The organism is Pseudoalteromonas sp. SR45-1, assembly GCF_014163655.1.
Classification (GTDB): domain Bacteria; phylum Pseudomonadota; class Gammaproteobacteria; order Enterobacterales; family Alteromonadaceae; genus Pseudoalteromonas; species Pseudoalteromonas distincta.
This window is the reverse complement of the sequence record NZ_JACJDR010000026.1, coordinates 1-45,474: the sequence shown is the minus strand read 5'-3', so window position 1 is coordinate 45,474 and position 45,474 is coordinate 1. Positions and strand designations below refer to the sequence as shown.

At 38.0% G+C, this 45,474-nt stretch carries 38 protein-coding genes and 2 pseudogenes; 32 read left to right on the top strand and 8 right to left on the bottom strand.

Annotated features, from left to right (window positions below):
* Positions 1–454, top strand: a pseudogene (locus tag H5089_RS19445) (ribonuclease E); the annotation flags it as partial.
* A 1,070-nt stretch (positions 455–1,524) separates the two neighbouring features.
* Here the strand turns inward: H5089_RS19445 and yejK are convergent.
* Positions 1,525–2,541 (bottom strand): nucleoid-associated protein YejK, encoded by a 1,017-nt coding sequence (gene yejK / locus H5089_RS19440; protein WP_002961473.1) that lies wholly within the window; start codon positions 2,539–2,541, stop codon positions 1,525–1,527.
* 62 nt (positions 2,542–2,603) lie between these two features.
* Here yejK and H5089_RS19435 point away from each other — a divergent pair, with 62 nt between their 5' ends.
* The 7 genes from H5089_RS19435 (at position 2,604) to H5089_RS19405 (ending at position 8,991) form a co-directional block, all read left to right on the top strand.
* Entirely contained in the window at positions 2,604–2,816 is a 213-nt protein-coding gene (locus tag H5089_RS19435) for a DUF1414 domain-containing protein (RefSeq protein WP_002961475.1), read from the top strand.
* A gap of 5 nt (positions 2,817–2,821) precedes the next feature.
* Complete coding sequence (locus tag H5089_RS19430) at positions 2,822–4,318, top strand: DUF3413 domain-containing protein (protein ID WP_182712913.1); 1,497 nt, start codon at positions 2,822–2,824, stop codon at positions 4,316–4,318.
* Positions 4,319–4,404: 86 nt separating this feature from the next.
* A complete protein-coding gene (locus tag H5089_RS19425) occupies positions 4,405–4,884 on the top strand; it encodes a DUF4124 domain-containing protein (RefSeq protein WP_024596961.1) in 480 nt (159 codons plus the stop codon).
* A 103-nt stretch (positions 4,885–4,987) separates the two neighbouring features.
* Positions 4,988–6,706, top strand: coding sequence for a bifunctional isocitrate dehydrogenase kinase/phosphatase (gene aceK / locus H5089_RS19420; protein ID WP_182712912.1), 1,719 nt, complete (start codon positions 4,988–4,990; stop codon positions 6,704–6,706).
* A 19-nt stretch (positions 6,707–6,725) separates the two neighbouring features.
* Positions 6,726–7,664 (top strand): LysR family transcriptional regulator, encoded by a 939-nt coding sequence (locus H5089_RS19415; RefSeq protein WP_002961484.1) that lies wholly within the window; start codon positions 6,726–6,728, stop codon positions 7,662–7,664.
* Positions 7,665–7,841: 177 nt separating this feature from the next.
* On the top strand, positions 7,842–8,285 hold the full coding sequence (locus H5089_RS19410; RefSeq protein ID WP_002961486.1) for a PA2169 family four-helix-bundle protein: 444 nt from the start codon (positions 7,842–7,844) through the stop codon (positions 8,283–8,285).
* Between the two features lie 313 nt (positions 8,286–8,598).
* Positions 8,599–8,991: a biopolymer transporter ExbD gene (locus H5089_RS19405; RefSeq protein WP_182692860.1), complete on the top strand. Its 393-nt coding sequence runs from the start codon at positions 8,599–8,601 to the stop codon at positions 8,989–8,991.
* A gap of 73 nt (positions 8,992–9,064) precedes the next feature.
* On the opposite strand, the gene H5089_RS19400 is transcribed toward H5089_RS19405, so the two are convergent.
* From H5089_RS19400 to H5089_RS19390, 3 genes are read right to left on the bottom strand one after another with little or no spacing between them, the layout of a single operon-like run.
* The gene (locus tag H5089_RS19400; RefSeq protein ID WP_182712911.1) at positions 9,065–12,100 is read right to left on the bottom strand and encodes a TonB-dependent siderophore receptor; all 3,036 of its coding nucleotides are present in this window, start codon (positions 12,098–12,100) and stop codon (positions 9,065–9,067) included.
* A 9-nt stretch (positions 12,101–12,109) separates the two neighbouring features.
* Positions 12,110–13,189, bottom strand: a complete 1,080-nt coding sequence (locus H5089_RS19395) for a FecR family protein (protein WP_024603563.1) — start codon at positions 13,187–13,189, stop codon at positions 12,110–12,112.
* Positions 13,186–13,752, bottom strand: a complete 567-nt coding sequence (locus H5089_RS19390; RefSeq protein WP_024597233.1) for an RNA polymerase sigma factor — start codon at positions 13,750–13,752, stop codon at positions 13,186–13,188. Before H5089_RS19390 ends, H5089_RS19395 begins: the two co-directional genes overlap by 4 nt.
* A 373-nt stretch (positions 13,753–14,125) precedes the next feature.
* Here H5089_RS19390 and H5089_RS19385 point away from each other — a divergent pair, with 373 nt between their 5' ends.
* Positions 14,126–14,641: a DUF2937 family protein gene (locus tag H5089_RS19385; RefSeq protein ID WP_182712910.1), complete on the top strand. Its 516-nt coding sequence runs from the start codon at positions 14,126–14,128 to the stop codon at positions 14,639–14,641.
* On the opposite strand, the gene H5089_RS19380 is transcribed toward H5089_RS19385, so the two are convergent.
* Positions 14,621–15,508 (bottom strand): LysR family transcriptional regulator, encoded by an 888-nt coding sequence (locus H5089_RS19380; protein ID WP_165723944.1) that lies wholly within the window; start codon positions 15,506–15,508, stop codon positions 14,621–14,623. The two genes, H5089_RS19385 and H5089_RS19380, sit on opposite strands and share 21 nt — an antisense overlap.
* Positions 15,509–15,630: 122 nt before the next feature.
* Between H5089_RS19380 and H5089_RS19375 the strand changes: the two genes are divergently transcribed.
* From H5089_RS19375 to H5089_RS19340, 8 genes are all read left to right on the top strand, one after another.
* Positions 15,631–16,281: a peroxiredoxin-like family protein gene (locus H5089_RS19375; RefSeq protein WP_182712909.1), complete on the top strand. Its 651-nt coding sequence runs from the start codon at positions 15,631–15,633 to the stop codon at positions 16,279–16,281.
* Positions 16,281–17,048, top strand: a complete 768-nt coding sequence (locus H5089_RS19370) for a haloacid dehalogenase type II (RefSeq protein ID WP_182712908.1) — start codon at positions 16,281–16,283, stop codon at positions 17,046–17,048. Before H5089_RS19375 ends, H5089_RS19370 begins: the two co-directional genes overlap by 1 nt.
* 220 nt (positions 17,049–17,268) lie before the next feature.
* Positions 17,269–17,877, top strand: a complete 609-nt coding sequence (locus tag H5089_RS19365) for a PilZ domain-containing protein (RefSeq protein WP_182675369.1) — start codon at positions 17,269–17,271, stop codon at positions 17,875–17,877.
* Between the two features lie 57 nt (positions 17,878–17,934).
* Complete coding sequence (locus tag H5089_RS19360) at positions 17,935–18,990, top strand: agmatine/peptidylarginine deiminase (RefSeq protein WP_182695104.1); 1,056 nt, start codon at positions 17,935–17,937, stop codon at positions 18,988–18,990.
* The gene (locus tag H5089_RS19355; RefSeq protein ID WP_024597239.1) at positions 18,987–19,880 is read left to right on the top strand and encodes a carbon-nitrogen hydrolase; all 894 of its coding nucleotides are present in this window, start codon (positions 18,987–18,989) and stop codon (positions 19,878–19,880) included. Before H5089_RS19360 ends, H5089_RS19355 begins: the two co-directional genes overlap by 4 nt.
* A 59-nt stretch (positions 19,881–19,939) precedes the next feature.
* Complete coding sequence (mfd, locus tag H5089_RS19350) at positions 19,940–23,413, top strand: transcription-repair coupling factor (protein WP_182712907.1); 3,474 nt, start codon at positions 19,940–19,942, stop codon at positions 23,411–23,413.
* A complete protein-coding gene (locus tag H5089_RS19345) occupies positions 23,413–24,249 on the top strand; it encodes a peptidoglycan binding protein CsiV (RefSeq protein WP_165723939.1) in 837 nt (278 codons plus the stop codon). The genes mfd and H5089_RS19345 overlap by 1 nt, the downstream gene beginning before the upstream one ends.
* Positions 24,250–24,268: 19 nt before the next feature.
* Positions 24,269–24,523, top strand: coding sequence for a lipoprotein (locus H5089_RS19340; RefSeq protein ID WP_024597375.1), 255 nt, complete (start codon positions 24,269–24,271; stop codon positions 24,521–24,523).
* Positions 24,524–24,577: 54 nt separating this feature from the next.
* Here the strand turns inward: H5089_RS19340 and H5089_RS19335 are convergent, their stop codons facing one another.
* From H5089_RS19335 to H5089_RS19325, 3 genes are all read right to left on the bottom strand, one after another.
* Positions 24,578–25,930: a hypothetical protein gene (locus H5089_RS19335; protein ID WP_182712906.1), complete on the bottom strand. Its 1,353-nt coding sequence runs from the start codon at positions 25,928–25,930 to the stop codon at positions 24,578–24,580.
* Positions 25,931–26,034: 104 nt separating this feature from the next.
* Positions 26,035–28,617 (bottom strand): TonB-dependent receptor, encoded by a 2,583-nt coding sequence (locus H5089_RS19330; protein WP_182671753.1) that lies wholly within the window; start codon positions 28,615–28,617, stop codon positions 26,035–26,037.
* A gap of 622 nt (positions 28,618–29,239) precedes the next feature.
* Positions 29,240–29,665: a hypothetical protein gene (locus H5089_RS19325; protein ID WP_182712905.1), complete on the bottom strand. Its 426-nt coding sequence runs from the start codon at positions 29,663–29,665 to the stop codon at positions 29,240–29,242.
* A gap of 340 nt (positions 29,666–30,005) precedes the next feature.
* Here H5089_RS19325 and ccoN point away from each other — a divergent pair, with 340 nt between their 5' ends.
* The 15 genes and pseudogenes from ccoN to H5089_RS19250 all read left to right on the top strand — a co-directional run bounded on the left by ccoN (position 30,006) and on the right by H5089_RS19250 (position 45,185).
* A complete protein-coding gene (gene ccoN, locus H5089_RS19320; RefSeq protein ID WP_002961515.1) occupies positions 30,006–31,439 on the top strand; it encodes a cytochrome-c oxidase, cbb3-type subunit I in 1,434 nt (477 codons plus the stop codon).
* Between the two features lie 12 nt (positions 31,440–31,451).
* Positions 31,452–32,126 carry a cytochrome-c oxidase, cbb3-type subunit II gene (ccoO, locus tag H5089_RS19315; RefSeq protein WP_165723947.1) on the top strand — a complete coding sequence of 225 codons (675 nt, stop codon included), beginning with the start codon at positions 31,452–31,454 and terminating at the stop codon, positions 32,124–32,126.
* 6 nt (positions 32,127–32,132) lie between these two features.
* Positions 32,133–32,318 (top strand): CcoQ/FixQ family Cbb3-type cytochrome c oxidase assembly chaperone, encoded by a 186-nt coding sequence (locus tag H5089_RS19310; protein ID WP_024597380.1) that lies wholly within the window; start codon positions 32,133–32,135, stop codon positions 32,316–32,318.
* The gene (ccoP, locus tag H5089_RS19305; protein WP_182712904.1) at positions 32,315–33,349 is read left to right on the top strand and encodes a cytochrome-c oxidase, cbb3-type subunit III; all 1,035 of its coding nucleotides are present in this window, start codon (positions 32,315–32,317) and stop codon (positions 33,347–33,349) included. Before H5089_RS19310 ends, ccoP begins: the two co-directional genes overlap by 4 nt.
* 149 nt (positions 33,350–33,498) lie before the next feature.
* Entirely contained in the window at positions 33,499–33,990 is a 492-nt protein-coding gene (locus H5089_RS19300; protein ID WP_002963075.1) for a FixH family protein, read from the top strand.
* Between the two features lie 8 nt (positions 33,991–33,998).
* Positions 33,999–36,374 carry a heavy metal translocating P-type ATPase gene (locus H5089_RS19295; protein WP_182712903.1) on the top strand — a complete coding sequence of 792 codons (2,376 nt, stop codon included), beginning with the start codon at positions 33,999–34,001 and terminating at the stop codon, positions 36,372–36,374.
* The gene (ccoS, locus tag H5089_RS19290) at positions 36,371–36,538 is read left to right on the top strand and encodes a cbb3-type cytochrome oxidase assembly protein CcoS (RefSeq protein WP_002963071.1); all 168 of its coding nucleotides are present in this window, start codon (positions 36,371–36,373) and stop codon (positions 36,536–36,538) included. Before H5089_RS19295 ends, ccoS begins: the two co-directional genes overlap by 4 nt.
* Positions 36,531–37,202 (top strand): sulfite exporter TauE/SafE family protein, encoded by a 672-nt coding sequence (locus H5089_RS19285; protein ID WP_039490095.1) that lies wholly within the window; start codon positions 36,531–36,533, stop codon positions 37,200–37,202. Before ccoS ends, H5089_RS19285 begins: the two co-directional genes overlap by 8 nt.
* A 70-nt stretch (positions 37,203–37,272) precedes the next feature.
* The gene (locus H5089_RS19280; RefSeq protein ID WP_182712902.1) at positions 37,273–38,010 is read left to right on the top strand and encodes an FNR family transcription factor; all 738 of its coding nucleotides are present in this window, start codon (positions 37,273–37,275) and stop codon (positions 38,008–38,010) included.
* Between the two features lie 103 nt (positions 38,011–38,113).
* On the top strand, positions 38,114–39,046 hold the full coding sequence (gene uspE, locus H5089_RS19275) for a universal stress protein UspE (RefSeq protein WP_165723936.1): 933 nt from the start codon (positions 38,114–38,116) through the stop codon (positions 39,044–39,046).
* Positions 39,047–39,199: 153 nt separating this feature from the next.
* Positions 39,200–39,343: pseudogene (locus tag H5089_RS19270) on the top strand (tRNA 2-thiocytidine(32) synthetase TtcA); the annotation flags it as partial.
* A 176-nt stretch (positions 39,344–39,519) separates the two neighbouring features.
* Positions 39,520–40,776 (top strand): site-specific integrase, encoded by a 1,257-nt coding sequence (locus H5089_RS19265; protein WP_182712901.1) that lies wholly within the window; start codon positions 39,520–39,522, stop codon positions 40,774–40,776.
* Positions 40,760–42,421 (top strand): hypothetical protein, encoded by a 1,662-nt coding sequence (locus tag H5089_RS19260; protein WP_182712900.1) that lies wholly within the window; start codon positions 40,760–40,762, stop codon positions 42,419–42,421. The genes H5089_RS19265 and H5089_RS19260 overlap by 17 nt, the downstream gene beginning before the upstream one ends.
* Positions 42,418–44,766 carry a hypothetical protein gene (locus H5089_RS19255; RefSeq protein WP_182712899.1) on the top strand — a complete coding sequence of 783 codons (2,349 nt, stop codon included), beginning with the start codon at positions 42,418–42,420 and terminating at the stop codon, positions 44,764–44,766. Before H5089_RS19260 ends, H5089_RS19255 begins: the two co-directional genes overlap by 4 nt.
* Positions 44,767–44,774: 8 nt before the next feature.
* Entirely contained in the window at positions 44,775–45,185 is a 411-nt protein-coding gene (locus tag H5089_RS19250) for a hypothetical protein (protein ID WP_182712898.1), read from the top strand.
* The last annotated feature ends 289 nt before the right edge of the window (positions 45,186–45,474 follow it).

Here is a 45,474-nt window from a genome sequence, read left to right as displayed (position 1 = left end):
AACACCAGTAGCCACTGAAGAGCCTGCTAAAGTTGAAACACCAGTAGCAACTAAAGAGCCTGCTAAAGCTGAAACACCAGTAGCCACTGAAGAGCCTGCTAAAGCTGAAACGCCAGTAGTAACTGAAGAACCTGCTAAAGTTGAAACGCCAGTAGCAACAGAAGAGCCAGCTAAAGTTGAAACACGAGTAGCCACTGAAGAGCCAGCTAAAGTTGAAGCAAAAGTGAAAACTGAAAAATCAGCACCGCATGTTAAAACAGCGGTTACTCAAGGGTCAGCAAGTGCGCCAATGGCACAACCTACTCCTGTAGCTGATAGCGAAGTGAAACATACGTCTGTAGCAATGGCTCACGATAAACGTGAACTAGTTCCAGACAGTGGTTTACGTGCAGGTTCAATCAAACCTGCTGGTCGTGCAAGCTCTGCAATGACTAAAACAATGAGTGTTGATTAATAACTAACATTCATTTAAAAGCCCCGCTATTTAATAAATAGCGGGGCTTTTTTGTTTATATGATTTGAATAATTATTAAAGTTTCTTCACGCCCACAATAAGCGATTTATTCACAAAGAGGTAAAGAGACGCTGCGCTTTTAGAGGTAGTAAAAAGGCTAAGCCTGTCAATAAAGCATGACTTGTGTTTTCTCATTTACTCCTCTTTCACTTCTCTTTGTGAAATAAATCTTTAAGTGGTTTTATTAGCAAAGAAATTAAATAAACAGAAGCGTTGCTTCTCGCGTAAGCAAGCTTCACGACTACAGCCGAAATTTAACACCGTGAATAAAATTAACCTGTAGACGCACAACTTGTTGGCGTGACGGGCACAAAGCCCACAATAAGCGATTTATTCACAAAGAGGTTAAGAGACGCTGCGCTTTTAGAGGTAGTAATAAGGCTAAGCCTAGCTAACTTGAAAAAGCCCCGCTAGTAAACCATCGCTTGTGTTTTCTCATTTATTCCTCTTTCACTTCTCTATGTGAAATTAATCTTTAAGTGGTTTTGTTAGCAAAGAAATTAAATAAACAGAAGCGGTGCTTCTCGTGTAAGTAAGCTTCACGACTTCAGCCGAAATTTAACACCGTGAATAAGATTAACCTGTAGACGCACAACTTGTTGGCGTGACGGGCACAAAGCCCGTAAAAAGTAATTTTTTCACAAAGAGGTTAAGAGACGCTGCGCTTTTAGAGGTAGTAATAAGGCTAAGCCTGTCAATAAAGCATGACTTGTGTTTTCTCATTTACTCCTCTTTCACTTCTCTTTGTGCAATAGATCTTTTAGTGGTTTTGTTAGCAAAGAAATTAAATAAACAGAAGCGTTGCTTCTCGCGTAAGCAAGCTTTACGCCTACAGCCGAAATTTAACACCGTGAATAAGATTAGCTTGTGTTTCTCATTTACTCCTCTTTCACTTCTCTATGTGAAATAAATCTTTAAGGTTTTTTTTCCGATGCAACGAATTTATATACCGATACAAAAAAGCGCGATATAAATACCGCGCTCTTAAATCTGCTTTTTACTTGTGAAATTTACTCGCTTTCACTTTCCATAAAACGTTGTAACTGATCTTTTAAGTTTGGCGGAATACCTTTAATTACAAGCGTGTCAGTTGCCTCGTTGTAAGTTACGCGCTCACCTAAGTGTTTACGTTCAAAGCTTACACTCACACCACCACCAAGACCTGAGAACTTAACCATGCTGGTTACGGTTTTCTTATCAACAGGGAAAGTTTCTTCTAAGTCATAGCTTTGTTCTTTACAAAAACTATCAAACGGGCTGTCATCGCCTTTTGTAAGCGTTGCAGATAGCTCGCTTACGCTGGCATCTTCACCAGTTGTCACACAGTCATTACAGTAGTCAAAAACTTGTTTACGTAAATCGTCTTTTTCTGATTTATCAAATTGTTGCTCAGATAAATAATCCTCTACTGCGCTAAGCATTACTTGGCTTTGCTGTTTTGAATCAATACCCTCTTCACAACCTAAAAAGTCTAAGAAAAAGTCAGCAACTTTACGTCCAGCTCGCCCTTTGATAAATGAAATATAACGGTTGTCGTCAGCTTGTGTATCCCACGCTGTTAAATCGATACGAGCAGCAAGTTGCATGCGTGATATGTCTAAATGACGAGAAGCGGCTAAATCAAGCTCTGAGGTCATAGAATAATGCTCTTTGATGTTAATCATCGCAATTAGCATGTAATCAGTTGCAACGTACTGGTAATGACAAAATACTAAATAGCCTGTTTCACTAAATGCATACTTATCAAGCTCTTCTTTTAAAACCGTTGAGGCTTGCTCGGTCATATGCCAAAAGCCTAACTCATCATTACGGTAACTTTGCATTGCAGATGCTACAACACTGTTTTTGTCACCACTGAAAGCACAATAACCTTTACCAGGTTTACCATTGTATGCATGATGTAATTGTTCGATAAAAACGGCTACTTTATCGTTAATTACCATCTCATCATTTCGAAGGTGAATTTGCGTATCGTCGTCTTTTTTGTCTACATAGTGAACGACTAATTTTTTAACGTCTGTTGTCATCTTTGTTTTTCACGCCTCTAGTGTTAAAATACGAGAATATAACTATTTTATTGAACCAACTAATGCCAATCTTATCAAAATACTCTAATGAAGAAGTAGAACAAATCGTCGATCAGCTTATTGATGTGCTAACTAAACACAATGCGCCGGTTGATTTAAGTCTTATGTGTTTAGGAAATTCTATCACGCATATCTTAAAAGAGCATGTACCAACAGGGAAAAGACAAGCTGTAACCGAGAACTTTGCAAAAGCGCTCGCGCAGTCGGTTAAATAAAATTTATGAATTTATCGCAGCACAATCAATTTTCATCAAAAGCGAGTCAGCTGCTAAGTTGGGGGCATTGGTTTACCTTTGCCAATATCGGCTTAGCCCTACTTATTAGCTTAAGCTATTTATTTGCAGACTCGCCACCTACAAGCTTTTTAGGCATTACCTATATGCTAGTTACTTGGCTAAGCCACACTAGTTTTATAGCCTTTTTAGCGTTTGTGCTGACGGTATTTCCGCTTAGTTTAATATTCCCCTACCCACGACACATTCGTGGCATGGCCGCTGTAATAGCCACTGTAGGCGCATCATTGCTTACTCTTGATGCTTATGTGTATGTTAATTTAGGTTATCACCTAAGTATATCTGCCTTACCTGAGATCATTTCATTGTTGTGGCATCGTTTAACAAGCTCTCCTGCTTTAACAACCATTTTAGCCAGTGGTATTGTTGTTGTTATTTTAGGCTTTCAGCTACTTGTTAGTAATTACACATGGCACCACCTTGAGCGTTTAAAGCAATATAAATTTGCACGTTACGCAATTTCTTTTTTAATCGTGTGTTTTTCGCTTAGCCACAGTATTCATATTTGGGCTGACGCCAATTTAAACTTTGACGTAACAAAACAAGATAATGTTTTGCCACTTTCATACCCTACTACTGCTAAAAGCTTGTTAGCTAAAAATGATCTGCTAGATATAGAAAGCTACGAGCAAGCACACAACGTAAAAATTAATAACCAAAATATTAGTTATCAAATGCCAAGCCAGCTTGAAAAATGCGAGGACTACACACAAGCCAATGTAGATATATTTGTATTTGAAACTCAACAACAACTCGAAAAGTTTGTTGACGAGAATAAAAACATGCACAAAACAGAGCAGTTTTTACAGCCAACAAATCATGACGATACGTTATTTAGCTTAGTGTATGGTTTACCCGCTTTTTATAAAGCAGCAATTTTAACCGAGCAGACACTCCCAGTTTGGCAAAGTCAGCGCCGTAGCATTGAAGTAACTGGCATTGAAGAACTAAGCTTTATTAATGATCAAGCACATAGCTCTAGTGCTATTCGAGTAATTAAAGCGAGTGATACCCCTACTGTTCGAGATGATGAAACACAGGTTTTTGCTTTTAGTCTTGCCAATAACAAGCAAGAAGTAGTAACCACCTCAACTTTATACAGCTCTGACAAACGTATTTCTAAGGTAGATGGGCTAATTCAACCTAGCGATTTAATTGCAACAAGCGTTGGGCAATATTTAAATTGCAAAGCTATTGCCAAGCAAACAATGCTAGGCGTTAATCTATACAAGAAAAAAGACGATATGGGCGTGAACTACTCTCAGGGTGTTGTTATAGCCTATAAAAAAGATAGGATTACCTTAATAGATTCAGATGGTAACTTTAAAAACATTTCCGCCGCTGAAGGTTTTTCTATTGAACAAGGTTTAGATATACCATTTTTAGTACAGAGTATTAAAAAGCTCAAAACCTTTACCCAATAACAGTTATCCTAACCTAGCTTGATATACCACCAAGCTAGGTTATAGTTTTATATTGTTGTTAGATATAAAAACCAAGGATGACATGTATGTTTAAAACTTCTCGTTATATTCTCCATTCTAGCTTTTTACTTATCAGTTTTTTTAGCTTTAGCGATACCACTTACTACAAATGTGTAACAGAAAAAGGCACTGTCTTTTCTCAACTCCCCTGTGACGACGAAGCAACGACTTATAAAGTTAACACAACGGGTAATCAGTATTCTGGTCCTAAGGTTGACTACACTAAACAACTAAACGAACTTGAGCGTGAAAGGCTTCTATCTGGCTTACAGGCAGAGCTTCGCAGTAATAACCATAAACTAACAATACTTGATCGTAATAAAGAGCGTGCTGAATACAAACAACAAGAGCGGTTAAATCATATCTTAGCCATTGATGATAAAAAGCGTATTACTAAAGACATTACTAAAAAACTAAAAATAATTAATAAAACATATAAGAAAAACGTATCGGCTGTGACTAAACAAATTAAAATTCTCGAAAAAAAGATAGCTCAATTCCAATAAGTTACTCTTAGTTAGTAAGTAACATTTATCTTGGTTTTAAACTTAAAATAACATACCCTTAACACAATAGAGTATAAACTCTAGGGACTTTTAAGGAGTGCAAATGCAACCTCGCCATATTGCTGAATTAATTTTAACGGGTTTTAAAAGGCACTATCAGTTATTTCAAAAAACAACAGCCAAAGCCCCTCTTGCCTTTGCAAAAAAAGATTGGCAAGCAATTAATGATATCAGCCGTTTGCGTATCAGCTATTATGATGATCGTGTTAACGAAACCACGCAAGCGCTAAAAAAAGAAACCCCAACCGAACAACTCGATGAAAGCCTATGGCTTGAAGTTAAAAAGATATACCAGCATTTTTTATGTTTTCATCCCCAAGCAGAGCTCGCCGAAACTTTTTATAACTCTGTATTTTGCCGGCTGTACCATAGGCGCTATTTTCATAATGACTTTATATTTGTAGAAGCAACCTTAAAAGATGCTCCTTCAGTGCCTGTAGAAGCAGAATATAGAACTTACTTTCCTGTAGTTGATGGCCTCAAACCAACAATAAAACGCATTATTAATCATTTTGATTTTAAAGCCCCATTTGTAAATTTAGAGCGTGATATCCGCCTCCTTGTTAAAGCTTTTTATAAACAAGCCCCCGATACACATCACCAACCTTGGCAAATGCGCTTTGATATCTTACACACGCCTTTTTATCGTAATAAAGCAGCCTATATTGTTGGTCGTGTTGTTTCAAAAAGTGGGGTTCAGCCCTTTATAATCGCTGTATTACACGATGAAGATAACGGATTATATTTAGATGCACTTTTAACTAAGTCATCTCAAATGCGTGTTATTTTTGGCTTTGCCCGCGCTTATTTTATGGTAGAGACACACGCACCTTCAGCACTTGTTCGGTTTTTAAATCAACTTATGCCAAACAAAACACTTGCTGAGCTCTATAATGCAGTGGGTTTTCATAAACAGGGGAAAACTGAGTTTTACCGAGAGTTTTTAAATCACTTATCTCACTCTAGTGATGAGTTTACAATTGCACCGGGGACTCCCGGTATGGTGATGATGGTATTTACCCTCCCCTCATTTGGCTATGTTTTTAAAGTAATAAAAGACAAATTTGGTGAGAGTAAACCCTTTGGCCGTGATACCGTATTAAAACGCTATCAACTGGTAAAAAACCATGATCGCGTTGGCAGAATGGCCGATACCATAGAGTATTCTAACGTCGTATTTCCTTTAGCGCGTTTTGATAGTAATTTACTTGCGCAATTACATAAAACAATTGGCTCATCAATGATAATTGAGGGCGATTGGTTGATCATCAAGCATTTGTATATTGAACGGCGCATGACACCTCTTAACTTGTTTTTAGAAAATGCTGATGAAGAAAGTGTCGCCGACGCGATTGAAGAATATGGGCAAGCCCTAAAAGAAATGATTGCTGTTAATATATTCCCTGGTGATATGCTCTTAAAAAACTTTGGTGTAAGTAAGCACAAACGTATTATTTTTTACGATTACGATGAAGTTCAATATCTAACCGATATGAACTTTAGAGCATTACCAAAAGCAAAGAGCTATGACGACTATTTAATGGATGAACAAAGTTACTCTGTTGCACCACAGGACGTATTTCCTGAGCAACTTTGTACATTTGTAATGCCAAACCCTATGTATAAAAAGTTTTTACTCAGCACTCACCCAGAGCTTATAGATGTTAGCTTTTGGAAGCAGGCACAACAAAATATAAAAAATGGTCAGGTAAGTCATATTTACCCATACCCGACAGCACAGCGCTTTATTCACCACTGGTAAGCGCTAAAGGACACACACAATGAATATAAGTAAAATAGATTTAAATTTACTCGTTTACCTCGATACATTGCTTCGAGAATGCAACGTAACACGCGCTGCTAATCAATTGAGTATAACGCAACCTGCAATGAGTAATGGCCTTAAACGTCTTCGTAACTTATTTAACGACCCTATTTTAGTTCGTACCAGCGATGGTATGGTGCCTACCGAGCGTGCTTTGGAGTTACAACCCGTTATTCGTGGCATTTTAATGACCCTTGAAGAAACTCTAGCTCCTAATCGAGAATTTGAGGCAAGCCAAAGTAAGCGTGTGTTTAGAATAATGGCCAGTGATTACGCTGCAAGTACATTAGCACCAAAGCTTTTAAGTAAATTGCACGAAGAAGCCCCCGATACTACTTTAGATATACTCACACCAAGTGATGTCACCTTTCATGATGTAGAAAACGGTAAAGTAGATATGGCAATCAACCGTTTTGAAAACTTACCTCAGTCTTTTCATCATAAACGTATTTGGAAAGATAGTTTTTGCTGCTTAGTAAAAGCCGATAATCCTATAATTGAAAACTTTAGTCTCGACAGCTATTTAAAAGCGCGCCATATATGGGTAAGCAAAACAGGTTTTGGTGTAGGTGTAGGCATGGACCCTAAAGATGTGCAAAAACTTGGCTGGGTTGACGAAGCACTTGCTCACTTTGGTAAGCATCGTAATATTGCCACTTTTACGCGTAACTACCATGTAGCTATTCATTTAGCTAAAGAGAAAAATTTGATTGCGACCCTTCCTTCAAAAGCCGCAAATATATATTTAGATGATCCGGGGCTTAAAATTTTAGAGCCACCATTTCCAATTCCTCCTTTTGAGCTTGATATGATTTGGAGTCCACTGTTACATCGCGATGCGAGTCACATTTGGTTACGTCAAAAAGTAGCTGAAGTAGCTGAAGAGCTAAAATAACTTTATTACACAATATAATGTAAAAATTGCTAGGTTAATTTTTTGCCTGTTAACTTAGCATCCTACTGAAACAAAATTAAACCAATAAAATCAAATAACTACATAACTATTAAAACGTGGAACATACATTGCTTTTATTTAATTGAACTATACATTCATTTAATTAAAGAGGTCATTATGAACACCCATCAAGGATCAGAAGTAAATCATATTACTGACATCATTCAAGTTATGAACAGCGGCATCGATTTTTATCAAAAAGCACAGGAAAAAGTTGAAGACCCTGCTATTGGTGCACTTTTTCAGCGTATGATAGATGCCCGAAAAGTGAGTGTTGAGCGCTTGCAGCCATATGCAATTAATGAAAAAGGCGAACGCGAAGATGGCTCATCTTTCGCAGTTGAAGCACGACGTGCGTACACAGCTCTATTGACTACTTTCACCTCACACAACGACAGCACGTATGTAAAAGAGCTTGAAGAGGTAGAAGATAAAACCCTTGAAGAAATTAAAGCAGCAATGGATAAACCGCAACCAGCTGACTGCGAAGCTGCACTGGCTAAAACATTATTAACAATGCAAAGCTGCCATGCAGAAATGAGCCGTATGCAAAAGCATTAAGCTTACATAGCGCATAACTAGAACCCAGCCTCGAGCTGGGTTTTTTATTACCTCTAATACCAACCTACATAGTTTTTTAAGCAATTTAACAAATTGAATTACATTATAACGATGCTAAATAGACCCATTTTTAAGCAGATCGGTATAAACACCACCTTATTTCGCCACAATTTAAATACATAATTAGTACAAATATTTAATGTTATTAGAATATTTATTTAACCACGCTTTATTTTTGCTGTGCTAATTTTGTTAATAGGTACCTAAAACCTTGCTGTGGCGCCGCAGCATTTAATTAAAAATAAGGTCCAATATGAAAAAACTAACCAAACTACAAAATAATGCTGATGTAGATATGACCCCGATGTTAGACATAGTGTTCATATTACTAATTTTCTTTATTGTAACTACATCTTTTGTAAAACCTGTGGCTATTGAATTAAACCGACCACTCGACAGCCCTCAAATAGATAAGCCTGTTAAAAATGCTTTATTTAAAATTGATGAAAGTAACGGAGTATATTTTTCTGAGAGGTTAATTGATTTAGAGCAAGTTGCGACTAATTTAGCTATGTTCGCGGCTGAATATGAAATAAGTTCGGTACTTATAACCGCAGACGAAAACAGTACACATAATACTTTAATGAATGTCATGAATAATATTAAGCAATACGATGATTATCCAATAAGTTTGATTTCTAAATAAAATCAGCCCAAGCTAAAACCAAAAAAAGGGCCTTACGGCCCTTTGAGTTAAATAACAAAAGGGAGGTTATTAATTAAAAACGGTATTCTGCACCTACGTAGTAGTAAGCACCGTTAAAACCAAACGGAGCCGAACGACGTGAGTAGTCAAACACACCTGAGCTGCTAATTACGGTATTACCATTAGCATCTACAATAGTACCTGAGCGAGAGTTACCTATTTCATTTTTATCTGGGTAAACATCGAACAAGTTATTTGCACCAATATTTACTGATAAGTCTTCAGTAACGAAGTAGTTAACTTTAACGTCAGTTAAAATTTCTGCGCCATACGTTTGACGCCCACCATCTTCTACTGTGTATTCACCAAAACGATTAAGTGAGAGGTTAACAGTCCAATCATCACGTTGATAAAGCGCACTTAAGTTAATACGGTCCTCTGGTTGCCACTCTTCTATAATAGAGATGTCTTCAGCTGAGAATATATCTTCTACTTTTACTGTCTCAAGGCTTGAGCCAGCAGGAGAGAACAACGATACAACATCTGTTTTGGTAAAGTTAGCTGCAAGTGTAAAATCAAGCGTGCCGCCTAAACCTTCAGTGTTCCACGTTGCTACAAAATCAACACCACGTGTTTCTGTATCAGCACCATTTAAGAAAAACTGCCCTACGCCAGCACCTGCACTATTTAGTGCTGCATCAAGGCTTGTAGATAACCCTTTACCTAAGCGATCACTAATTACAATACGGTCGTCAATATCAATCGAGTAGTAATCAACGGTTACATTAATATTATCGGTAACGTTATACACAATACCTAAACTACGGTTTTGTGATTTTTCTTCTTTAAGTTTTGGAATACCTAAACTTTGCGCAAGTGTTGAATCATTTCTAAATGTACCAACTTCTTCTGCAACTAAATTCCCATTAGTATCAACAACAAATTGTGTGCTTACGTTATTAAAGTAAAGCTGCTGCATTGAAGGCGCTCTAAATCCTGAGCTTAATGCACCACGTAATGAAATATCGTCGGTAATAGACCAGTTACCAGCAAGTTTAAAGTTTACTGTATCGCCAAAACCTTTGTAGTTATCGTAGCGAAGTGCACCAGATAAAATCACATCTTCAATTACATAAGATTCTGCATCTACGTAAAATGAAATTACATCACGTGACTCATCCACTGAAGACGCAGGTGATGAACCACCAAAACCTTGTGAACCACCCGATGCATCTTCAGAGCCAACACCGCCACTTAAACCGCTGTAAATACTTACACCATTTAATGTGTCGTAATCGCGGTACGCATATTCATTACCTTCTAAAATACGGTATTCATCAGTACGTATTTCAGCACCCATTGCTAACGAATAATCATCAAAGTTTTGTGTAAAATCAATATTGATTGTTTGCAATGATAATTCCATGCCGTAAGCGTACGCTTCACGTGGAATAGTTGTACGAATATCAGCTGCACTTAAACCTTGGTCATAACGTAAAAAGTTAGCGTATGAGGCATTGATAGTGTCACTTGTAGTGTAATCAATACTGTTCTCGCCATAGGTGTAAGATAAATCAAGGCTTGCATCGTTATCAAATTCAGTTTTATAACCAAAGTTGTACGAGATATCATCGATAGTTGTGTTGATTTTTGGTAAGAAACCTAGCGGAATCGTCGCATCGTTATCTTGTAGTACTGGGTTACCACCTGCATTTGCATTATGACGGAAAAATGCAGCCGACTCATTTTCACGTGTTGAGTAAGTAATAAAGCCGTAAAGCTCGCCATCACCTAACTCGTAACCGGTATTAATTGTTAAACCAAACTGCTGAGAGTCAGCATCACCAATTCTAAAGGTATCACGATCGGCTGTCAGCTCACGCGGATCACCAGCAAGTAAAGTGCCGTCACTTAGTTCTGTACAACCATAAAACTGACAAGAGCCATGTAAACCGGCACGGTTAGTCGGTGCACGGTCACGGTAATTGATAGTTGTATTTAAATAACCGTCATCACCTAGCGCAAAGCCTTTATTAAAATCAAGGTTAATGGTTTCGCCATCGCCTTCAGAATATTGACCGTAGTTAATAGCCGCTTTGCCACCTTCGCTACCATCTTTGAGCACAATATTAATAACACCAGCAATGGCATCAGAACCATACTGAGCAGCAGCGCCATCACGTAATACTTCAATGCGTTTAATTGCAGAAGCTGGAATTGCATTCATGTCAGTACCTGCGGTACCACGCCCAACAGAGCCATTAATATGAATAATACTTGCTTGATGACGACGTTTGCCGTTAATTAACACCAATGTTTGATCGGGACCTAAACCGCGAAGTGTCGCAGGTCTTAAAGCATCAGTACCGTCACTAATTGCAGAGCTTGAAAAGTTAAATGAAGGGGCGATAGACTGTAGCATACGACCAACTTCTGTTTGGCCCGTATTTTCAAGCGCTTCTGCACTTAGGATATCTACTGGAACGGGTAAATCTTCAACTGAACGTCCTGCTACACGGCTACCGACAATAGCAATTTTTTCAATTTTTTCTTGAGCGACTTCTTCTGCTGCGTTTACACCTTGCGAATTTACTGCAAGTAAAGCTGGTAATACTGCTGCACTGACCGCTGAAAGCTTCATCATGTTGTTATCATTCCTGTTGATTTGTTTGAGTTTTATACTCAGTAAACCATTTTGATCAACAACCGCATCGAGCTCAGTCCCACCTAATAATGCCTCTAGAGCATCTAGCTGAGTGTAAAATCCATAAACTGAATTTGCGTCATACTGCTTTGCCAACTCATAAGAAAACACCACGGTTTGCTCTGTTTGTTTAGCATATTCAATTAAGGCTTTGTCTGCTCGCTGCGCTTTTATATCAAATTGCACCATTTGCCCAGTGGTTTGTGTTGCTGCTTGTACACTTAAACTAAAAATAGCCGGTGCAAGCACACTAAATCCACTCAATAAATGCGTTTGGTTACTGCGCAACTTATATAAACAGCTGACAAACAAAAATCCTCTATGGGTTTGTTTCTTTTTTTTAATGTTTTTTTTACGTTCAATCTTTATTGATGTAACTTTACCTAACATTAGTTTGATTTGCATAACGTCTACTTATGATTCTGTATGGTGTTTTAGCGTTACTACATGCTCACCTAAACGCTCATGATCAATCGAAAAGTTAGTTTGTAAACTTTCTAGTAAACCTTCAACGTCACCGGCTTTAAATACTCCAGCCACTTTAATACTGGCAAGCTCAGCTGATGAAAGCTCAAAACGTGTGGCTGTATAGCGGCTTACTTCATTTAAAGCATCGCTTAGCTCTTCTCCATTAAAAATAAGCATCCCGTTTTGCCATGCCAAATCGCGTTGTACGTCGTTCATTGAAAGCTGCGTAATTGGTTTTGTAACACTTTGCTCAATAACTGCTTTTTCGCCTGAGGTAACAATATTGGCATTAATTTGACGAATTTTTTTCGTGCTATTATCTGCAAGTTGATAATCTTTAAAGTCATTTGCATCAACCGCTACACTTGGATCAGTGATCATCACTTTGCCTTCAGTAACCACCAGTTCTAAATCTGATGAAGTATTGCGTTGTACATTAAATACCGTGCCTAACGCGGTAAAACTTTTATCACCAGCCATAACACTAAACGGACGCGTGGCATCTTTTGCTACATTAAAGCGCCCTTCTCCACGACTAAGTAATAACTGCCTGCGGCCTTTACTATAAGCAACTTCTAGTAAGCTATTAGTATTAAGCTGCACTATGGTGCCGTCTGGCAATACATACGTTGCTTGCTCGCCTACTTTTGTTTTGTAAATTTTAGTGTAATTAACTTTAGCAAGCTCTTGGTTGTAGCCATTTTCTAAGTTAATTAATAAGTAGCTGCATACCATTAACGCTGCAAACAAACTCGCTGCAATTGAGTAAGAAAACATCCACTTGTTTTTTGATGTTTTAGTATTGTTGCGCTGAGGAAATAAATGACTTAATTCGTTTAATACTGAAAGCTCATCCCAAAGCTGAGCAAGCTCGTATATAGAGTCTTGATGTGCAGTGCTTTGCATCATCCATAATTTAAATTGCTCTTTTTCATCATCAGTTAAACCACGATCAATCGCGCTTATCCAATCACATGACTTTTCTAAGATTAAATCTTTTGAATTAAATTGATGAACATTACTCATTCTGCGACCCTCTTAACTGATATAGGATGTGCTTGAGCTTTAAGGTTCGTTTGAGGGCTTTGCTCATGTTCACGCATGTATAACATGGTTTGTAACAATCCTTTGGCAATGTGTTTTTCAACAGTGCTTTGGCTTAACTGCATTTGGTCTGCTATCTCTTTTTGGCTCATACCGTAAACTTTTTTTAATATAAAGCATTTACGAATCGATGAGCTTAGTTGCTCAGTAGCTCTACAAAAAAGTAAAAAACGCTCTTTAGATGTGTATTCGTCTTCGAGCTTCATTGATTTGAGTAATACGGGCAATTCGTTATCGTTTTCTAACGAATCATTAAATTTATTGTCCCACTTAGCTATATGGTTGAGTGCTAGATGTTTTGCTGTTTTTAGCATATAACTGCGGGTAAACTGGATGTCTTGTTTTAAATCAGCTTCATAGCTTTTTACAAAAGTTTCTTGCACAATATCTTCTACATCGTCGGGTTGAACAATGCGCGATACAAAACGTTTGAGCTGTTTAGAAATATCAACAAATGTTGACGTGAACTTTACTTTTTTCGTCATCCTTAACATCCACCTGTTGTTATTTTTTTTATTAGGGCGTGTTGGCCTTTCGTGGTTGAATTTGCAGCAGTACGTTTGGTATTTAGGCAAGGCAGAGCCTATGTAGTGTGGTTACTCCCCATAAATAAGTGATAACGCAGCATAAATGCCAAACATGCGCTGCCCTTTGAGCTCGATCTAGGGACGATTAACTCTTTGTTGCTCGGTTTTGACTTAGCCCGCTAGGTTAAAACCCCGCGCCGCGATTAAATCGCACCTAGATTGAACAAATTTCAATCCACAAAGCTTAACACGCCCCAATAGATTACGAGTTTTTGACATAAAAACAAGCTCAAATGTTAATTCTGGGTTATTTAAATGCATAGGAATATAAATGAGTAAACTTTTAGATTATATACGACTTAGTTTCTTTGCATTCGGTTTACTACTTGGATTGCAAATACCTGCATTTGTAAGTGACTTTGGCCAAGCATTATCAGCCCAGTTAATTGAAGCTAATAATGCCGTTGCGCCTTTTAAAAGCGATGCAGCTAAGTATTTCAATAATGATTTAACTAAGCTAATAAAACACTATCAAAATATTGATGATGAAATTGTGAACATAGGGGCAAGTAATATCAGTACTCTTTACGAGCGACAGCAAGATTTACAGATAGCCGTAAATAGGTTTGAGAAATCTCCGTATATATTTACTATGATCAGTGGCATGAGCGATATAAAGCAACAAGTATGGCAACGCTTTGAAGGTCAAATCATTTTGAAAAAAGACTCTATTATAGCCGCCATTGTTGCAGCCATAATTGTTGCCTTGCTTGCAGAGCTTACTGGTTATTTGTTTTTAATTGGAGTAAAACGCTCATTTAAACGCTTATTCGCAGCTCAAAAATAGTGATTTCATAAAATCATAAAATACATCGGTTTTGCGGGTTGTTAAACTATTTTGCGGACGTAAAAACCAAACCGGTGCATCATCTTGTGCCATTACCCCTGGCATAACTTCAACCAAAATACCGTTTTTAAGATCTTCATTAATCGCTATTTTTGATTTAATAGCAATACCATGACCTGCAATAGCAGCTTGTGTCATATTATCGGAGTTTGAAATAGTAAAACGGGTTTTAGCATTAAAGGTATGTATTTTTTTGTGTTCGTCATAAAGCTTTAACTGGCGTTGCCACGGCAGGCAAACCCAATAATGCTCACTCAATTGCGTTAAATTTTCAGGCATGCCGTACTTTTCTATATAGCTAGGGGCTGCACAAAGTATGCGACTATTGTTTACGATTTTACGAGAAAGTAATCCTGAGTCATTTAACTTTCCCACCCTAATTGCAACATCTTGCGCGTCATCAACTACATTTACAAAATGATCCGTTATTAAAAAATCAAGCTTTAGTTCAGGGTAAGCTTGCTCAAACTCATTGAGTTTAGGCATTACGTATTTTGAAAAAACCCAAGGCGGCATGGTCACGCGTAGTAAACCACTCACCGATGAGCTACGCGCGCCAATACTATGTTCAGCATCGTGTAGAGCTTCTATTATAGCCCCCACACGCGTATAAAATATTTCACCTGCGGGAGATAACCGTACTCGCCTGCTATCTCTAAAAACAAGTACTGTAGCAAGCTCACGCTCTAGTTTACTTAAGCGATGGCTCACCGTTGCAGGCGATAAACGCTGCTCGCGGGCAGCAGCAAGCACGCCCTTATTTTCAACTACAGCTATAAATGTTTCTAGGTCGCTTAAATTATACATAAAGATGCCATTGTGCACTTTTCAATGTTTAATATTTTCGAATGAAGCTTTCAGTATTGCAATGTTTATTTAAATATATAAAACACTATAATTGCAAATAGTCTAATTATTGAGGTTCAATCATGAGTTTAAAAGCGCAAATAGATGCCTATAACGTACAAAAGGATGCCAAATTGCCAGCTGACGTTTTGGCACTAATGAACACTACAAACGAAGAGCTAATTGCACAGCATATTAAAGACAATGCATTGCAAATTGGTCAAAAAGTAGAAAACTTTAGCTTAGCCAACCATAACGGCGAAAACATTGAGCTTGCAGATTTACTAAAAAAAGGCCCGGTAATTATTAGCTTTTATCGTGGTGGCTGGTGTCCATATTGTAATTTAGAACTAAAAGCACTTAACGACTACTTACCACAATTTAAAACTCAAAGTGCTCAGTTAATCGCAATATCACCACAACTACCTGATGAAACTCTCTCAACTGCACAAAAAAACGACCTTGAATTTGACGTGCTTTGCGATGTGAGCAATAAAGTAGCTGAGCAATTTGGTTTATTGTTTACACTTGATGAGCGTATTCAAGCGTTATATACACAATTTGGTATTGATTTTGAACACTACTACGGCGATAAAAGCTTTAAATTACCGCTACCGGCCACCTATGTGATAAACCAAGAAGGTGCTATTACATACGCATTTTTAAGCGAAGATTACACCCTACGCGCAGAACCTATTGATGTTATGACAGCACTTGAATCGGAGAATAATTAATGTCTATTTTAAAATCGTTAAAAACACTTACTCTTTCACTACTTGTGGGCACAAGCCTTGTATCTGGTTATGCAGTCGCTGATGAACCAAAAGAACAAGCAAAACCTAAAGTGCTTATTTTTGATGTAAACGAAACCCTACTTGATTTAGCGTCAATGCGTACCTCTATTGGTAAAGCACTAGGCGGGCGTGAAGATTTGTTACCACTGTGGTTTTCAACTATGCTGCATCATTCATTAGTAGATACAGTAAGCGGTAGTTATCACGACTTTGGGCAAATCGGTGTGGCGTCACTTCTTATGGTTGCTCAAAACAACAACATTGATATTACAAGTGAACAAGCTAAAACAGCTATTGTTACGCCTCTTTTAACGCTTCCTCCACACAGCGATGTTAAAGAAGGACTGGCAAAACTCAAAGCACAGGGCTATAAGTTAGTAAGCCTTACAAATTCTTCTAACAAAGGTGTAAAGGCACAGTTTGAAAGCGCTGGTTTAATGTCTTACTTTGATGCGCGTTACAGCATTGAAGATATTAAAATTTACAAACCAGACTTACGTGCGTATGAGTGGGTACTTAAAAAGCTAAACGTAGCACCAAATGAAGCAATGATGGTTGCAGCCCATGGTTGGGATGTTGCTGGTGCAAAAGAAGCTGGCTTACAAACCACTTTTATAGCACGCCCAGGTAAAGCACTTTACCCATTAGCTAAAAAACCAGATCACGTTGTGAAAGATTTACATGAATTAGCCGCTCTACTTAAATAAGTACACGCTGATGAATCAATACCCAAGCGGCCAATGTTAGGATGACATTGGCCGCTTTTTTATAACTAACCCTAAATATGTCTTAGTGTATTTATTTTCATAATTAGTATGTTAAAAATCGAATGTAAACAAAGCATTTAGACCGCTATGCGCTATTTTATCTGCTAGCAATTTAGTACTCACAACGCTACTATTAAATAAATACGTGGTGGAGAACATAATGAATAGTGAAAGATTAGGTGAGTTTGAGCAGTACTTTCAAATTAATGAAAGTATAAGAGTAAATTTATTCCCCGTATCAACCGGACAAGTTCCTAAATCGCAGCTTGAGCTTGAAGACGACATTCCCCCACTATTTAGATTAGCAAATGAAGTAAGTGAGCTTGAGCAAAGCTCGTTACGCCCACTGCGTAACTTAGGCGATATAGCACAAGAGCTAGCTACATTTTTACAAGCGCAGTCACGTAAAATAGATTTAATAATGAGCCATATTTTGGCCTCAGAACAAGCCCAAGATAACGCAATACAATGTGATAGCTACGGCGGTGGCGGTATTCGTTTTACATCACCCGAAGTACACTCAATTGGCCAAGCATTTAGAACCAAACTGTTTTTGCACCACGAGGCCTCTGCGGTTTATTGTTACACCGAAGTTGTGGCAGTAGAAAAACAAGATAGCGAACACTACCAATACACTATGCTCTTTACCGCAATTAGAACCACTGACCAAGAACTTATTGTTAGAGCGAGTTTACATGCTCAAACCCGCCAACTTAAAAAACGTCAAGAACTTGATCAAAACCAAGGCGACCTAAACAGTGATAATTAGCTGACATCTTTATGTAAAATGCTAAACTAGCGCCATCTTAATTAGTATATAAAATTCATGAACTTTAGACTTTTACCAGAATGGGCCGAGCAAGACGCTGTTATGCTTACATGGCCTCACAAAGACACCGATTGGGCCGACAACTTAGCGCGTGTAGAACCTGTATATATTGAACTTGCTAAACACATAACAACGCAGCAACAGCTTGTTATTGTGGCGCATAACAGTGCCTTAAAAGTGCATATTACAGCATTACTAAATAGTGCTAACGTCTCTCTTAATCGTGTTCATTTTGTAGTAACGCCTACTAACGATACCTGGGCGCGCGATCATGGTCCGCTTACTTGCGCCGCTATTGATTCAACAGAACAATTAAAAGTATATGATTTTACTTTTAATGGTTGGGGCAATAAGTTTGAAAGCACATTAGACAATCAAATTAATCGTACTTTGGTAAAAGAGCTAAGTAGCACAAACAACCAATATCAAGCGCTCGATATGGTACTTGAAGGTGGCGGTATTGAAATAAACGAGCACGGTGTGTTGCTAACAACCAGTGAGTGTTTGCTTAATAAAAACCGTAACCCTGATTTAAACCCAAATGATATTGAAGCACTTTTGAAAGAGCACTTAGGCGCGACGAGTTTTTTATGGGTTGAACATGGCTATTTAGCGGGCGATGATACCGACAGCCACATTGATACTTTAGTGCGTTTTGCACCAAATAATACCCTTGTATATGTGCAGTGTGACGATAAAACTGATGAGCATTTTAGCGCACTTGATGCGATGGAAAAACAACTAAAAACCTTTAAAACTGCCGATAACACCCCATATAACTTAATTGAGTTACCGTGGCCAAAAGCCGCTTATGACGATGAGCAAACACGCTTACCGGCTACCTACGCTAACTACTTAATTATTAATAATGCTGTGCTTGTGCCAACGTATAATGATGCCAATGATGAACGTGCTCTTGCACAAGTTCAAAAAGCATACCCACAACACACTATTATTGGCGTAAATTGCCAACCAATTATTGAACAATTTGGCAGCCTGCACTGTATTACAATGCAATTACCTCGTGGATTTTTAGCTGGAGCAGCACAATGACAAGCCCTGCAAAATTAACCGTTGCGTTAGTGCAACAAAGCAATACCGATAACGCAAAGGACAATATGGCAAAATCAATAAGTGCCATTCGTGAAGCCGCTCAAAAAGGTGCAAAACTGGTTGTACTCCAAGAGCTACACCGAAGCCTCTATTTTTGCCAAACCGAAAATGTTGACGTATTTGATTTAGCCGAGACCATTCCAGGCCCTAGCAGTAATGCCTTAGGTGAGCTTGCTAAAGAGCTAAGCATTGTTATTGTCGCGTCTTTATTTGAAAAACGCGCTACGGGCCTTTATCACAATACTGCAGTTGTATTAGAGCAAGACGGCAGTATTGCAGGTAAATACCGCAAAATGCATATTCCTGATGATCCAGGTTTTTACGAAAAATTTTACTTTACCCCAGGTGATATCGGTTTTGAGCCTATTCAAACCTCGGTGGGTAAATTAGGCGTGCTAGTATGTTGGGATCAATGGTTTCCTGAAGCTGCACGTTTGATGGCAATGGCTGGCGCTGAGGTATTAATTTACCCAACCGCTATCGGTTGGGATCCTAACGACGACATTGCTGAGCAAACTCGTCAAAAAGATGCGTGGGTTATTAGCCAGCGTGCCCATGCTGTTGCCAATGGCGTGCCGGTAATTAGCTGTAACCGCGTTGGCCATGAAAGTGACCCTAGTGCGCAAAGCGATGGTATTTCGTTTTGGGGCAATTCGTTTATTGCAGGCCCACAAGGTGAACTATTAGCAGAGGCTAATAATACTGATGAGCAAATTTTAGTAGTAGAAATTGATCAAAAACGCTCAGAAAACGTAAGACGTATTTGGCCTTTCTTACGTGATAGACGAATTGATCACTATAAAGACCTAACAAAAATATACCGAGACTAAGTAACCTTAACTCAAGATGGCTCTTACTTGCTAAGAGCCAACTATAAATGGAGTAATAAATGGCGTTTGAGCAATGGGCAGCCTTGCCTTGGGTAAAATCTCATAAAGATAAAATTCAATGGGGCCAGCTAAGCGGAAGTGGTTTAAGTATTGCTATTGCTGAAGGCGTTAAACAACAAGATAACTTAGTCTTAATTGTTACGCCTGATACACCAAGTGCACTGCGCCTTGAAACAGAATTAGAATATTTATTACCCGATAACCCAGTCATGGTATTTCCTGATTGGGAAACTCTGCCATACGATCATTTTTCTCCCCATCAAGATATTATTTCAGCCCGTTTGGCCACTTTAAACACCTTAAAAAAAGAACAACAAAGTGTGTTAATTGTGCCTGTATCTACTTTAATGTTGCGCACAGCCCCGGCCTCATTTATTTACGGTTCAACAATAAACTTTAAAGTAGGCGACAAACTAGACACTCATAACTTTCGTGACAATTTAGAGCAAGCCGGTTATTTAAATGTTCAACAAGTAATGGAGCACGGCGAATACGCTATACGCGGCTCTATCGTTGACTTATACCCAATGGGTAGCCCGCACCCATTTAGACTCGACTTTTTTGATAACGAACTCGATACCATTCGCTTATTTGATGTAGAAACACAGCGCTCTGATGAAAAAGTAGATAAAATTGAGCTACTTCCAGCGCATGAATTTCCTACTAACGACGCTGATATTGAACGCTTTAGAATAAGCTACCGTGAAAAATTTGGCGCAAGCTCGCAGCAAGATTCAGTATACATGCAAGTAAGCAAAGGTAACTGGCCTGCAGGTATTGAATACTACATGCCGTTGTTTTTTGAAAAGCTCGCGACTATTTTTGACTACCTGCCAGATACAACAACCGTTATGCAGCTGGGTGATTTAGAGCACGCGGCAGATAACTTTTGGCACGATGTAAATGTACGCTATGAAAACCGCAGAGTTGACCCACTTCGTCCATTACTAGAACCCAATGCGCTTTATCAGCCAATTGAAGAGCTGTTTTCTAATTTAGGCAATTTTGCACGTATTAGATTATCCCTTGCAAAGCTTGGCACTAAAGCAGGTAATAAAAACTTAAGCGTTAGCGAGCTGCCAGCCATTCGAATTGATCATAAACAGCATGAACCTTATGGCGCGTTTATAAATTATGTAGCAGAGCAAAAAAAGAAAAAAGGCCGCATATTACTCAGTGTTGAATCGGACGGTCGTCGCGAATCATTGCTGAGCATTTTAAAACCAAGCGGTTTAAAATTTAAAGAATTTGAAACACTCGAACAATTTATAAAAAGTGCAAGTGACGTAGGCTTAATAGTAAGTCCGCTCGAGCAAAGTGTAGTACTTGGCACTAAACCAAGCCTTTCTATTATTACCGAGCAAGAACTGCTTGGCATAAAAGTATCTCAGCGCAGACGCCGCAAGCACAAGTACGAAGCCAGCCAAGATGCGCTAATTCGTAATTTAGCCGAGCTTAAAGAAGGTCAACCTGTTGTGCATCTTGATCACGGTGTTGGCCGTTATCAGGGGTTGCAAACAATTGATGCTGCAGGTGTAGTTACTGAATTTGTAACAATTACTTACGCAAGTGAAGCTAAATTGTACGTGCCAGTATCTGCATTGCATATGCTTAGTCGTTACTCTGGCGGTGAAGAAGCCAGCGCCCCGCTGCATAAGCTTGGCTCAGATGCGTGGGAAAAAGCAAAAAAACGTGCGGCTGAAAAAGTTCGCGATGTAGCCGCAGAATTACTCGACATTTATGCTCAGCGCCAAGCAAAACCTGGTAATAAATTTACCCTAGACGCCCCTGCATATCGCCAATTTAGCGATAGCTTTCCGTTTGAAGAAACTGACGATCAGCGCAACGCCATAGAAGCCGTATTAGGTGATATGCAATCAAAACAAGCGATGGATCGTTTAGTGTGTGGTGACGTAGGCTTTGGTAAAACAGAAGTGGCCATGCGCGCTGCTTTTGTAGCAGTTAACGATGATAAGCAGGTAGCTATTTTAGTGCCCACCACCTTGCTCGCTCAACAACACTATGAAAACTTTAAAGACCGTTTTGCTGATTTTCCTATTGAAGTAGGTGTGCTTTCGCGCTTTAACTCCACTAAAGAGCAAAAAGACACACTTGAAAAAATGGCCAATGGTAAGCTCGATATAGTTATTGGCACACATAAACTTATTCAACAAGACATTAAATTTAACGATTTAGGCTTGTTAATTGTTGATGAAGAGCATCGCTTTGGTGTTCGCCAAAAAGAGAAAATTAAAGCACTGCGCGCCGATGTAGACATACTCACACTGACTGCAACGCCAATACCTCGTACACTCAACATGGCCATGAGCGGCATGCGCGATTTATCGATAATCGCAACGCCACCGGCTAAACGTTTAGCGGTAAAAACCTTTGTACGCCAACGCGATGTAGAACTTATACGCGAAGCAGTACTGCGAGAAATTAAACGCGGTGGCCAAGTTTACTTTTTACATAACAACGTAGAAACTATTGAGCGTGTTGCACAAGAAATTAGTGAATGGGTACCTGAAGCCAGTGTGACTACAGCCCATGGCCAAATGCGCGAGCAAGAGCTTGAGCAAATAATGACTGACTTTTACCATCAAAAATACAACGTGCTGGTATGTACCACGATTATCGAAACCGGTATTGATGTGCCTACGGCTAATACCATTATCATGGACAGAGCAGACAAACTCGGCCTTGCCCAGTTACACCAATTACGTGGACGAGTTGGTCGAAGCCACCATCAAGCGTATGCCTACTTACTAACAGGTGACCCTAAAGCCCTTTCTAAAGATGCGAGTAAACGCTTACAAGCAATTGAATCATTAGAGGACTTAGGTGCAGGTTTTGCCCTCGCTACACACGATTTAGAAATTCGTGGTGCGGGTGAGCTACTTGGCGATGATCAATCAGGCCAAATGCAAACCATCGGCTTTAGTTTATATATGGAAATGCTCGAACAAGCCGTAAATGCGCTGCGCGAGGGTACAGAGCCAACGCTTGAAAACCTACTTCAAAAACAAACCGAAGTAGATTTAAAGCTGGCTGCATTACTACCTGATGACTACATACACGATGTTAATGCACGCTTGGGTATGTATAAGCGAATTGCAAGTTGTGCTAACCTTGATGATATGGATGAACTACAGGTGGAACTAATAGACCGCTTTGGTTTACTACCTGATGCTGCTAAAAACCTATTTAGCCTACAATTATTAAAAATGAAAGCTAGTAGTTTAGGTATAACTAAAATTGAGGCAAACCCAAAAGGTGGTTACTTTGAGTTTAGCCAAGATACCAAGGTTAACCCTAGCTTCATCATTGGCTTGATACAAAGTGCACCTAAGGTGTACAAAATGGATGGCGCAAATAAACTGCGCTTTGCAATTAGTGAGGCAAATGCCCGCGAACGCTTAAAAATGGTCACTGCAATGATTGCAGATTTCGAAAAAAAGGTTAGCCATTAATGTTGCTAAAAAAATCGCTTATTGTTTTATGCTGCTTATTTAGCAGCACTGCATTTGCAGAACGCTGGTTTGAGGTTGAGGTGCTTGTATTTAAACAGCGCCCTGCCCCGTATTTACAAGAAGACTTTAGCCTTAAGCACAAAGCTATCGAAGATAAAAATACGCTAGACTTACTGACCCCTCTTTACACTGAACAAGCAATGCAGGCCTGCATAGATGGCGATGAGCGTTTTCAAAAACGCACTTTTACTGATTCATTAGTTAATTCAAACCCGCAATCAGGTGTATGTGACAACAGTATTGACTACCTACAAAGCTACGATGAGCTACCTGTAACGCCTTTAGCACCCGCTAAAGATGATATGCAGCAAACCTATTTATTAGCGCCGCAACAGCTGCAATTTAAAGCGCAATATAGGCAACTGGACCGCAAAGGCTTAACACCTATTCTACATACTGGCTGGCGCTTTGAAGGTGCAAGCAAGTCACGCGCCCCAAGCATGCATTTAATGGCGGGTAAGCATCTTAAAAATGAACCCAATGTAACACCTAGCTATTCAAACCCTGATTTTGTAAGTTTATTAAATTCACAACCGGCACTATTTAACGACCCAGATCAATCAAAAGCAGAGTGGGAACTAGACGGTTTATTTAAAATACATTTACGACATTATTTATACATTACAGCTAATTTTGATATTAGCCAAAAGCTAGAAAACGGCGATATAGAGTCAGCCCGTTTCTCTCAGTTTAGACGTGTAATTAGTGGTGAAGTACATTACTTTGACCATCCACGAATGGGCATGATTGTCCAGATCAGAAAATTCAAACATTAATATTAAGTAGGATATAACAATGAAAAAACTCCTTATCATCGCAGCTACATTAAGCCTTGCGGCTTGTTCTAAGGTAAGTCTTGAAAATTATGAAAAAATTAAAGTAGGCATGGATAAGACTGAAGTTGAAACTATTTTAGGCAGTGCTGATAACTGTGTTGAAAAAACACTACATACTAACTGTGTATGGGGCGATGAAGCAAAAAATATCGAGATCACGCTAGTATCAGACAAAGTAACTTTATATAGCAAACATGGCTTAGCTAATAAATAAAGTGACCAAATATTAGGGGCTGATTGTATCAGCCCCTTTTAAAATTAATTAAACTCATTTTTTGGAGTAGATAAGCTCAATATTAACGATTTTACTGCGATTTAACGTTATTTTATAGCGTTGATAAAGTATTTTATCTTCCTCAGTTAGCACAAGTACCATGTTTAATTGATAACGCCTTTCTACAGCCTGCTTAGAAATTTTATTACTGTCTAAATGATATAGCTTCCCTTCACCACGTTTTAAATAACGTGCAAATGGTGCAAGATTAAATTGTAGCGTGTGCTGTAGTGTATCGTAGCCGGGCAAAAATTCTTTCGCACTAACACGTGTCTCACTTGCAAAGTGTAACCACTGCGCAGCTTGTTTATTTTGTTGACGACGTTTTGAAAAAATAGATTTCACTTCTTTAGGTATTTTTTTAAAGCGCATGTATTCAAGCCAAATTAACTGACTCGCTACTTTGTCTTTGGTAATACTATTTTTAAAACTAAATCGCCACTTAGGTCGCCCTTGTACAATGGCTCGCCAAATCATACGTGTAATATCTTCTTTAAATATTTCACGTAGCCCGTAAATAACCCCTAAAATTAAAATAAGCGTCGCGGTGACTTCCGTAAACGTTGAGCGAGCATTGAGTATTACAACCATCACAAATGCCATGATAACGGCTGTAACAGTGCCTTTAACTAATCGCTTAAGGTAGCTGTTAAGAAACCGCGTTTGACGCTGTAATATTACGCCGTGCTCAATTAAGCGTTGTAACAAGCGCATTTTATTTGTTATTCGATTTGCGTCTTGCATGGTTGTTTCAGAGTTGTAGCTTTTCTCTGCTCGATACGTATTTTCGCTTTTACAAAACTGCAGTAAATCGTTACGCTCTTTTGCATAATCGCTACTACGTGGGCCTTCATCTAAAAGCTTTAAAAAAGATTGCTCAACATGCCAACTTAAATAGTTATCAGCATTGGTAAAAAATGGCAGTAGTTTTTCGTCATCTGGTGTGTAGCGACGCAGCTTTTTTAAAAGCCCTTCGCTTTGCTCATATACCTCGTTAGCACGTTTATAAAAGTCTTCGGCTTCATCAATTTTTAACGCGTCTTTTATATCGGCATCAAGGGCTAAACGTACTTGGTAACAAAATAAATTAAGGTTTTGCCGGTAATCTTGTTGCTCACCTTTGTTTTTACTAACAAAACGGCTTCGCACTAAAGGCAAGTGTATATTGTTAGCGTTATACGCTAGGTGTGATTTAAAGTGGTTATTAAAGTAAGATTCTTCGCTAAGTGTTTGCGGATTGATCCCCATTTCATTAGGGATAGAAAAATACAGATCTATGCGCTGTTCAGAACGAGGAGTTAGTTCTGGTTCAATGACAAAAGATAAGTTTTCATCTTGTTTTAACAATCAGTTCTCCTTCTAAAATATCGTTTTAGTGTACTTGTCTCCTTTATTTTGTTCAATAAAAAAGGCTCAGTAAATACTGAGCCTTAATAAGATTAATGTGCTAGTTAAAATTTAACGTTTACACCAGCAAATACACGACGGCCAAGTACATCATATGTGTACGGGTCAGTATTAGAATCGTTGTTACCTGAGTAGTATGGTGGTTGCTTATCGAATAAGTTATTTACACCTGCAGTTAACGAAACCATGTCACTGATAAAGTAAGAACCGCTCACATCATGGTAAACAACAGATGGTGTTGTTGGTGCATAACATGTAGATTCTTTACCTAAACAGCTGTAGCTATCCATTCCTGCAATGTAACGTGCTTTGTAGTTAGCAGACCAAGCATCACCTTTAACATCTAGCTCAAAGTTTGCTTTTACGTCAGCATAACCACCTATACCAGAAGTAATTAAACCAGCGTAATCAATGCTTGATTCAATAACATCAACAGTGTACTCGTCAAGGTAAGTAACATCTAATGACGTATTCCAAGCAAGGCCAGCTAAATCAAATTTGTAATTTAAGTTTAAGTCATAACCTTTTGTTTGCTCATAACCTACGTTTTGTAGTTGGTTATTAAACGCGATACGACCTGTGCTTTGGTTAAAATCGATATTTGCTGAACTACAAAGTGCTGTTGATTGATTCGCTAAAGAGCCATCTGTTGCAAGACATGAATCAACAATGTATTGGTTGTTTACTGTAGCAATAGCGTTTTCGATTTCAATGTCGTAGTAATCTAACGTCATTGAGAAACCTTCAAACCATTCTGGTTCGTAAACTACACCAACGGTAACTGTATCAGCTAATTCAGGTGTTAATTGGTCATTACCACCAACGGTTACTTCAGCCTGATCTTGTGCACCGGTGAAGCTAACTTGCTCATAAGATGGAGAGTCACCTGAGTATAGCTCAGCAACTGTAGGAGCACGGAAAGCTGTAGAACGAACACCACGAAGCATTAATTCGTCGTTTACACGCCAAGTTAAACCAAGTTTCCACGTTTCATCAGAACCAAATGTGCTGTAATCAAAAGCACGGATCGCAGCGCTTAATTCTACATTTTGTGCAAGATAAGCATCTGCAACTAAAGGAATAGCCAGCTCAAGGTATGCTTCGTTTACATCAAAACGACCGCTTGTTGCATCAACGCGTGGATCATTTGCAAGACCTTGTGAAGTGATCGAATCTGGTGTGTACCACGCTTTTTCTTCACGGCGTTCAAGACCTGCAGCAAAACCTACAAAGCCCGCAGGTACTTCCATTAACTCACCAGAAAGCGCAGCTGTAATCATAAATAATTGACTGCCGCCTGAGTTTTGCTCAGTGTAAACATAATCACTAAAGCTACTGCTTGACCATGAAGCTTGTGAAAGTGGGTTAAAGTTACCAGCTTCAATTTCGCTTTGAATTGAACCCATATTGTGAAGGTTGCTTAAGCGATCTACTGAGTCATTACGACCAAAAATTACTGATGTATCCCACTCTAAACCGTTATCTAAATAACCTGCAGCACCGATAACAGAACGAACTGTATCAACTACTTGAGATGAATCACGTGTACCAGTGTCAACCATACGACGGCCGTAAGAAACTTCATCACCGTAATTAATATTTTGGTCGATTAAAGAATCACCCATCCACTCAGCGTAGTCAAAGTCGAACCATACTGGTTGAGGTGCTAATTGCTGCTCTGACCAACGTTTTGAGTATGTAAATTCAGAGTATAAACGCGTGTCATCAGTTAAATCAAAACTACCAATACCTGTAAGGTTTAAACGACGCATTGGCGTGTATAAGTAGCTAGATTGCGAATAGTTGTAAGCATCACTAGTACCAAAGTCGTGCCAACCATTATCAGCTTGACCTTGTAAAGATTCATCACCTGACCAAACATGGCCATTAGGAGTATAAGAAGAACCAGAACAGTACGGAGCACTGCCATCGCCATCTTCAGTTAATGGACAATCAGAAAAGCTACGATCAGCCTGAGAAGCATCGCCACGGTCTGTGTACTGCAAACCGATTACAACGTTACCACGACCGAAGTTACCACCCATTGTAATATCAAAAGACGTTTCATCTGCGTCACCTTCAGTAGTGATTGCTGATTTAACATTAAGGTCTAGGCCTTCAAAGTTATCTTTTAAGATAATATTTACAACACCCGCAACAGCATCAGTACCATAAACAGCAGATGCGCCATCTTTAAGTACTTCAATATGCTTGATCATAGATACTGGGATAGTATTTAAATCAACTGTAGAAGCTGCGCCTGTACCTGAGTTGATCATACGGCGGCCGTTTACAAGTACTAAAGTACGTTGTGAACCTAAACCACGTAAATCAATTGATGCATTACCACCAGAACCATTATTGATACCTGGGTTTGTCATTGCGCCGCCTGTAGCGGTCATTTTTTGTAGTACAGAATCTACTGATACTGCGCCTGAAGCAGCAATATCGTCAGCACCGATAATAGTAACTGGGCTAGCGGTTTCCATATCTGCGCGCTTAATGCGAGAACCCGTTACTTGAATTTTTTCGATTGCTTGTGCTGAGTCTTCAGCAGCAAGAACTTGCACACTTGAGAACATTGGAAATGCTGCGATTACAGCTAAACCAAGAGTTGATTTTTTCATGAAAGAACCCTACTTGTTGGAAATTTACCTTTATTGGTAATGCTCACTTTTTATTAGAATAGTGAGTCAGGTGGGCAACTTAGGCGTTTTTAACTGAACGAAAACTTAACGGCAGCTCAATTTATATCAAGAAATAAAATGGAATAACCATAGTAGGTACATAGGTTACATTATGTTTCAGTGTTAATTAATAAATACACTTTGAAAACAATGACTTGAAAAGACAAGGAAACATTAGAAACACACCTGAAACCAAAGTGATTCACTTTGTAATCAAATGTAATTACCTGAGCTACGTACCAAAAACAGACAAATTAACAACTTAATCACAGCACATTATTAAAACCGCAAAACTAAATGTTAATTAATAACCATATTTATGCATACTTGATGCTTAAATAGTCTTATTTAGTCTCTTTGGAAGGTTTTTTGATTAGATTTTTTTATTCAGTCGTAATTAAAGTTGAACTTTTTGAGAGCACTTATTCACTATTGAAGTTTTGTCAGTATTAAAACTTAAAAAGGCAATTTTATTGATCTTGTCACTCAAATAATCGTATGTATAAGAAAACGAACTCACATCAAAAATGTAAGCTGTATACAAGAGTTTGTAGTCGCAACTTTAATACGTAACGTAAAAAGAGTAATTGAGTGTTTGTATTACAGAGGTGGCATTATCTTTAACGGTTAGTTCTAAATTCCAAAGCATATTTTGCTCTGAACAAATACCAACCATAGTATTACTTTGCCAAAGATCATTATGTTTTTTAAATTTTTGGGGAATGTAACCCATGTACATAGTGATGCCTTTAAGCTTGGCATCTTCAATTGTAACGTTTGCAGGTAAGTCACTAAAGATAGTAAATGGGGTTTCGGGGGAAAGGGTTTTCTCGCTTAACCATACTTTAACATCATTTGAAAAAGTACAAGGCAAATTGGCTTCGCACTGGTCATTTTTAAGAAATTTTTCATCTGTATTTTTAGAAAAATCACACGCTGTTAATAAAAAAAACACCACAGTGAATAAACTTAACCTATATATAAGCATAACAATTTCGCACTAAAGAAAAGCAAATACTAATAATCGTGACTGTAAATAACAAGTGCGAGTGTTACTATTAGACCAAATTAGGCACAAACTGTATCAAAAAATAAACAACAAGCTCACAAAGTTTGATTGATGTCATAATTTTATGTAATTGACCTATCTTTTTTAGGCCAAAAAATTTATCATTTCACCCGCAAAAAATAAGGGTTTCTCAAGTTTTTTTTCTGAAGTTTTCATGTATTGAAAGTTTTAGGTAACACGCTTGAGAAAAATAGTAGGCCCCACTTTTAATAGTGGGTAATTCATTTCTAAACGCATTTATTGCAGCGGAAGCCAGAAAATGAGCCAAACAGTAGCATCACAAACTGAGTATAACTATAAGGTTGTACGCCAATTCGCTATTATGACAGTGATTTGGGGCATCGTTGGCATGAGTATTGGGGTTCTGATTGCTGCCCAATTAGCTTGGCCAGCACTTAACTTTGATACACCATGGTTAACTTACTCTCGACTACGTCCGTTACACACGAACGCAGTAATTTTCGCATTTGGTACTAGTGCACTGTTTGCGACGTCTTATTACGTCGTACAACGTACTTGCCAAACGCGTCTTTTCTCAGACAAACTCGCCGCCTTTTCATTTTGGGGCTGGCAGCTAGTTATTGTATTAGCAGTAATTACATTACCACTTGGTATTACTAGCTCAAAAGAATACGCAGAACTTGAATGGCCAATCGATATTTTAATCGCTGTGGTTTGGATTGTTTACGCTATTGTATTCTTTGGTACTTTAATCAAGCGTAAAGTGTCGCACATTTATGTTGCTAACTGGTTCTATGCTGGCTTTATTATTACTGTTGCAGTACTACACATTGTAAACAGCATGGCAGTGCCTGTGTCGTTAACTAAATCATACTCAATCTACGCAGGTGCGGTAGATGCTATGGTTCAGTGGTGGTACGGTCATAACGCTGTAGGTTTCCTATTAACTGCTGGTTTCTTGGGTATGATGTATTACTTTGTACCAAAACAAGCAGGTCGCCCAGTTTACTCATACCGTTTATCGGTAGTTCACTTTTGGGCATTAATTTCATTATATATTTGGGCAGGTCCTCACCACCTTCACTACACTGCGCTTCCTGATTGGACGCAAAGTTTAGGTATGGTTATGTCTATTATCCTATTCGTACCGTCTTGGGGTGGTATGATTAACGGTATTATGACCCTATCAGGCGCATGGCATAAACTGCGTACTGATCCAGTACTACGCTTCTTAGTTGTTTCATTGTCTTTCTACGGTATGTCTACGTTCGAAGGCCCTATGATGGCAATTAAATCTGTAAATGCGTTATCTCACTACACAGATTGGACAATCGGCCACGTACACTCAGGTGCACTAGGTTGGGTTGCTATGATTTCAATTGGTGCTATTTACCACTTAATTCCTGCGTTATTTGCGCAAGGTCGTATGTATAGCGTTAAATTAGTTAATACCCATTTCTGGTTACACACTGTAGGTGTTGTTTTATACATTGTTGCAATGTGGATCTCTGGTGTAATGCAAGGTCTTATGTGGCGTGCGGTAAATGCTGACGGTACATTAATGTACAGCTTTGTGCAGTCTTTAGAAGCGTCGCATCCTTTCTACATTATGCGTTTTGTAGGCGGTGTATTCATCGTAACAGGCATGTTAGTTATGGCTTATAACGTTTTCCGTACAATTTCAGCTGAGAAAGAATCTCTGAAGTTAGACGCGCAAGCACAATTAGCATAACGGAGTGAGATGATGAGCAATAAAAATTCACAAAACAAACATGAAATAGTAGAAAAGAACGTTGGCCTTATGGCTATTCTGACTGTTTTTGCTATCAGCTTTGGTGCATTAGTTGAAATTACTCCGCTAATGTTCCAAGACGACACAACTAAACCAGTAGAAGGCCTACGCCCTCTTAATGCTTTAGAAATGGAAGGCCGTGACATATATGTACGTGAAGGTTGTTATAACTGTCACTCACAAATGATCCGCCCTTTTCGTGATGAAGTTGAGCGTTACGGTCACTACTCTGTAGCAGGCGAATCAGTATGGGATCACCCTTTCCAATGGGGTTCAAAACGTACTGGTCCTGACCTTGCTCGCGTTGGTAAACGTTACTCGGACGATTGGCATTATGCTCACTTAGTTGACCCACGTGCTGTGGTTCCTGAGTCGAATATGCCAGGTTTTCCTTGGTTAGCAGAGGATAGGGTAGATACAAGCCTGACTCTGAAAAAACTACAAATTTTCCGTGATACTTTTGCTATTAACCCAGAAAACCCTAAACACCCGGGCCTAGGTTATGGCAGCGACGAAGAACTTAAAGCTGATGTTGAAAAAGTTAACGCTATGAATAACGGCGAAGGCGCAACAGAAATCCAAGCTCTAATCGCGTATTTACAGCAACTTGGTACCCACTTGAAGTAAATTATTATGGATTACGGAACATACAGAGGCATTTTGACTCTGGTAATTTTAGTATTGTTTATTGTGATTGTTGTATGGGCATACAGCAAGCGTAGCAAAAATCGTTTTGATAGCGCTGCTAATGCCATTTTTGAAGATGAAAAAAAACATAACAACACACTCTCTAACGAGGAAAAGGAGTCTGAAAAATGACTAGCTTTTGGAGTATTTGGGTTATTGTATTAACCCTTGCATGCTTATGCATCATCTTTGGCCTATTAGTTTGGAACTTAAAAAACTATGCTGGCGTAAAAGAAGGTGAAAGCTGTGGACATGAATTTGACGGCATTGAAGAGCTAAATAATCCACTACCAAAATGGTGGACTTACATGTTTTTCGCAACTTTTATTTGGTCAGTATATTACCTTGCAGCTTACCCAGGTTTAGGCAACTGGGAAGGTTTAGGTAAATGGACTAGTTCTAACCAAGGTATTACGTCTTTAGCTGAATCTAAAAAAGCAGTTGCAGAGGCCAAAGCAGAAGGTCGTTTTGTTAAACTTGATAAAGAGTATGAAGCTGCAGAAGAACGCTTTGGTCCTATTTTTAATCGACTTGCACAAGTGCCGGTTTTAGATTTAGTTAATTCTAAGTTTGAAGGTGACGCAGCGCAGCAAGTTGCTCTTGAAAGTGGTGACAAATATGAACAAACAGATGGTCAATTAGCCATCGAAATTGGTCAGCGTTTATTCTCACAAAACTGTGCGCAATGTCACGGCTCTGATGCACGTGGTGGAACAGGCTTCCCTAACCTAACTGATAAAGATTGGTTATATGGCGGTACACCAGACAAAATTAGAGAAACACTGCTTAATGGTCGTATAGCTGCAATGCCAGCTTGGGGCGATGCTCTTGGTGAGCAAGGCGTTAAAGAAATGACAGCACATGTGTTGAGCCTTTCTGGTCGTACTGTTAACCAAAAAGATGCAGCCGCAGGTAAAGCTAAGTTTGCTATGTGTGCTGCATGTCACGGTGCTGACGGTAAAGGGTCGGTTGCACATAACCTACCATTTGGCGCGCCTAACCTGACTGATAACATATGGTTATACGGTGGTTCTCAACGTGCTGTTGAAGAAACGCTTAACCACGGCCGTGCTGGTGTAATGCCTGCTTGGAAAGACATTTTAGGTGAAGATAAGATTCACTTATTAACAGCCTACGTTTACAGTTTATCGCAAGATAAATAAGCACGCGGTTAATAAAATGTTTATAAATTAATTTATTTAATTCAATAGATTAATCCAGATCAAAAAAGCCTCCAGTCGGAGGCTTTTTTTTAGTCTTTTACGTATAATTCCTATAAAATGACGCTTCCTAAACTAATTTTAGAGACACTATGCAACCTACTCCGTGGTATAAAAATTTTTGGCCTTGGTTTTTAATCTTTTTTCCGTTAGTTGCCATTATTGGCTGTATTAGCTTATTTATTACGGCAATAGGTAACGGCCCAGATATGGTTGTTGACGACTACTACAAAAAAGGCAAAGCAATAAACTTAGAACTGACTAAGTTTGAAAAAGCAAAAGCACTTTACTTACATGGCGAATTAAATGTTACCAACGAGCGTGTAAGCTTTAAGTTTACAAAAGGTGACAGTAGCAACGTACATGTTTTAAAACTTTCGTTTTACCACCGTACTATTAAAGCGCATGACTTTGAGGCCACACTTACACCTAATGCCAATCAAGAATTTACTGCATTACTTGATAAGTATACGCCAGGTGCATATTCTGTATTTATTGAGCCAATTGATGGCAGCTGGAAACTAAAAGAAAACATTGTTCTACCGACGGCTGAAACCGTTTTAGTTACTCCTAACTATAAGTAATCATCACTATGTCTCACTCTTGCTTTCATTGCCTTGAAAGTGTGCCAAACGGATTTAGCGCAAACGTTATAATTGACGATATAGCCCAGCCAATGTGTTGCATTGGCTGCCAAGCAGTTGCGCAAAATATTGTTGATCAAGGTATGACTGATTATTATAAATACCGAACTGTTCGCGCAGGCAAGGTTGAGCAACTGGTACCTGAGCAACTCGCATTTATAAAAAGTTATGACAACGAAGACATTCAAGACGAATTTATAGCTACTAACGACAATATCTCAGAGGTATTGTTGAGTGTTGAAGGTATAACCTGCGCAGCGTGTGCATGGCTTATCGAAAAACAACTCTTAAACTTAAATACTGTAAAACGGGTTGATGTAAATACATCCACCAACCGCGCGATGATCCAATGGGATAAAACCAGCACCCCATTGAGTGAAATTATTACCGCACTTGCCAAAATTGGTTATAAAGCCTACCCATTTCAATCAGATATTGAAGCTCAACAAAAGCAACAAACTGCCAAAGCCTATATTCGCCGCTTAGGTGTTGCAGGCTTAATGACCATGCAAGTTATGATGTTTGCGTTTGCCATGTACTTTGGCATGTTTTCAGGGATGGACAGCAATTTTGAGCAGTATTTTAGATGGATCAGCTTAGTACTTGCCTCTCCGGTTATTTTATATAGCGCACTGCCCTTTTTAACCAACGCCATAAATGGCTTAAAAGCAAAACAGCTCAATATGGATTTACCCGTATCGCTGGCTATTTTTGGTGCGTTTGGCGCAAGTTGTTACGCCACATTTATGCAAGTCGGCGAAGTATATTTTGAATCTGTGTGCATGTTCACCTTTTTACTTTTATTAGGTAAGTACCTTGAATTTAGAGCGCGTTTAAAAGCGAGCGAATTTACTGCCAACTTACAAAAATTATTGCCATTAACAGCCCGTACCATTAACGACAGTGGTGAAGAACTTATAATTGCAGCCAAAAAACTAAAACTTAATGACGTAGTACTCATTAAAGCGGGTGAAACAATTCCTGCCGACGGCGAGCTTATAAAGGGTAAAACTACGGTTGATGAATCAATGATGACGGGCGAACACCAACCCGTTACAAAATTTATCGGTCACAATGTCTACGCCGGTTGCGTTAACCACGACGGCGTTATTGAAATAAAAATTAATAAAATTGGCCAAAATACCCTTTTAAATCAAATTATCCGCTTGCAACACAACGCATTAACTAAACGCCCTAAACTGGTTGAAATTACAGATAAAGTTGCGCAATGGTTTATAGCGTGCCTGCTTATATTTGCTTCACTTACAGCTATTGGCTGGTACCAAATTGACCCTGAACACGCATTTTGGATCACCATTTCGGTTTTAGTTGCTACCTGCCCATGTGCCCTGAGTTTAGCCATACCAACCGCACTTACATGCGCGGTTGCAACCTTGACCCGTAAAGGCGTATTAATAAAACAAGCGCATGTGCTCGAAACACTCTCACAAATTACGCTATTTGCCTTTGATAAAACAGGCACACTAACCCAAGGTAAATTTAGCCTAGATGAAGTAGATATACTCGATAAGCAATACACAAAAGCGCAAGTGCTAGATATAGCAGCTATGTTAGAGCGTTATTCTGAACACCCTATAGCCAGCGCATTTGATGAAATTACTCCTGCTCACCACAATCTTAATAACGTTGAAGTGCATCCAGGTCTGGGAATTAGCGCACAAGATGCAACTCATCATTACGCAATTGGTAAAAGTGGCTGGTTTGATAGCAAAAAATCAAATGCACAAGCAAGCTTGTATATAAATAAGCAGGTTGTTGCACGTTTTTACTTTATTGATAAAGTAAAAAACGATGCTCAAAAGCTTATAGGCTCACTTCAATCGCAAAATTTAACGTGTCATATGTTAACCGGTGACGCATCAGATGCTGGGCAAAAAGTAGCTAAGCAACTCAACCTTGAAAGTGTGCAATCTGGGTGTTCGCCACAAGATAAACAAACAGCCGTTGAAAAATGGGCGTCACAAAACGAAGTTGTAGCAATGGTCGGCGATGGCGTAAACGACAGCCCTGTATTTGCCAGCGCGCATTTATCCATTGCAATGGAAACCGGTGCTGACATATCAAAAAATAGCGCCGATGTAGTGCTCCTTAATAGCGATTTAGCTTCAATTGATCATTTACTCAATGTGGCAAAACAAACCAGACGAATTATTAAGCAAAACCTTGCGCTGTCTTTATTGTATAATGCTTCCATATTACCATTGGCAGCGCTGGGCTTAGTCGCTCCGTGGATGGCTGTTATTGGCATGTCTGCCAGCTCAATTATTGTGATTAGTAATTCACTAAGGCTATTAAAGTTATGAGCATAATTTACATTTTGATCCCTATTGCCATTTTGTTTGTCATTATTGCTATAGGCGTTTTCTTTTGGGCCGTAAAAAGTGAGCAGTTTTCTGATTTAAATAAGCAAGGTCATAGTATTTTGTTTGAAGACGACAAAGAGCAACATAACAAAAGTAATGATTGACCCTCTTTACACCAGCGCATTTTTAATGGGGCTAATAGGTAGCGGTCATTGCATTGCCATGTGCGGCGGTATTGCAAGCTCATTACAACTGGCAAGTGATAAACGCAAAACATTCACCTATTCATTTGCCTATAATACCGGGCGTGCACTGAGCTACATGGCAGCAGGTGCACTTGTTGCTGGTATTAGCAGCCAATTTGCTAGGCAAAACACATCTTTTTCTTTAGCACTTTCATTCATTGCAGCTATTTTTATGCTCCTAGTCGGCGTGTATATAATGCGCTTAGGCCCTACGTTGCAATGGTTAGAAAAAATTGGTAAAACCTTAGTGTGGCAACACATTGTTAAGCTAAATAAATACTTAATGCCTATTAACTCACCATTTAAAGCCCTAGGTTACGGTGCTTTGTGGGGATGGCTTCCATGTGGACTTGTTTACTCAGCACTTACATGGGCGATGACTAGCCCAAGTGCCCTAGACGGTGCTTTAGTGATGCTATGTTTTGCTTTGGGTACTTTCCCCGCAATGATCACGTTAGGCGTTACCGCACAAAAACTAAATAGTATTATTAACCACCCTTGGACCCGAATTGTATTGGGCAGTGTTATAATCTGGTATGGTATCTACTTATTGATAATTGCAACTGACAAGCTGATACAATAACCTATTCGCAGTATTAACCTTTTATGGTTATTTTGCAGTCGTGTGTATAAAAATTTAAACGGATTAAATTATGGATTTCTCTCAAAGTCGCGCTAAAGGTAATTGTGCTATTAGCTGTAATAACTGCAGTATTAGTCAATTGTGCTTGCCATTTTCTCTCAATGGCCAAGAAATGGATAAGCTAGACGAAATTATTGAGCGAAAAAAACCACTCCATAAAGGCGATTATCTATTTGAATCAGGCGCACCTTTACAGGCTATTTACGCTATACGCTCTGGGTCATTTAAATCGTACACATTATCAGAGCAAGGTGATGAGCAAATAACCGGGTTTCATTTAGCGGGTGACTTAGTAGGCTTTGACGCGATAAGTAAAATGGCGCACCAGAGTTTTTCACAAGCACTTGAAACGTCAATGGTGTGCGAAATACCATTCGATACCCTTGACGAACTTGCTGGTAAATTACCAAAACTTCGTCAACAAATAATGCGCTTGATGAGCAGCGAAATTACATACGATCAAGAAATGCTGTTATTACTCAATAAAAAATCAGCAGAAGAACGCTTAGCTAGTTTTATTTATAACTTATCAGAGCGTTTTGGTGAACGTGGTTTTTCACGCAAAGAATTTAGATTTACCATGACTCGCGGTGAAATAGGTAACTACTTAGGCCTTACCGTAGAGACCATTAGCCGTTTATTAAGCCGTTTTCAAAAAGCCGACTTAATAAAAGTAGAAGGTAAATTTATTACAATTTTAGATAATGATGCCTTAGCTAAAACGGCAGCAATCGTTAAGCCTCGCTAAATTAAATAGTTTGATTTAGAACAACAATTTATATGCTACCCCTTTAACTGTTTTATATTTGCGTTACACTAATTGTACACCCGTTAGGCAAATGGAGTAGCATATGAACACTATTAAACGCATTATTGCGGTTATTGACCCTACCAAAGACGATCAACACGGTTTATCACGTTCAATAGACTTAGCCAAAAAATCTGGCGCAAGTATTACCGCCTTTATGACGGTTTACGACTTCTCTTATGAAATGACAACGATGCTATCTGGCGATGAACGCGAAGCAATGCGTGATGCCGTACTAAAAGATCGCCAGCTATGGCTTAAAGATTTGGTTTCACCTTACAAAGATATAGATATTGACACCCAAGTGGTTTGGCATAACCGTCCTTATGAAGCCATAATCGATACTGTAATTGATCAAAAGTACGATTTAGTAATTAAAGGCACACATCAACATGGTGCACTTAAATCCGTAATTTTCACCCCTACCGACTGGCATTTAGTACGAAAATGCCCTGCCCCGGTGTTGTTTGTTAAAGAAATGGCATGGCCAGAAAACGGTAATATTTTAGCTGCTGTGAATGCGGTTAGTGAAAACGAAGAACATGTAGCACTTAATAAACGGGTAATTAAAGACGCACAATTTTTATGTGAACTTGCCAACGCAAAACTTAATTTAGTTAATGCTTATCCTGCAACGCCCATAAATATAGCAATTGAAATTCCTGAGTTTAACCCTGGACTTTATAACGAATCAGTTAAAAAACACCACATTGAATCAACCAATGCACTTGCTGCTGAGTTTAATTTAAGCCAAGAGCAATGTTTTATTGAAGAAGGCCTACCAGAGGATGTAATCCCTGATGTAGCTAAGCGGTTAAATAGCGAATTAGTTGTTATTGGTACCGTTGGTCGTACAGGCTTAAGTGCCGCTTTAGTAGGTAATACAGCAGAGCATGTAATTGATAGCCTTGACTGCGATGTACTAGCACTTAAGCCCGATGGTTACGTAAGCCCGATGGCAAAGAAACTAGATTAATTAAAAATTTAGCAAGTAACAAACTGGATATTACTTGCTAAAAATACCGTGTTTAATTACATCCTAAACTCGCATATTCAGGTGGTTTGGGTATAATACGCCCCTTTATTTTTAGCAAATAACTTTGCTGTATTGTTTTACTAGGGGGCGTAATTGTCACACTCAGATCAAGCTAAAGCTCAATTTAACTTAAATAAGCTACAAAAGCGTTTACGTCGCCAAACTGGTCAAGCCGTTATGGACTTCAATATGATTGAAGAAGGTGACCGTATAATGGTGTGTTTATCAGGTGGCAAATTATATTAAATATCTCTTTTGTAATTATTAATATTTCTTATCTGTTTCCTCCAACCTATTATTCTTTCTGAAAAAATTAAAAGTCACTCATTAATATTTAAATTATTTTTTGCCCTTTTTGTAAAGTACGCTATATTTTACTAATCCACTTATAGTAATGATTGGTTTTGTAAAGTATGAATGTTAGTCAATATAAAGTTGGATCTAAGCGCTTTATCGCCTTTATTGGCTTAAATGATATTCCTATTTTACCTCTAGCAAATGCGTTTCTATATGATGTATTTTTAAACACATCATATTCAACCAAACTCCGTGTAGCGTATGAACTCAAAACCGTACTTAATTATTTTGACGCAGAAGAAATTGATCTGGAGCTTAGAGTTAGTTCCGGTTTGTATATAAGTCCGAATGAATTAAGTCATTTCTATGGGGAGATGCGCCTAAAAAAAGATTCTTTTTCACAAAAAAATCTATTTTCAGTACCTGATTATTGTGAAAGTAAATATATTAGGAATGCAATTTCAGCATCATCATTTAATAAAAACAAAGTATCGACAGAAACAACAACAGGTAGAATAAGAACTCTTAGGAAGTATTTAGTCTATATCCATGAACACTATCATGGTGATCGACAAGCACCGCCCAATTTAAAGGATTCATATAATAGGGTTATCTCAAAGTTAAAATTACGAGAAAGCTATACTCAAGGAACTAATAGCGTTTCAAGTGTTGAGTTAGTTGAAACTGTAATACCTGATGAAATTTATGATTCATTTAAGAAAATAGTTTTACCTAGTTCAAAAGATAATCCTTTTAAAAAATGTAAGTTACGCAATTATTTAATTCTATCAATATTGAGACAAACTGGTATCAGAAGAAGTGAAGTCTGTAAGTTAAAAATTTCTGATTGCCAATTCTATGGTGATTATAACAAGATCAAGATTTATTCAAGCCCAGATGATCCTACTGATACTAGATTAAATAAACCTGATAAAAAGTGTGGGAGATCACATTTCGTAGGGATTAGTGTAACGTTAATGAAAGAAATTCATTTTTATATTCACCATGTAAGAATAAAATTTGAAAAAGCTACTCAACATGATTTTCTATTTGTATCTGAAAAGAATACTCATAAAACGGCAGGGCTTCCGATTACTAGGGAAATGGTTAATTATATTTTGTGCAAAGTTTCTTCTAAGCTTGGATATAAAATTCATCCACACACTTTAAGGCATAAGTGGAATGAGAAACTAAGCATAAAAGGAATGAATAAAGGTCTTAATTCAGAATTCATAGAGGATATGCGAAGAAGTGCTATGGGGTGGCAACCTGACTCGAAGATGGGCCGAGTTTATAATGATAAGTATGAGCAACTGTCGGCAATTGAGCTAATGAAAGAACATCAGGAAAAAATAGATGGAACCAAAAAGTGAACCCAGGCTACCAGCTCATATTCTTGAATTACCAGAGAAGTTTATTTCGCAAGCAGGTAATAAAGTTGAAACATTTAATAATACTTGGGAGTTAGCACATTTAGGTAAAGGACGTAAAACTAATATTGCATGGCTTCAATCCTTTCCTAGGACTTCAAAGCTAAAATTTATATTACTCGATACTCTGATTTACTACGCAGAAACAAAATCTGCTTCAACTGTCGCTACGATTACAGCTTCTTTGAAACAGGCTTTTCCAAAAGATTGTACTGACATATCTGAATTTGAGAATATATGGCATGTACTAAAAGGCTCGACAAAAAAAACTATAAGTGGTTTTTTAAACTCATCATTAAAATTAAATCACACGTTACTTGATAAGCACTATAGGCTAGCTTGTAAATATAGTTATAAACAAAGCTTTAATGGTTTACATCCGACAAAAGGTAGACTAACAGATTACGAATATGACTCTATACTTGAGAACCTTAGGATAAAGTGCAGAAGTATTCCAAACCAGCCTCCAGAAGACCTTCATTACTACACTAAAGCAAGTGAAAAGAACAATAATTTCATAAACCTGAAAAGTATGGTTGCTTATCGTTTGCTCATACAGTTAGCAAGGCGCCCAAGACAAATAGTTATGCTAAAGTGGTCAGATATTTTACCTGTTGGAATATCATTCAATGATACAAATTTGAATGGTGAGCCAATAAATACGGGGGTTAAAACACTTCATGTTAGATGTTACAAAATCAAACAAAGCAATCAAGATTTTAACTTTCGTCTTTTCCCTGAAAAATGGTCGATACCTCTAACAGAGTCATTCTCGGCGTTATTATTAAAGTACAGAGAGATTTATTGTAAAGGACTAAGCTTAGCTATTAATGAGTGTGGAGACCAATTAAGCACTGCTCAATATGAAACTTTAATAAATCATTGCCCAATAATTCCAAATATTAAAATTTTTACAGCTGATTTCTCTGATAGTGAACTTGTTGATTCAATTTTACACGAAAGATCGCAATTGTTTCATGCATCAGAAGATATTTTTAAAAACGCAGAGAAAAGTTACGGCAAAGGTTTATCTGAGCGCACAGGTAAAGTCATTGGAACAAATAACAGGCTTAGGCACACTTGGCTTTGTAATGCAGCTCTAAATGGTCATCCTATCTCTGAAATTTGTAAAATAACTAATGTAACTGAACCTGGCGCAAGAGCTTATTTGCAATTAAGTTTAAAAGAGAGGCAGTATATTGATACTAACTACGCCGCTAATCAGTTACTGCGAGATGCTTTTAATCCAAAGGTATCAATAACCGATGAAGATACAACAGTAGAAAATGAAATTGATATATTTGGAGTAGAGAAAGAACCTTCTAACTGCAATGCATGCGAGCATAAGTCTAACTTAACAAGACCATTACCATGTTATGGGTGCCCTAACTTTAGACCTCTATTAGACGCTAATCATAATGCAATTTTAGAACAAGCTATTGCAAAACGTGAATTTATAAAAACATTTAGTAGTAATTACACCCACTCTGGTTCGACAGAGAAGTTAGATAAGATTATAGCCAATATAAAACTAACAATAGCAATTTGTATTGAAATGAAACTTCATAATTCAAAGTTGAACAAATGAATATACTCAATAAATACCACCTCGCACTTCAAGATTTACTCCAATCATATTCAAATGAAATACCTAAAAATATTTCTTCTATAGATAATTCAAAACCAACATGGGGCGATCCTGTTTGGTATATTCTAGATGTTGATACAGGAGTTCGTCATCGTTACTTATTTACTAAAGCAGTTAAAGGACAAAGGCGCTCTAAAAATGATTCATACTTCAGAAAATTAAAAAATTACGAGTCAGACTTGCTTACAAAAAATTATGGATTGCTCCTAAAGGTTTATGCGCTGGATGTACAACAGCAAAAGGTCGTTAATAATAGCAAGCAATTAAGAATTACTGTAGCGTCACAGATTTTAACAGAAAGTGAAAAATATCGAAATCTAAATGACTTACCTATTAAGTTTTGGAACGACTGTAAACAATCTAATATTTTTTGGGACTTTTGCAAAAGACACCATTTGATCTCTGGTAACTTAAGGCCGCATCATAGTGATAGACTTAGATCAGCTGACGATATATTCGATAGAGCTAATAAGAATGGTTTCAAAATACCCAAAGAATCAATGATTTTTTCTATTGGCTATATTTTCAATGAGGTATTTAAAGATGTAAATGAGAACGGAAAACTCGACGAAGAAGGTATGATTAATATAGTAGATGCAATACCTATAACTGTTGCTTTATTGGGACTTGCTTCACCATGTCGGCTTAATTCAGAAATCCCTCTACTACAAAATCAAAAACTAAAGTCAATTCAACCTAAAAGTGGAGAGCCTATATATTATCTTGACTGGCCTGGCAGTAAAGGGTACCAAGATAATCAAAACCATGTTTTAAAGGCTTTAGCTCCACATGTAAAAAAAGCTATAAATTTTTTTCATGGATACTTTAAACCTGAACGACATTACGTTCGTTTTTTAAAAAATACCAAACAATCATGGAAGCAGCTCTTAAACGGTTTTGTTGTAGATCCGAATAGAATCGAAGAGTTAGACTTCTCTCAACCTCCAAACATTTTTACGGTTGCGTATGCATTAGGCTTTTACCCAATAAAATATAAGGTTGAAGTACTTAAATGTCATAATAGTATTCTATTAGGTGTTTCTGAACGTCAATGGAAGTGGAATTTAAAGCGTGGTCAAACTAAGAGTAGCCAACTTGTTGAGAAGAACATTAGTCAACTATTACTTAGTGATCTAGTTATTAACTTGTCAACGGTAGATACAACAACCCCTTCAAAATACTCAATACAAAGACTTCTGCAAACAGAAAATCTTACTAAAAACTTAAAAAAACGCCTAAATATACAGCTACTTACTGATATAAACTCTCTTCAAAAAGAAATTATACGTTTACAGAAAGAAAATATTCCAACATTCCCAAAGTGCTATGTTGAGTCTGAAAAATATATCGACCTTGAACATGCTTTATTTTGTATTGCACCAAACAAGCATAATTTTAATTCAGTACAAGGAATGTCTGGTAGCCCATTAAATATAATTTCATTAAAGAAAGTAAAAACAATTTTTGTAAACCCTTTTTCTGACGTAAATCCAGCTTTAAATATATTTAATAAGTATGGCTTTAAAACTGAAAAACTTCGCCTTCATTCACTACGTCACTTTGCAAATACGTATGCCGAAAAAGGAGGTATTCCCTTAAGTGTCATAGCCTCTTGGTCTGGCAGAACAAGCATAAAGCAAACACTAGAGTATATTCATAATAATGTAGAGACTAACGCAGATAGAGTTACTTCAACATTAGATCTCGATGCTAGTCATATTGATATCCGAGTTATAACAAACGAAGAGTTAAAAACTTATGGGGGGCTCCCTGCAAGCATTACTGATACAGGAATATGTGTACAAGAGCTTTCTGTTACACCTTGTAATTATATAAACAATTTTTTAAGTGGCTGCTTTTTATGTGAAAGCTCTTGCTATATATGTGGGGACACTGATGCTATAAAATTACTTGAATATGACCTTAGATTTCAAACAATAAGGCTTGACAGATTATCAAAACAAGAAAATATATTTAAATCTCCTTGTAAAAAAGATTGGTATTTAAAGCACACTAAACAAGTTGCTTTACTTGAACAGCTCATTCAAATTTTAAAAAATGGACTACATGGAAATATAGCTCGGATATCAACCGAAGAAAAAAAAATATTTATAACAAATCCTAAAACAAATGTTATAGATGAAGTGAAGTTAACAATTTCTTCAGATGAAAATATTTTAAACCAAATAACAGATAAAATCTCTAATATTAGCTCCATCCCCGAAGGAATGACAGCGTTACTTTCTTCTTTTGGTGTAACTAATTTTAAAAATAAATCAAAGTAGAACTTGCGATGCCAGCTAAAGCTAAAATTACAGATGAAACACAGTTTAACATTGAGAGAATGATCCTTCTTTGGGAAGGAAAGCTTACATGGAAAAATCTAACTCAAAAAATTTCAATTGATCTTGGTATTCAAGTATCAAGACAAACATTAGAGAGCTATAATGGGATTTATCAAGCTTACAAACATAAAAAATGTTCAAAAAACACTAAAGATCATCATTTTAAAAAGGGAATCATTAAGGCCGATGTTGATTTACTAAAGCGAATAAGGAAACTTGAAGCAGAGATAGAATTAAAGAATAAAACAATTAATGAACAAAAAAGGTTTCTACAAAGAGTTTTACAAAATGCCACAGAAATTCCTGCTCTGAAAGGTAACCTTGATATATTAATAGCAGAAAGACCTGAAGACAAATAAATTAAATTGAACGCTTTTTCTGAATAAGTCTTAACTTTATCTGCCAGGTTTGATTGTTAGGGCTTAATCAAAACTGACAGCGGCATAAGCCAAACTCGGCCGTTCAACAGCAACTTAATATCTTAATTCTGGTTACAATAACGGACGTTCATCCAACTCGTATTTGGACAAAAACGAATTAGAGCCGAAAGACGGCTCTGTGCCAGTTGCAGACGTTCGATAATGAGATTCATGAGCCAAAATTTGCTCTTATTCTCTCTTAGGGATTTTCTAATTAATTAGCTTTCAC

What these genes read in the sequence shown, in the direction of transcription:
- yejK (WP_002961473.1), bottom strand. Translation starts at nt 2,541, where the DNA reads ATGACAACAGACGTTAAAAAATTAGTCGTTCACTATGTAGACAAAAAA.
- H5089_RS19435 (WP_002961475.1), top strand. Translation starts at nt 2,604, where the DNA reads ATGCCAATCTTATCAAAATACTCTAATGAAGAAGTAGAACAAATCGTC.
- H5089_RS19430 (WP_182712913.1), top strand. Translation starts at nt 2,822, where the DNA reads ATGAATTTATCGCAGCACAATCAATTTTCATCAAAAGCGAGTCAGCTG.
- H5089_RS19425 (WP_024596961.1), top strand. Translation starts at nt 4,405, where the DNA reads ATGTTTAAAACTTCTCGTTATATTCTCCATTCTAGCTTTTTACTTATC.
- aceK (WP_182712912.1), top strand. Translation starts at nt 4,988, where the DNA reads ATGCAACCTCGCCATATTGCTGAATTAATTTTAACGGGTTTTAAAAGG.
- H5089_RS19415 (WP_002961484.1), top strand. Translation starts at nt 6,726, where the DNA reads ATGAATATAAGTAAAATAGATTTAAATTTACTCGTTTACCTCGATACA.
- H5089_RS19410 (WP_002961486.1), top strand. Translation starts at nt 7,842, where the DNA reads ATGAACACCCATCAAGGATCAGAAGTAAATCATATTACTGACATCATT.
- H5089_RS19405 (WP_182692860.1), top strand. Translation starts at nt 8,599, where the DNA reads ATGAAAAAACTAACCAAACTACAAAATAATGCTGATGTAGATATGACC.
- H5089_RS19400 (WP_182712911.1), bottom strand. Translation starts at nt 12,100, where the DNA reads ATGCAAATCAAACTAATGTTAGGTAAAGTTACATCAATAAAGATTGAA.
- H5089_RS19395 (WP_024603563.1), bottom strand. Translation starts at nt 13,189, where the DNA reads ATGAGTAATGTTCATCAATTTAATTCAAAAGATTTAATCTTAGAAAAG.
- H5089_RS19390 (WP_024597233.1), bottom strand. Translation starts at nt 13,752, where the DNA reads ATGACGAAAAAAGTAAAGTTCACGTCAACATTTGTTGATATTTCTAAA.
- H5089_RS19385 (WP_182712910.1), top strand. Translation starts at nt 14,126, where the DNA reads ATGAGTAAACTTTTAGATTATATACGACTTAGTTTCTTTGCATTCGGT.
- H5089_RS19380 (WP_165723944.1), bottom strand. Translation starts at nt 15,508, where the DNA reads ATGTATAATTTAAGCGACCTAGAAACATTTATAGCTGTAGTTGAAAAT.
- H5089_RS19375 (WP_182712909.1), top strand. Translation starts at nt 15,631, where the DNA reads ATGAGTTTAAAAGCGCAAATAGATGCCTATAACGTACAAAAGGATGCC.
- H5089_RS19370 (WP_182712908.1), top strand. Translation starts at nt 16,281, where the DNA reads ATGTCTATTTTAAAATCGTTAAAAACACTTACTCTTTCACTACTTGTG.
- H5089_RS19365 (WP_182675369.1), top strand. Translation starts at nt 17,269, where the DNA reads ATGAATAGTGAAAGATTAGGTGAGTTTGAGCAGTACTTTCAAATTAAT.
- H5089_RS19360 (WP_182695104.1), top strand. Translation starts at nt 17,935, where the DNA reads ATGAACTTTAGACTTTTACCAGAATGGGCCGAGCAAGACGCTGTTATG.
- H5089_RS19355 (WP_024597239.1), top strand. Translation starts at nt 18,987, where the DNA reads ATGACAAGCCCTGCAAAATTAACCGTTGCGTTAGTGCAACAAAGCAAT.
- mfd (WP_182712907.1), top strand. Translation starts at nt 19,940, where the DNA reads ATGGCGTTTGAGCAATGGGCAGCCTTGCCTTGGGTAAAATCTCATAAA.
- H5089_RS19345 (WP_165723939.1), top strand. Translation starts at nt 23,413, where the DNA reads ATGTTGCTAAAAAAATCGCTTATTGTTTTATGCTGCTTATTTAGCAGC.
- H5089_RS19340 (WP_024597375.1), top strand. Translation starts at nt 24,269, where the DNA reads ATGAAAAAACTCCTTATCATCGCAGCTACATTAAGCCTTGCGGCTTGT.
- H5089_RS19330 (WP_182671753.1), bottom strand. Translation starts at nt 28,617, where the DNA reads ATGAAAAAATCAACTCTTGGTTTAGCTGTAATCGCAGCATTTCCAATG.
- H5089_RS19325 (WP_182712905.1), bottom strand. Translation starts at nt 29,665, where the DNA reads ATGCTTATATATAGGTTAAGTTTATTCACTGTGGTGTTTTTTTTATTA.
- ccoN (WP_002961515.1), top strand. Translation starts at nt 30,006, where the DNA reads ATGAGCCAAACAGTAGCATCACAAACTGAGTATAACTATAAGGTTGTA.
- ccoO (WP_165723947.1), top strand. Translation starts at nt 31,452, where the DNA reads ATGAGCAATAAAAATTCACAAAACAAACATGAAATAGTAGAAAAGAAC.
- H5089_RS19310 (WP_024597380.1), top strand. Translation starts at nt 32,133, where the DNA reads ATGGATTACGGAACATACAGAGGCATTTTGACTCTGGTAATTTTAGTA.
- ccoP (WP_182712904.1), top strand. Translation starts at nt 32,315, where the DNA reads ATGACTAGCTTTTGGAGTATTTGGGTTATTGTATTAACCCTTGCATGC.
- H5089_RS19300 (WP_002963075.1), top strand. Translation starts at nt 33,499, where the DNA reads ATGCAACCTACTCCGTGGTATAAAAATTTTTGGCCTTGGTTTTTAATC.
- H5089_RS19295 (WP_182712903.1), top strand. Translation starts at nt 33,999, where the DNA reads ATGTCTCACTCTTGCTTTCATTGCCTTGAAAGTGTGCCAAACGGATTT.
- ccoS (WP_002963071.1), top strand. Translation starts at nt 36,371, where the DNA reads ATGAGCATAATTTACATTTTGATCCCTATTGCCATTTTGTTTGTCATT.
- H5089_RS19285 (WP_039490095.1), top strand. Translation starts at nt 36,531, where the DNA reads ATGATTGACCCTCTTTACACCAGCGCATTTTTAATGGGGCTAATAGGT.
- H5089_RS19280 (WP_182712902.1), top strand. Translation starts at nt 37,273, where the DNA reads ATGGATTTCTCTCAAAGTCGCGCTAAAGGTAATTGTGCTATTAGCTGT.
- uspE (WP_165723936.1), top strand. Translation starts at nt 38,114, where the DNA reads ATGAACACTATTAAACGCATTATTGCGGTTATTGACCCTACCAAAGAC.
- H5089_RS19265 (WP_182712901.1), top strand. Translation starts at nt 39,520, where the DNA reads ATGAATGTTAGTCAATATAAAGTTGGATCTAAGCGCTTTATCGCCTTT.
- H5089_RS19260 (WP_182712900.1), top strand. Translation starts at nt 40,760, where the DNA reads ATGGAACCAAAAAGTGAACCCAGGCTACCAGCTCATATTCTTGAATTA.
- H5089_RS19255 (WP_182712899.1), top strand. Translation starts at nt 42,418, where the DNA reads ATGAATATACTCAATAAATACCACCTCGCACTTCAAGATTTACTCCAA.
- H5089_RS19250 (WP_182712898.1), top strand. Translation starts at nt 44,775, where the DNA reads ATGCCAGCTAAAGCTAAAATTACAGATGAAACACAGTTTAACATTGAG.